This window comes from Acinetobacter sp. RUH 2624 (assembly GCF_000162375.2).
In the GTDB taxonomy this organism is placed as follows: domain Bacteria; phylum Pseudomonadota; class Gammaproteobacteria; order Pseudomonadales; family Moraxellaceae; genus Acinetobacter; species Acinetobacter nosocomialis.
In genome coordinates this window covers 1,609,812-1,667,482 of sequence record NZ_KI391939.1, presented here as the reverse complement: position 1 = coordinate 1,667,482, position 57,671 = coordinate 1,609,812, and the positions used below count along the sequence as shown (strand labels likewise).

50 protein-coding genes and 1 pseudogene (1 of these 51 only partly in view) are annotated in these 57,671 nt (G+C 38.2%); 34 read left to right on the top strand and 17 right to left on the bottom strand.

Annotated features, from left to right (window positions below):
* The 3 genes in view from pgaB to pgaD are tightly spaced (each overlapping or abutting the next) and all read left to right on the top strand, a layout consistent with a single transcriptional unit that may run on beyond the window.
* Positions 1–629, top strand: partial view of a poly-beta-1,6-N-acetyl-D-glucosamine N-deacetylase PgaB gene (gene pgaB, locus HMPREF0014_RS14550; RefSeq protein WP_004886456.1) — the end only. The gene continues 1,201 nt to the left of window position 1, outside the view; 629 of the gene's 1,830 nt are visible here — the last part of the coding sequence; its start codon lies beyond the left edge, outside the window; the stop codon is at positions 627–629.
* Positions 629–1,876, top strand: a complete 1,248-nt coding sequence (gene pgaC, locus HMPREF0014_RS14545) for a poly-beta-1,6-N-acetyl-D-glucosamine synthase (protein WP_002049144.1) — start codon at positions 629–631, stop codon at positions 1,874–1,876. The genes pgaB and pgaC overlap by 1 nt, the downstream gene beginning before the upstream one ends.
* The gene (pgaD, locus tag HMPREF0014_RS14540) at positions 1,873–2,337 is read left to right on the top strand and encodes a poly-beta-1,6-N-acetyl-D-glucosamine biosynthesis protein PgaD (RefSeq protein ID WP_004708055.1); all 465 of its coding nucleotides are present in this window, start codon (positions 1,873–1,875) and stop codon (positions 2,335–2,337) included. The genes pgaC and pgaD overlap by 4 nt, the downstream gene beginning before the upstream one ends.
* Before the next feature lie 41 nt (positions 2,338–2,378).
* Here pgaD and HMPREF0014_RS14535 read toward each other — a convergent pair whose 3' ends face one another.
* From HMPREF0014_RS14535 to HMPREF0014_RS14515, 5 genes are all read right to left on the bottom strand, one after another.
* On the bottom strand, positions 2,379–2,942 hold the full coding sequence (locus HMPREF0014_RS14535; protein WP_004886460.1) for a hypothetical protein: 564 nt from the start codon (positions 2,940–2,942) through the stop codon (positions 2,379–2,381).
* 149 nt (positions 2,943–3,091) lie between these two features.
* Positions 3,092–4,096, bottom strand: coding sequence for an LLM class flavin-dependent oxidoreductase (locus tag HMPREF0014_RS14530; RefSeq protein WP_004886464.1), 1,005 nt, complete (start codon positions 4,094–4,096; stop codon positions 3,092–3,094).
* 134 nt (positions 4,097–4,230) lie between these two features.
* Positions 4,231–4,728: a hypothetical protein gene (locus HMPREF0014_RS14525; RefSeq protein WP_004708061.1), complete on the bottom strand. Its 498-nt coding sequence runs from the start codon at positions 4,726–4,728 to the stop codon at positions 4,231–4,233.
* Positions 4,729–4,963: 235 nt separating this feature from the next.
* On the bottom strand, positions 4,964–5,383 hold the full coding sequence (locus HMPREF0014_RS14520) for a hypothetical protein (protein WP_004708063.1): 420 nt from the start codon (positions 5,381–5,383) through the stop codon (positions 4,964–4,966).
* A gap of 187 nt (positions 5,384–5,570) precedes the next feature.
* Complete coding sequence (locus HMPREF0014_RS14515; protein ID WP_004886468.1) at positions 5,571–6,488, bottom strand: LysR family transcriptional regulator; 918 nt, start codon at positions 6,486–6,488, stop codon at positions 5,571–5,573.
* A gap of 119 nt (positions 6,489–6,607) precedes the next feature.
* Here HMPREF0014_RS14515 and HMPREF0014_RS14510 point away from each other — a divergent pair, with 119 nt between their 5' ends.
* The 3 genes from HMPREF0014_RS14510 to prmC all read left to right on the top strand — a co-directional run bounded on the left by HMPREF0014_RS14510 (position 6,608) and on the right by prmC (position 9,636).
* Positions 6,608–7,447, top strand: a complete 840-nt coding sequence (locus tag HMPREF0014_RS14510; protein ID WP_004886471.1) for a type 1 glutamine amidotransferase domain-containing protein — start codon at positions 6,608–6,610, stop codon at positions 7,445–7,447.
* Between the two features lie 285 nt (positions 7,448–7,732).
* A complete protein-coding gene (prfA, locus tag HMPREF0014_RS14505) occupies positions 7,733–8,821 on the top strand; it encodes a peptide chain release factor 1 (RefSeq protein WP_002049300.1) in 1,089 nt (362 codons plus the stop codon).
* Positions 8,821–9,636, top strand: coding sequence for a peptide chain release factor N(5)-glutamine methyltransferase (gene prmC / locus HMPREF0014_RS14500; protein ID WP_004886473.1), 816 nt, complete (start codon positions 8,821–8,823; stop codon positions 9,634–9,636). The genes prfA and prmC overlap by 1 nt, the downstream gene beginning before the upstream one ends.
* 2 nt (positions 9,637–9,638) lie before the next feature.
* Here prmC and HMPREF0014_RS14495 read toward each other — a convergent pair.
* The 3 genes and pseudogenes from HMPREF0014_RS14495 to HMPREF0014_RS14485 all read right to left on the bottom strand — a co-directional run bounded on the left by HMPREF0014_RS14495 (position 9,639) and on the right by HMPREF0014_RS14485 (position 12,725).
* Positions 9,639–10,479: pseudogene (locus tag HMPREF0014_RS14495) on the bottom strand (ABC transporter permease).
* A gap of 3 nt (positions 10,480–10,482) precedes the next feature.
* Complete coding sequence (locus HMPREF0014_RS14490; RefSeq protein WP_004886479.1) at positions 10,483–11,457, bottom strand: aliphatic sulfonate ABC transporter substrate-binding protein; 975 nt, start codon at positions 11,455–11,457, stop codon at positions 10,483–10,485.
* Between the two features lie 242 nt (positions 11,458–11,699).
* Entirely contained in the window at positions 11,700–12,725 is a 1,026-nt protein-coding gene (locus tag HMPREF0014_RS14485) for an AraC family transcriptional regulator (protein WP_002049325.1), read from the bottom strand.
* 166 nt (positions 12,726–12,891) lie between these two features.
* Here HMPREF0014_RS14485 and HMPREF0014_RS14480 point away from each other — a divergent pair, with 166 nt between their 5' ends.
* From HMPREF0014_RS14480 to HMPREF0014_RS14470, 3 genes are all read left to right on the top strand, one after another.
* On the top strand, positions 12,892–13,662 hold the full coding sequence (locus HMPREF0014_RS14480) for a 3-hydroxyacyl-CoA dehydrogenase (RefSeq protein ID WP_004886482.1): 771 nt from the start codon (positions 12,892–12,894) through the stop codon (positions 13,660–13,662).
* A gap of 18 nt (positions 13,663–13,680) precedes the next feature.
* Entirely contained in the window at positions 13,681–14,817 is a 1,137-nt protein-coding gene (locus HMPREF0014_RS14475; RefSeq protein ID WP_004886485.1) for an acyl-CoA dehydrogenase family protein, read from the top strand.
* Between the two features lie 220 nt (positions 14,818–15,037).
* Positions 15,038–16,681: an AMP-binding protein gene (locus HMPREF0014_RS14470; RefSeq protein WP_004886488.1), complete on the top strand. Its 1,644-nt coding sequence runs from the start codon at positions 15,038–15,040 to the stop codon at positions 16,679–16,681.
* A 44-nt stretch (positions 16,682–16,725) separates the two neighbouring features.
* On the opposite strand, the gene HMPREF0014_RS14465 is transcribed toward HMPREF0014_RS14470, so the two are convergent.
* Positions 16,726–17,304, bottom strand: coding sequence for a flavin reductase family protein (locus HMPREF0014_RS14465; RefSeq protein ID WP_004886491.1), 579 nt, complete (start codon positions 17,302–17,304; stop codon positions 16,726–16,728).
* A 169-nt stretch (positions 17,305–17,473) separates the two neighbouring features.
* Between HMPREF0014_RS14465 and HMPREF0014_RS14460 the strand changes: the two genes are divergently transcribed.
* The 9 genes from HMPREF0014_RS14460 to HMPREF0014_RS14420 all read left to right on the top strand — a co-directional run bounded on the left by HMPREF0014_RS14460 (position 17,474) and on the right by HMPREF0014_RS14420 (position 28,453).
* On the top strand, positions 17,474–18,250 hold the full coding sequence (locus HMPREF0014_RS14460; protein ID WP_004886494.1) for a HesA/MoeB/ThiF family protein: 777 nt from the start codon (positions 17,474–17,476) through the stop codon (positions 18,248–18,250).
* A 58-nt stretch (positions 18,251–18,308) separates the two neighbouring features.
* A complete protein-coding gene (locus HMPREF0014_RS14455; RefSeq protein ID WP_004886497.1) occupies positions 18,309–19,607 on the top strand; it encodes an AarF/UbiB family protein in 1,299 nt (432 codons plus the stop codon).
* 15 nt (positions 19,608–19,622) lie between these two features.
* Positions 19,623–20,003, top strand: a complete 381-nt coding sequence (folB, locus tag HMPREF0014_RS14450; protein WP_004886499.1) for a dihydroneopterin aldolase — start codon at positions 19,623–19,625, stop codon at positions 20,001–20,003.
* The gene (locus HMPREF0014_RS14445; protein WP_006580565.1) at positions 19,960–20,397 is read left to right on the top strand and encodes a 2-amino-4-hydroxy-6-hydroxymethyldihydropteridine diphosphokinase; all 438 of its coding nucleotides are present in this window, start codon (positions 19,960–19,962) and stop codon (positions 20,395–20,397) included. The genes folB and HMPREF0014_RS14445 overlap by 44 nt, the downstream gene beginning before the upstream one ends.
* 258 nt (positions 20,398–20,655) lie before the next feature.
* Positions 20,656–22,365: a potassium-transporting ATPase subunit KdpA gene (gene kdpA, locus HMPREF0014_RS14440; protein WP_004886505.1), complete on the top strand. Its 1,710-nt coding sequence runs from the start codon at positions 20,656–20,658 to the stop codon at positions 22,363–22,365.
* 8 nt (positions 22,366–22,373) lie between these two features.
* The gene (kdpB, locus tag HMPREF0014_RS14435) at positions 22,374–24,413 is read left to right on the top strand and encodes a potassium-transporting ATPase subunit KdpB (RefSeq protein WP_006580564.1); all 2,040 of its coding nucleotides are present in this window, start codon (positions 22,374–22,376) and stop codon (positions 24,411–24,413) included.
* Between the two features lie 13 nt (positions 24,414–24,426).
* Positions 24,427–25,032, top strand: coding sequence for a potassium-transporting ATPase subunit KdpC (gene kdpC / locus HMPREF0014_RS14430; RefSeq protein WP_004886514.1), 606 nt, complete (start codon positions 24,427–24,429; stop codon positions 25,030–25,032).
* A 38-nt stretch (positions 25,033–25,070) separates the two neighbouring features.
* Complete coding sequence (locus HMPREF0014_RS14425; protein ID WP_006580562.1) at positions 25,071–27,725, top strand: sensor histidine kinase KdpD; 2,655 nt, start codon at positions 25,071–25,073, stop codon at positions 27,723–27,725.
* 11 nt (positions 27,726–27,736) lie between these two features.
* Positions 27,737–28,453: a response regulator transcription factor gene (locus HMPREF0014_RS14420; RefSeq protein WP_004886519.1), complete on the top strand. Its 717-nt coding sequence runs from the start codon at positions 27,737–27,739 to the stop codon at positions 28,451–28,453.
* Positions 28,454–28,529: 76 nt separating this feature from the next.
* Here HMPREF0014_RS14420 and HMPREF0014_RS14415 read toward each other — a convergent pair whose 3' ends face one another.
* Positions 28,530–29,954 carry a glutamine synthetase family protein gene (locus HMPREF0014_RS14415; RefSeq protein WP_004886522.1) on the bottom strand — a complete coding sequence of 475 codons (1,425 nt, stop codon included), beginning with the start codon at positions 29,952–29,954 and terminating at the stop codon, positions 28,530–28,532.
* A gap of 397 nt (positions 29,955–30,351) precedes the next feature.
* Here HMPREF0014_RS14415 and HMPREF0014_RS14410 point away from each other — a divergent pair, with 397 nt between their 5' ends.
* Entirely contained in the window at positions 30,352–30,900 is a 549-nt protein-coding gene (locus tag HMPREF0014_RS14410; protein ID WP_004886525.1) for a DUF2799 domain-containing protein, read from the top strand.
* 45 nt (positions 30,901–30,945) lie between these two features.
* Here HMPREF0014_RS14410 and coq7 read toward each other — a convergent pair whose 3' ends face one another.
* Together coq7 and HMPREF0014_RS14400 are read right to left on the bottom strand one after the other, a co-directional pair.
* Positions 30,946–31,581 carry a 2-polyprenyl-3-methyl-6-methoxy-1,4-benzoquinone monooxygenase gene (gene coq7, locus HMPREF0014_RS14405; RefSeq protein WP_004708107.1) on the bottom strand — a complete coding sequence of 212 codons (636 nt, stop codon included), beginning with the start codon at positions 31,579–31,581 and terminating at the stop codon, positions 30,946–30,948.
* A gap of 3 nt (positions 31,582–31,584) precedes the next feature.
* Entirely contained in the window at positions 31,585–32,907 is a 1,323-nt protein-coding gene (locus HMPREF0014_RS14400) for an MFS transporter (protein WP_004886529.1), read from the bottom strand.
* A 165-nt stretch (positions 32,908–33,072) separates the two neighbouring features.
* On the opposite strand from HMPREF0014_RS14400, the gene HMPREF0014_RS14395 reads away from it, so the two are divergent.
* The 7 genes from HMPREF0014_RS14395 (at position 33,073) to HMPREF0014_RS14365 (ending at position 47,002) form a co-directional block, all read left to right on the top strand.
* A complete protein-coding gene (locus tag HMPREF0014_RS14395; RefSeq protein WP_004886534.1) occupies positions 33,073–35,799 on the top strand; it encodes an autotransporter assembly complex family protein in 2,727 nt (908 codons plus the stop codon).
* A 26-nt stretch (positions 35,800–35,825) separates the two neighbouring features.
* Positions 35,826–40,331: a translocation/assembly module TamB domain-containing protein gene (locus HMPREF0014_RS14390; RefSeq protein ID WP_004886537.1), complete on the top strand. Its 4,506-nt coding sequence runs from the start codon at positions 35,826–35,828 to the stop codon at positions 40,329–40,331.
* A gap of 256 nt (positions 40,332–40,587) precedes the next feature.
* On the top strand, positions 40,588–41,823 hold the full coding sequence (locus HMPREF0014_RS14385) for a lactonase family protein (RefSeq protein WP_020992248.1): 1,236 nt from the start codon (positions 40,588–40,590) through the stop codon (positions 41,821–41,823).
* 133 nt (positions 41,824–41,956) lie between these two features.
* Complete coding sequence (locus HMPREF0014_RS14380; RefSeq protein WP_002048992.1) at positions 41,957–42,319, top strand: hypothetical protein; 363 nt, start codon at positions 41,957–41,959, stop codon at positions 42,317–42,319.
* Between the two features lie 257 nt (positions 42,320–42,576).
* Positions 42,577–45,216, top strand: coding sequence for a bifunctional aconitate hydratase 2/2-methylisocitrate dehydratase (locus HMPREF0014_RS14375; RefSeq protein ID WP_002049011.1), 2,640 nt, complete (start codon positions 42,577–42,579; stop codon positions 45,214–45,216).
* A 229-nt stretch (positions 45,217–45,445) separates the two neighbouring features.
* Positions 45,446–45,880 (top strand): hypothetical protein, encoded by a 435-nt coding sequence (locus HMPREF0014_RS14370; protein WP_002049000.1) that lies wholly within the window; start codon positions 45,446–45,448, stop codon positions 45,878–45,880.
* Between the two features lie 138 nt (positions 45,881–46,018).
* Positions 46,019–47,002, top strand: coding sequence for an ion transporter (locus tag HMPREF0014_RS14365; protein WP_004886542.1), 984 nt, complete (start codon positions 46,019–46,021; stop codon positions 47,000–47,002).
* 28 nt (positions 47,003–47,030) lie between these two features.
* Here the strand turns inward: HMPREF0014_RS14365 and HMPREF0014_RS14360 are convergent, their stop codons facing one another.
* Positions 47,031–48,230: an MFS transporter gene (locus HMPREF0014_RS14360; RefSeq protein ID WP_004886543.1), complete on the bottom strand. Its 1,200-nt coding sequence runs from the start codon at positions 48,228–48,230 to the stop codon at positions 47,031–47,033.
* Positions 48,231–48,460: 230 nt separating this feature from the next.
* Here HMPREF0014_RS14360 and HMPREF0014_RS14355 point away from each other — a divergent pair, with 230 nt between their 5' ends.
* Entirely contained in the window at positions 48,461–48,889 is a 429-nt protein-coding gene (locus tag HMPREF0014_RS14355) for a hypothetical protein (RefSeq protein WP_004708124.1), read from the top strand.
* A gap of 271 nt (positions 48,890–49,160) precedes the next feature.
* Positions 49,161–50,081 carry a LysR family transcriptional regulator gene (locus tag HMPREF0014_RS14350; RefSeq protein WP_002048985.1) on the top strand — a complete coding sequence of 307 codons (921 nt, stop codon included), beginning with the start codon at positions 49,161–49,163 and terminating at the stop codon, positions 50,079–50,081.
* Between the two features lie 61 nt (positions 50,082–50,142).
* On the opposite strand, the gene HMPREF0014_RS14345 is transcribed toward HMPREF0014_RS14350, so the two are convergent.
* Positions 50,143–50,595, bottom strand: a complete 453-nt coding sequence (locus HMPREF0014_RS14345) for a DUF441 domain-containing protein (RefSeq protein WP_002049035.1) — start codon at positions 50,593–50,595, stop codon at positions 50,143–50,145.
* A gap of 256 nt (positions 50,596–50,851) precedes the next feature.
* Here HMPREF0014_RS14345 and HMPREF0014_RS14340 point away from each other — a divergent pair, with 256 nt between their 5' ends.
* Positions 50,852–51,070 (top strand): hypothetical protein, encoded by a 219-nt coding sequence (locus HMPREF0014_RS14340; RefSeq protein ID WP_002049030.1) that lies wholly within the window; start codon positions 50,852–50,854, stop codon positions 51,068–51,070.
* Positions 51,071–51,172: 102 nt separating this feature from the next.
* A complete protein-coding gene (locus HMPREF0014_RS14335; protein WP_004886546.1) occupies positions 51,173–51,877 on the top strand; it encodes a 16S rRNA pseudouridine(516) synthase in 705 nt (234 codons plus the stop codon).
* Here the strand turns inward: HMPREF0014_RS14335 and HMPREF0014_RS14330 are convergent.
* The 3 genes from HMPREF0014_RS14330 to HMPREF0014_RS14320 form a co-directional block, all read right to left on the bottom strand.
* Entirely contained in the window at positions 51,870–52,313 is a 444-nt protein-coding gene (locus HMPREF0014_RS14330; protein WP_002049009.1) for a GNAT family N-acetyltransferase, read from the bottom strand. The two genes, HMPREF0014_RS14335 and HMPREF0014_RS14330, sit on opposite strands and share 8 nt — an antisense overlap.
* A gap of 97 nt (positions 52,314–52,410) precedes the next feature.
* Positions 52,411–52,719, bottom strand: a complete 309-nt coding sequence (locus tag HMPREF0014_RS14325; RefSeq protein WP_002049033.1) for a type II toxin-antitoxin system RelB/DinJ family antitoxin — start codon at positions 52,717–52,719, stop codon at positions 52,411–52,413.
* Positions 52,720–52,830: 111 nt separating this feature from the next.
* Positions 52,831–53,739 carry a pseudouridine synthase gene (locus tag HMPREF0014_RS14320; protein WP_004886548.1) on the bottom strand — a complete coding sequence of 303 codons (909 nt, stop codon included), beginning with the start codon at positions 53,737–53,739 and terminating at the stop codon, positions 52,831–52,833.
* Positions 53,740–53,858: 119 nt separating this feature from the next.
* Here HMPREF0014_RS14320 and tsaE point away from each other — a divergent pair, with 119 nt between their 5' ends.
* The 4 genes from tsaE to hfq all read left to right on the top strand — a co-directional run.
* A complete protein-coding gene (gene tsaE, locus HMPREF0014_RS14315) occupies positions 53,859–54,332 on the top strand; it encodes a tRNA (adenosine(37)-N6)-threonylcarbamoyltransferase complex ATPase subunit type 1 TsaE (RefSeq protein WP_002049012.1) in 474 nt (157 codons plus the stop codon).
* Positions 54,325–56,280, top strand: coding sequence for a DNA mismatch repair endonuclease MutL (gene mutL, locus HMPREF0014_RS14310; protein WP_004886549.1), 1,956 nt, complete (start codon positions 54,325–54,327; stop codon positions 56,278–56,280). Before tsaE ends, mutL begins: the two co-directional genes overlap by 8 nt.
* Positions 56,281–56,286: 6 nt before the next feature.
* Complete coding sequence (miaA, locus tag HMPREF0014_RS14305) at positions 56,287–57,231, top strand: tRNA (adenosine(37)-N6)-dimethylallyltransferase MiaA (RefSeq protein WP_004886550.1); 945 nt, start codon at positions 56,287–56,289, stop codon at positions 57,229–57,231.
* A gap of 93 nt (positions 57,232–57,324) precedes the next feature.
* On the top strand, positions 57,325–57,671 hold a 347-nt coding region (gene hfq, locus HMPREF0014_RS26280), incomplete at its 3' end, for an RNA chaperone Hfq (protein ID WP_000033640.1).

The window sequence follows — 57,671 nt, the reverse complement described above, 5'->3', positions numbered from 1 at the left end:
ATAAACCGTTTTTGGTGGCAGATTTAGCTAAAGATATGGCACGTTTTAATAGCAATTTAAGTGGTATTCAACTTAATGCTGGAACTGCTTTAAATTGTGCTATGCAAAGTGCAACGATAAAAGAAAGTAACTGTGTTGAAGAAGTAAAGCAATTATCACAACTGAGTCAACTGACTCAAAAAGCTGCAAGGCCTTATTTGAATATGAGTAATCAGGCCCAGTTTAGTCTGCTGCTTACGCCTGACTTAGAGCATATCGATCAATTGCCAGCGCTTTTAAAATCACTATTAACCCAACATGATTTAGTGAATCTAAAATTTAATGTTGTGGGTAAGCAGAAACAATTTAAACATGTCTTAGAACTTTTAAATACACTTGATGCGAAATACAAGCAACGAATTATGCTGACATTAACATTGCCAGAAAATGACCAGAGAAATGCTTGGCAAGAAGTAAAACAAGGCCTTTTTGATATTCAGCGCATAGGTATTCAGAAATTTGGGGTTGAAGGTTATTCCTTTGAAAATTCAAAAAATGTTCATGAGTATTTATATAACCCAATGAGCTTGAATTCGAGTTCGGTCATGTATCAACCCTTCGCTAGTTTAGCAACTGAGGGGAAAAAGTAATGAGAGTATTACTCGATATTCTATTTGCTTTTGCCTTTTTATATCCTCTGCTTATGGCGTGGACATGGATGGTAGGTGGCCTCTGGTTTTTCTTTAAAAGAGAATACCATGAACAGCAGTTACCTGAGCCTTCAAATGAAGGGTGCAGCATTATTATTCCTTGTTTTAACGAAGAAGCTCAGGTAAGGCAAACTATTCGTTATGCCTTACAAACAAAATATCCAAATTTTGAAGTGATTGCTGTCAATGATGGTAGCAGTGATAGAACTGCAGAAATTCTTGATGAGTTGGCAGCTCAGGATACTCGATTAAGGGTCGTGCACTTAGCGGAAAACCAAGGTAAGGCAGTGGCTTTAAGATCGGGAGTTTTAGTAAGTAAATACGAATATTTAGTTTGTATTGATGGAGATGCTTTACTACATCCTCATGCTGTACTTTGGCTTATGCAGCCATTTCTAAAATTTCCTCGTATTGGAGCCGTCACTGGAAATCCTAGAATTCTCAACCGTTCAAGTATATTAGGAAAATTACAGGTTGGTGAGTTTTCTTCAATTATTGGATTGATTAAGCGGGCGCAGCGTACGTATGGTCGTATTTTTACAGTATCGGGTGTAATTGTTGCATTTAGAAAAACTGCTTTAGTCCGTGTTGGATTTTGGTCTGATGACAAAATTACTGAGGATATTGATATCTCTTGGAAGCTTCAGATGGACCATTGGGATATTCAATATATTCCTCAAGCACTTTGTTATATCTATATGCCTGAAACTTTTAAAGGCCTTTGGAAGCAGCGTTTACGCTGGGCACAAGGTGGGGTAGAAGTCTTATTGGAATATATTCCAAAAATGTTCAAAATCCGTTTACGCCGTATGTGGCCAGTTATGCTTGAAGCTTTAGTCAGTATTGTCTGGTCGTATGTGATGATATTTATTTTCTTGCTTTTCTTAATCGGACTTTTTATTGATTTACCTCAGCAGTGGCAGATTAATTCACTCATGCCCCAATGGTATGGCGTGATATTGGGTGGAACATGCCTCATCCAATTTTTAGTAAGTTTATGGATAGATCATCGTTATGACCGTGGACGTCTTTTTAGAAATTATTTTTGGGTAATTTGGTATCCATTATTTTTCTGGCTACTGACGTTATTTACTAGTGTAGTTGCAGTCCCTAAAACTATATTTAATACCAAAAAGCGTGCTCGTTGGGTAAGTCCTGACCGAGGCTTTCGAGGAGATAACTCATGAAAAATAAAGAAAATAATGACATAGAAGTTTTAGATATCCCAGAATATATTGATCAGCCTAAATATGTGAAAAATAAAACCGCAAACTATACTTTGCAAACAGTAGGCTGGTTTTGTTTAATGTGGCTGTTTTTCCCACTGGTTTCATTATTTTTATGGTTTTATGAAGGGCATCTCATCTATGACTATGTATGGGTAGATCATATTTCTGAAGTTAATACAGTCCTCCATTTACTTCTTTTAATATCCTTAAGTGCTTTGGTCTTGATTTTATGGGCGAGTTATAACTGGCTTAGATTTCATGGTGATGATCGCCGCAGCAAAGCTCCGAATAGTCCTGTTGAGTTATTGGCTTCACAATTTATGGTCAGTACCGAGTCATTATCAGAGTTACAAAAGTCTCAGCGCATCATCTTACATTATGATGATCAGGGGTATTTAACTCGATATGATTTGAAATGAGTAAAAAAAGCATGGTCTATCAACCATGCTTTTTTTTATTTTTAAGGTGTAGTTCTAATAATGATATCTACAGGGCGTTGAGTACCATCCATACTATAAATGGCTGTAGCGGTAACTTTTACAATTGGCCAAGTTTGTAGTTTGCAATTTGGTCTTTGTAGCGCAGCATAGTAGCTATCAGATTTAAAAAATGTTTTATTGGCTTTTGCCGTATTAGGTGTCAAAAGACGTTTGAGCCATGTTTCATTGACTTGAGTTTCAAGAAAACGTAGAGCTAAGATACTTTTTACACGATTGTTAAATAACCTCCTATTTTTAGCAATAAGCGGGTGGGTAATGAGACGGTGTATGCCGATTTGACTATGAGGCAAAATAAAATGCGGCGTAATTTGAAATACAGTTACAAATTTTGCTTGTTGGCAGATTTTTTCTAAGTGCGTTACCGTTTCCTGATCTGTTCCAATAATCGCTACATTTAAATTTGAAAAATCATTTTCTTTAATTGTATTTGATAAAAGAATTTGACCAGTAAAGGCGTCAAAATCCTGAACTGCATTTTGAAAAGTAGTTGATTTGGCAACATTATTTTTAAGTTCAATACTCATTTTCCAAAAGTCCTTTTGGTTTTCATTTATGATGATTTTTTATCGTTTTAATATAAATAACCAAGCAAGAGGGCTGGGTAAAGTATTTTCAGATAGGTGGTTATCTCATGCCTGCTATAGACTCAAGCATGAGATATTCAGAGTATGTTCTAGTTGGCTGATTTTAGTTGCATTAATCGAGTAAAGCTCTCTAAACGTTTATTAGTATCATAGACATCACAAGTAAAAATAAACTCATCGACTTCATAAGTAGCTAAAAGCTTTTCTAAGCCTGAGCGTACTGTTTCAGTTGAGCCGATTTGGGCCATCGTATAGAAATTTTCAACAGAAAGCTGTTCTGCTGTGTTCCATAGACCCTGCATCGATGTAACTGGCGGTTTAAGTTTTAAACTTTCACCACGGATTAATCCTAATACACGTTGATAGGCACTTGTTGCCAAGAACTGAGCTTCTTCATCCGTATTTGCAACCACAACAGGTACACCCATGGAAACATAAGGCTTGTCTAAATATTCAGAAGGTTCGAAATTTTCACGATAAAGCTCAATCGCTTGACCAAGCATGCGTGGTGCAAAATGCGATGCAAATGAATAGGGTAATCCTAGTTTCGCAGCCAATTGCGCACTAAATAAGCTTGAACCTAATAACCAGACAGGCACTTGAGTATTTTGTCCTGGAGTGGCAATAATTCTTTGGCCGGGTTGAGGTGCTTTAAAATATTGCAAAATCTCAACAACATCTCTAGGAAACTGATCTTCCGTTTCCTGATGCCCGCGACGTAAGGCACGCATAGTGACTTGATCTGTGCCTGGAGCACGACCTAAACCTAACTCAATACGATTTGGATATAAGGTTGCTAACGTACCGAATTGTTCTGCAACCACTAATGGTGCATGGTTTGGTAGCATGATACCACCTGAACCTAAACGAATGCGCTGGGTATGAGCCGCGATAAAACCAAGTAAAACAGCTGTTGCTGAACTCGCAATTCCATCCATATTATGATGTTCTGCAAGCCAAAAACGGTCATAACCTAATTTTTCTGCATGTTGGGCGAGCTCTAATGCATGACGTAATGAAAACTCGATTGTTTTATCATCACGTATGGGAGCAAGTTCCAAAATTGAAAATTTGGTGTCTTGAAGTGATCGCATGCGATATTCTCAAAAAACGTTATATCGAAATAATACGATATAAATGGGGTGATGTATATCGGTTTTTTTCGATATAAATTTCACTCCCAAATTAAAAAGCACCGCTAGGGTGCTTTTTAATATCTGTGTACCAATTAGTGGTGTTTATACCAACCACGGTGTAAGCCATTATCATGACGATAATAAGCGCGATCATTGTAATAGCGGCGGTCATCACGATCATAACGACGATCGTATCGACGGTCATAACGTTCATCATAGTTACGATCTTGGCCAACTTTACGACCTAAAGCAGAACCACCAGCTGCACCCACTGCTGCACCGATGTATCCACCATTTGTACCACCCATGTTTTTACCAACGGTATAACCAGCGCCGCCACCTAAAGCACCACCAATTGCCGCTTCTGTACGGTTACGACGGTCACTTGCAGCTGCCGCACCACCAGCACCACCTAAAGCAGCACCAATTGTTGCGCCAGATGTACCACCGATACTTTTACCGATTGCAGTACCTACTACACTACCTAGAGCAGAAGTTGCCGCTACACGGGTACCATTATCTGCATGTGCAACTGACACCATAGAGGTTGTTGCGATTAATGCACTTGCTAACCAAATATTCATTTTCATTTTGGAACTCCATGCTCATTTTGCTAAAGAGCAATCTTTATATCTTGAGCTAAATGTAATTAAAAATTTCGTGAAAATTATGGAGAAGGCTCATGCTGATACGATAGTTTTGTGTCTGCTTTGTATTGTTTCTATTAAGATGTGAATAAATCATGAGCACGACATATGTATTTGACAGAAGGGTAATCATAAAAAAACACCCGAAGGTGTTTTTAAATTAATTACATCACTAAAATTAGTGGTGATGACGGTGTTTTTTCTTCCAGTGTTTAGAAGATCGATCATAATCACGGTCTTTAGCAATTTTATTACCTAAAGCACCACCACCCGCAGCACCTAACGCAGCACCGATATAACCGCCATTTGTACCACCCATGCTTTTACCAACAGTATAGCCAGCACCACCGCCTAAACCACCGCCAATTGCAGATTCTGTACGGTGACGACGATCACTTGCAACTGCTGCACCACCAGCACCACCTAAAGCAGCACCAATTGTTGCACCAGATGTACCACCCATGCTTTTACCAATAGCAGTACCAGCAACACTACCTAAAGCAGAAGCAGCTGCTACATGAGTTGTATTGTCTGCATGTGCTACAGTCATCATAGAAGTAGCCAAAACAGCACTACATAATAAAGCATTTAATTTCATCATTTACTCCATGTCCCAAGTTACAGGACCTTATATCTTTCGTTACAGCAAATGTAACAAAACACTTCTCTTCAAATGTGGAGAACCATCATCCTATTATTAGAGTTTAGTGTCTTCTTTGTATGTTTTCTATTAAAATAGAATATCTAATATCCACATAGAAAAAAGTGATTCTCATTTCATATTCTTAAGTATATTTACAATGAGTTGAACATAAAAAATCAATAAAAGCTCTTGTGGCAGAAGACATATGTTTATGTTGCGCATACAGTAAAGAAAAGGGACGGGTATGACCTGCGTATGTTTCAAGTAGAGGTTGTAATTTTCCTTGTTGAATTTTTTCATTAACGATAAATTCGTAACTCTGGCATATTCCTAAACCATTTTCAGCAAGAGATACTACTCCTAGAATATCTTCTTTTACTAAAATTCGATTTGTCGGTATCCACTGAATTTCTTGATCTATATCTATATCTTTAAAGAACCACGGAGTGACCTTACCATTACTCGGTAACTCAAAGGCAATGCATTGATGATGATTTAATTCATCCAAATTTTTGGGAATACCCATGCGCTTCAAATAAGCAGGTGAGGCAACAAGTTTTAAAGGTGCGTGCTCTAAAGGTCTGGCAATAAGGGTGCTGTTAGGTAGTTGTCCTTGACGAATAGCTAAATCAAAACCTTCAGCAATTAAATCAACGTTACGATTAGAAATACTGACTTCAATCTGAATATCAGGATATTGCAGAAGAAATTTTTCTAATAAAGGGGGTAAACGATAATGCCCATAAGTGGTAGGAACACTTATTTTAATTTTTCCAGAAATTTGTAGTTGTTCACCTTGAACCAAGCGTTCTGCATGGTCAATTAACTGAAAAGCATGTTGCATTTTTTCATAGTAAAGCTGACCAGCTTCAGTCAGACTTAAATGGCGTGTGGTTCTTCTAAAAAGCTGTATACCGAGTTTTTTCTCGAGTCTTGTAATTGTTCTACTAACCACCGAAGGTGTGGTAGATAAATCAATTGCAGCAGTACTAATTGAAAGCTTCTCAGCCACAATTAAAAAGATTTCGACATCGGCAAGATGATCAAATTGTCGAGACATTTTGTCCTCAAACGCAAAAAAGATTTGCAAACTTAGTTGTTTTTCTACCTTTGGGGTAAAAATAGAATATATACATCCTAGTTATAAATCCAGCAAATGCTTGGAATGAAGGTTAAATAATGAAGATGTTGAATCAAATAATGTTTGCAGTGATTACAGCTTCGGCAGCATTAAGTGTAAATGCAGCTCATGTACTTGTTGTATTGTCAGATGAAGATCAGCTAGAGCTAAAAAATAATCATGTTTTTAAAACGGGATTTTATCTTAACGAATTGATGCAGCCTACAAAAATGCTTTTAGATGCGGGGCACACCGTAACGTTTGCCACCCCAAAAGGGAAAGCTCCAACGTTAGATGAATCTTCAAATAGTGCAATGTACTTTAACCAAGATGAAAAAGTATTAAAACAATATGCTGGTTTATTACATGATCTAAAGTTAACTTCACCTAAAGACTCTCCAGTTGTAAGTCTGGCGCGTATTGAGCAAATTGGTATAGATCAATTTGATGCCATATATATTCCGGGTGGGCATGCGCCTATGCAAGACCTGTTAAAAGATAAACAGCTTGGTAAAGTTCTTAACGCTTTTCATAATGCAGGAAAGCCTACAGCCTTGGTTTGTCATGGGCCTATAGCTCTGATGTCAACTTTACCTCATGCTGCGGAAGCTGTTAAGCAACTTGAACAAATTAGAACAGTCAAAACTGGCGAATGGATTTATAAAAACTACCGGATGACGGTAATTAGCAATCAAGAAGAAGAGCAAGCGAAGGGCTTATTAAAAGGCGGTGAAATGAAGTTCTATCCACAAACTGCTTTAGAGTCACTTGGAGCAAAATATCAAAGCAATACGAAAGCTTGGTCGCCAAATGTAGTGGTGGATCGTGAGCTTATTACTGGACAAAATCCAGCTTCGGCTGTTCTTGTCGGTAAAACTTTATTAGAAAAATTAAAATAACTATAAACGATAAAGAGGCTTTATAAATAAAGTCTCTTTTATTATATGGATTTAAAAAAGCGAGTTATTTGTTTTCAATAAAAGAAAATCTTAGATTGATGAATAAATCTCCTCTGGAATCATTAGATTTATTCATCCTTATGGCTTTGGAAAGTTAACGATTTAAAGGATTACATATGTCATTTAATCGGCATAAACTGTAAACTATGCGCTATTTTTATGATTTGGCTTATCTTCTTATATTTATCTAGATAAGTTTTTTGGACTTTTGAGATATTTCCTCTTATGAAAGCGTCACTCCGTTTACGTCTTGATCAACTCTGTGATCGTCATGAAGAACTTACCGCATTGCTTGCAGATGCAGAAGTGATTTCCGATAACAAACGTTTCCGTAAACTGTCTCGTGAACATAGTGATTTAACTGAAATTACCGAAGTTTGGGGCAAATACCGTCAAGCAGAAGAAGATATTGAAACTGCTGAAATGATGAAGTCGGACCCCGACTTTAAAGATATGGCAGAAGAAGAAATTCAAGCAAATAAAGCATTGCTTGAAGAATTAGAAAGCCAGCTCAATATTTTGATGATTCCAAAAGATCCAAATGACTCTAATGCTGCATATTTAGAAATTCGTGCAGGGACGGGCGGTGATGAAGCTGCAATTTTCTCAGGCGATTTGTTCCGCATGTACAGCAAGTATGCCGAGACACAAGGTTGGCGTATTGAAGTCCTTTCTGAAAATGAAGGCGAGCATGGCGGCTTTAAGGAAGTCATTTGCCGTGTAGATGGTGATGGCGTATATGGACGTTTGAAGTTTGAAAGTGGCGCGCATCGTGTACAACGTGTGCCAGCAACTGAATCACAAGGTCGTGTGCATACATCGGCTTGTACAGTGGCAATTCTGCCCGAAATTGACGTTGATACTAACGTTGAAATTAATCCGGCAGATTTACGTATTGATACTTACCGTGCGTCAGGTGCGGGTGGTCAGCACATTAACAAAACCGATTCGGCAGTACGTATTACTCACATTCCAACGGGTACAGTCGTTGAGTGTCAAGAAGAACGTTCACAGCATAAGAACAAAGCTAAAGCGATGGCATTGTTAGTATCACGTTTAGAAAATGCTAAACGTGCAGCGGCTGATGCAGCGACTTCTGAAATGCGCCGTGATTTGGTCGGTTCTGGTGACCGTTCTGAACGTATCCGTACTTATAACTACCCACAAGGGCGTATGACGGATCACCGTATTAACCTAACTTTATATAAGTTAGATGCCATTATGGAAGGTGATTTAACTGAATTGCTCGATAGCTTACATCGTGAATATCAGGCAGATCAGCTTGCGATGCTTGCACAGGAAAATGGCGGCTAATGAATATTGCTCAAGCGCTTGCAATTCGTGGTGAGCCTGACAGTTATGAACGACAAGAAAATGCTTGGTTGCTTGAGCATTTTCTAAAAATCAATTCACTCGAATTAAAGTTCAGACTTGAGCAAGAGTTAACGGCTCAGCAAGAGCAAGACTACTTGGCTGGTCTTGAGCGTATTCAAAATGGTGAACCTTTAGCCTATGTGACAGGTTCACAGCCATTTTGGACGCTTGATTTAAAAGTAACGTCAGATACTTTAGTACCACGACCTGATACTGAGGTTTTAGTTGAAACTGTTTTAAATCTAAATTTGCCAAACAAAGCAAACATTGTTGATTTGGGAACGGGAACAGGTGCAATTGCACTTGCGTTAGCGAGTGAACGTCCAGACTGGTTCGTCACAGCAACTGATATTTACGCACCTACTTTAAACATTGCAAAAGAAAATGCACAAACACACGGCTTATATCATGTGAAATTTGCTTGTGGTGCTTGGTTTGAAGCATTAGAGCCACAACAATTTGATTTAATTGTTTCTAATCCGCCCTACATTGACCCAGAAGACGAACACATGCAAGCTTTGGCAACAGAACCACGCCGTGCATTGGTTGCAGACCATCAGGGATTGGCTGATATTGAAATTATTATTGCTCAAGGGAAAAACTGGTTAAAACCTCAAGGGTGGATTGTACTTGAACATGGTTATGATCAGGGGCAAGCTGTTCGAGGCATTTTCACAGAGCATGGTTTTAGTGAGATAAAAACCATTCAAGATTATGGCCAAAATGATCGAGTCACTTTGGCACGCTGGATTTAAAGTTATTTTTGTAGCGTATCACGCCAACGTAATAACCAGTTTTCTATAAGTTTCATTAAGCTATCGGTTATTTTACCCAATAGTGCCAATAAAATAATTGCAATGATAACGATATCAGGCCGAGACGTTTCTCGGCCATCACTGAGTAAATAACCAATCCCTTGAGTGGCTGCAATCAGTTCAGCTGCAATCATAAACATCCACGATAAGTTTAAGCTGTTACGTAAACCCGTTAAAATGCCCGGAGATGCTGCTGGTAAAATAATAGATAAAACACGTTGAAAAGCATTGAGCCGATAAACTTTTCCAACTTCAATGAGCTTTTTATCTACATTATGAATTGCTGCAACGGTATTGGTATAGGTTGGAAAAAATGCTCCAATTGCAATAAGCGTAATTTTCGAACCTTCGTCAATTCCTAACCAAAGCAATAACAATGGAATCCAAGCAAGACTTGGGATCGATTTAATTGCTGAAAAAGTTGGTTCTAAATATGCTTCTGCCTCTTTACTTAATCCAACCCAAATCGCAAAAATTAAACCTAAACCACTTCCTATAATAAAGCCGAATAGAACACGCCATGTACTAATATAAATATGGGCAAATAGGTCGCTATGAGCTAAATCTAAAAAAGATTGCCATAAACTCGAAGGTGCAGGGAGCAGATAAGTATTGATATAGCCATTTCTGACTAAAAACTCACAACCCACTAAAAAAAATGAGTGGAATGAGTAGCGCTTTAAACCACCGTGTAAATTTGTTGTTTAGATGCTTTTTCTGAGATTTTAAAGCCTGCTGAGCTATTAAATGATTTAGCTCAGCTTTGTTACGTGAATCACTCATATACTATTTCACGACTTTTTGAGCAAAACGTGGATCTAATAACTGATCAACCACTTGATTGACATTGGTGCTTTTTCTGACCAAGTCTTCTTCAGTCAAAATTTTCCCAGAACGTTTTAGTGCTTGTGCTTGAGTTGCTGATGGGATGCTTTGATCAAAGTTGGTCCGGCTCAGTTGTAGTTTAGCCACAGGTAGAGGGAGTTTGGATTCTTGTGCTAAAAGTGCTGCTACTTTATCTGGATTGGCTTTTGCCCATTTTCTAGCTTGTTCGTAGGCTTTAATCACAGCTTCTACCGCTTCAGGACTTTGCTTTGCAAAGTCTTCTTTAACGCTCAATACACTATAACTATTAAAAGCTACATTACGATAAAGTAATTTCGCGCCCGATTGAATTTGAGCTGAAGCCATTAATGGATCAAGTCCAGCCCAAGCATCTACTTGACCACGCTCTAATGCAGTTTTACCGTCTGGGTGTTGTAAATGAACCAATTGTACATCGCGTTTACTTAAGCCTACGGTTTCTAATGCTTGTAGTGTAAATAAGAAAGGATCTGTTCCTTTAGTAGCTGCAATTTTCTTACCTTTTAAATCTTTTAGGCTTTTAATTGGTGAGTTTTTTGCGATAACAAGGGCGGTCCATTCCGGTTGGCTTTGTACATAAACAGTTTTAATTGGACTACCATTCGCTCGGCTTAATACCGCAGCCAATCCAGCAGTAGAAGCAAAATCGATACTATTACTGTTGAGATATTCTAATGAACGATTACTACCTTGACTAAAAACCCATTTAATTTGGGTATTGGGTAGTGCTTTTTCGAGAAGTTTTTGATCTTTTACCACCAAACTGGTCGGTGCGTAGTAAGCGTAATCAAGTTTAAGTGTAGTCGGAATTGCTGCAAAAGTAGATGAAGCAAATACGAACCCCAATGTTGATGCTAATAAAGTCTTTGGTAGAGAAAATTTTGATTTTAAAGACATGATAAAAATAGAACCGAAATAAAATAATGGATCATCCTTTCACGTGTTGAGTGGTCTATAAACTTAGTTCTTTTGATTTGTAAATCAGTTTGAAAGATAAAAGTTTGAATAAAATTATAAATCTCTGTTTTTATGAATATTATTAAGCTTTGAATGATGCATTTATCTAAAATATTGAATTTAAAATACATAAATATCATAAGTTTAAGTCTAGAACTCAAGCTTCGTTAAGTCCATTTTTATTACTTGTGTGTGGTTAAATTATCTCGATAAGCACCGGGGCTAACACCTGTCCATTTTTTAAAAGCACGGTGAAAAGCACTTGGGTCGTGGAAATTTAGGTCTTCACTAATGTCTTGTATTGAATCATTACTTTTGCTTAAGCGTTCAATCGCAATATCACAACGAATTTCATTTTTAATTTGTTGATAACTCACCCCTTCATGTTTGAGGCGACGTTGAACAGTAGCTTCAGAAATATTGAGTTGCTGTGCCACATCTTTGAGTTCGGGCCATTGAGCAGGGTGAAGCTTTAATAAATGACGACGAATAAGAACGCTCAAGGCATTTTCATTTTTAAAGCGAACTAAAAGATTTTGCGGAGTTTGTTCTAAAAAATCATAAAGCGCTTTTTTATCTTTTTTAATTTTAATATCTAAATAGTGGGCATCAAATTCAATCTGATTTGTCTCGGCATTAAATTGTATATCTTCACAAAAGCGTACCAAATAATCTTGAATATCGTTCGGTTTTGGACAACGTACCGTAATACGGTTTAAGCCAATTCGTTGATCTACCAGCCAACACATAAGCCCATGTACTAACATTAAAAAGGTTGCGTAAGTAAACATACGTTTAGGTTGTTCACGATCACGAATGACCAAATAAGCTTTTTCTTGTTCTCGAATTAACTCTCCACGAATATCATCAAGCACAAAATTAAAAAAATTCAAAATATCGTAGAGAGCCTTTTCTAAAGTTTCAGCCGTACTGACGAGTTTTGTAAGTAATTTATAGCTGCCACGGCGCATAGGGTGGCTATCCATACCAAAAAACTCGTCGTTCATGGCATTGGCAAGTTCTATCCATAATTGTGCATACGTTGCTACTGGAACACGCGCTTTGGATGTCATGAGTAATTCAGTAGGAATACCAGCTTTATTCAAAATAATTTGAGTATTTAGCCCTTTGGCATAAGCCGCACTTAATGCTTCATGTACCAGTGCAATCGAAATTGTTCCTTTACTTAAAGAAGATTGGACAACCATGTCAAAGACTCATTTTTTTACGTATTTCAAGTGAAATATTTCATATTCAAAATTTGGATTGATCAAAAGCTGCAAGCATTTTGAGGTTTTTTGAAATTGTATCGGAAAAAAACAACTTTTACTCTCACTACTAAGGTTAAAGAACATTTCTATAGGACGTTACATAATGAAAATTCAAGGAAAACATTTTGTGATTACAGGTGGCGGCTCTGGTTTAGGCGCTGCAACTGCTGAGTATTTGGTAAAGCAAGGTGCCTCAGTCACGTTGGTTGACATGAATGTAGAAGCAGGTGAGCAGCAGGCGAAACAATTAGGACCAGAAGCTGACTTTGTAAAACTTGATGTAACCGATGAAGTTGCTGCTGAACAGTTCTTTAAAGATGTATTGGTTAAACATGGTCATTTGCATGGTTTGGTGAACTGTGCAGGTATTGGCCCTTCTGCAAAAGTAGTTGGCCGTGAGGGTGTTCATGACTTGGGATTATTTGCAAAGACTTTAAATATTAATGTCACAGGTACATTTAACATGCTGCGTTTTGCAGCAGATGCAATGAGTAAAAACATGGTTGGAGAAGGTGAAGAGGACCGTGGTGTCATTGTTAACACTGCTTCTGTTGCGGCATTTGATGGTCAAATTGGACAAGCAGCTTATTCTGCATCAAAAGGCGCTATTGTGGCGATGACTTTGCCGATTGCTCGCGAGCTTGCGCGACATGCCATTCGTATTATGACCATTGCACCGGGAATTATGGAAACTCCAATGCTTAAGGGTATGCCACAAAATGTACAAGATGCTTTGGGGCAAATGGTTCCGTATCCATCTCGTTTAGGAAAACCAGAAGAGTTTGCTCGTTTGGTTGCCCATATTGCCGAAAACTCATATTTAAATGGTGAAGTCATTCGTTTAGATGGTGCAATTCGTATGGCAGCAAAATAATAAAATAAGGATGTTGAAATGATTCTAAATGCTGAACAAAGCATGGTTCAGGAGATGATGCGTAACTATGCGCAAAATCAGTTAAAACCAACTGCTGCACATCGTGATAAGACCCATGAATTTCCGGCTCAGGAATTAAAAGACTTAGGTGCGCTAGGCGCAATGGGGATGACTGTGCCCGATGAATGGGGCGGTGCTGGAATGGATTATGTATCTTTGGTGCTTGCAATTGAAGAAATTGCTGCAGGCGATGGTGCCATTTCGACAATCGTAAGTGTTCAAAATTCATTGGTTTGCGGTATTACACTGGCATACGGTTCAGAGCAGCAAAAACAAACCTATTTGCCAAAATTTGCCTCTGGTGAATGGCTAGGATGCTTTTGTTTAACTGAACCACATGTCGGTTCCGATGCGAGCGCGATTTTATGTAAAGCTGAGCGAGATGGCGACTATTGGGTGCTCAATGGTGTAAAGCAATTTATTACCAGTGGTAAAAATGCTCAAGTGGCTTTGGTGTTTGCGGTTACAGATAAACAGGCTGGCAAAAAAGGCATTTCGTGTTTTCTTGTACCTACGAATACACAAGGTTACTTGGTCACTCGTATTGAAGACAAAATGGGTCAACATGCTTCGGACACCGCAACCATTACGCTTGAAGACTGCCGGATTCCTTTAGAAAATTTGGTGGGACAAGAAGGTGAAGGTTATAAAATTGCGCTATCTAATTTAGCGGCTGGTCGTATTGGTATTGCGGCTCAATCTGTTGGTATGGCAAGAGCTGCTTTTGATGCTGCTGTCCAATACGCAAATGAACGTAAGGCCTTCGGTGTAGAGCTGGTTCAGCATCAGGCGGTTGGTTTTCGTTTAGCCGATATGGCAACCCAAATTGAAGCGGCACATCAGCTAGTTTTACACGCGGCAACTTTAAAAGATGCGGGGCTACCTTGTTTAAAAGAAGCCTCAATGGCGAAACTCTTTGCATCAACTATGGCTGAGCGAGTATGTTCGGATGCAATCCAGATCCATGGCGGTTATGGCTACGTCAGTGATTTCCCTGTGGAGAGAATTTATCGTGATGTTCGTGTAAGCCAGATTTATGAAGGTGCTTCAGATATTCAACGTTTGGTGATTGCTCGTGAAGTGGCTCAAGTTTAGATCATAACGCATTGAGTTTTTAAACTTAAAACTGCAAGAAGCCGCACATGATGTGCGGCTTCTTGCAATTGAAATGATGCATTTTTGCTATTAGTTTTATTTGAAATAGATGGAAAAGTTGAAGAAATATTCTTCGAGCTTTAGCTAAAACAATAACAGTCAGGACAGATTTTGTGGTCTTACACAAAATCAATCATCCAACGGAATGAAGGTGAGCATCATGAAAACTTTGGCAGAAGCTTATCAGCAATTTGATCTTGCAAAACTCATTGAAGAGCAACTTGTTGGGCATCCCCAAGCAATAAATGCTTATGTTGAGTGCTGTGAGCCTTATGTAGGAAAAAATAAAACAGCGCTTATTTGGGAAGGAAAAAACGGACAGACAGAGCACTATACGTTCGAACAACTTGCTGAGCTTTCTGGAAAACTTGCTAACTTCTTTAAAGCACAAGGAATTCAAGCTGGAGATTGTATTGCAGGACTTCTACCAAGAACGCCTGAGTTATTAATTACAATTTTGGCAACGTGGCGCATAGGCGCTATTTATCAGCCTTTATTTACTGCCTTTGAAGCAAAATCGATTGATCACCGTATTACGACTGCTCAAACTAAATTGATTGTGACCAATGATGAACAGCGCCCTAAACTGAATACCTTGAATGTTCCGGTTATTGTCACTGTTCATCAGACTGGTCCTTTGTCTGAGTATGACTTCGATTTTTGGCAATCTTTACAGCGCTATTCTGAGCAATGTGAGCCAGTAAATCGTAGCTTTGAAGATGACTTTTTAATGATGTTTACCTCAGGCACAACTGGACTTGCTAAGTCTGTACCCGTTCCACTAAAAGCAATTTTGGCATTTAAAGGTTATATGACTCATGCTGTCGATTTGCGTGAAGAGGATATGTTCTGGAATTTGGCAGATCCGGGCTGGGCGTATGGTTTGTATTATGGCATTACAGGCCCTTTAAGCTTGGGGCATAGCATTATTATGGATGAGCGTTCGTTTAATGTAGATCAGGCAATTAAGCTAATTAAAAAGTATAAAGTAAGTAATTTAACCGGTTCGCCAACAGCATTTCGTATGTTTTTTGGATTTAAGGAAAAATTTGATCCTTCAATTAAACAACATTTACGCGTAGTCAGCAGTGCAGGTGAGCCATTAACTCCTGAGGTTGTGAACTGGTTTAAGCAAGATTTAGAGGTTAATATTTTTGATCAATATGGCCAAACTGAGCTAGGGATGGTGATTGCGAACCATCATGCGCTTGAGCACCCATTAAAAGTAGGTTCAGCTGGTTTTGCAATTCCTGGGCATCGTTTTGCGGTGTTAGACCAAAATTATCAAGAATTACCAACAGGTGGTGTTGGTATTTTGGCGATGGACTCGGAGCAATCGCCATTAATGTGGTTTAAAGGTTATGGTGGCAATAATCGCAAAGCCTTTGTTGGTAAGTATTATTTAACTGGTGACACGGTCACTTTAAATGAACATGGCGGTATTGATTTTGTTGGGCGTGCTGACGATGTCATTACAACATCGGGCTATAGAGTTGGACCATTCGATGTTGAAAGTACTTTATTAGAGTGTGAGGCGGTATTAGAGTCAGCAGTAATTGGTAAGCCAGATCTGGAACGAACCGAAATAGTCAAAGCTTTTGTGGTACTTAAGCCTGCTTATCAAGCGTGTGAAACATTAAAAGATAAGTTACAGCAATATGTTCGTAACCGTTTATCTCGTCATGCTTATCCAAAAGAGATTGAGTTTGTGGATAGCCTACCTAAAACCACGAGCGGAAAAATTCAAAGAGGATTATTGAAGCAGCAAGAAATTGCAAAAATGCAGCAAGCTTATGCGAGTTAATGGAATAAAGGGAAATATTTAAATATTTCCCTTTATTTTTTATATTAGAGGTCGGCTTTCACTTCTTCACCAATTAAATAAAACGTTCCACCAGCAATATAGTGCAGGCTACGAAGTTCTTTTGGTGCATCCTGAAAATGCCAGTGCCCATCTCTAAAAACGCGACTATCTACCCACGCACCTACAACAGAGCCAATAAATAAATCATGAGCTGACTGATTATGCGGTTCAGGAATAAGTTTACAAACCAGCCATGCGATACAACCTGATACAAGCGGACTGGTCAGATCTTTTTGATAAAATAGTTCAACTCCGCAGTGCTCAAGTTTTTGTGGGTCATCCAACTTACTAATGGTACCAAGTTGTTTGGTCATATTGAGCTGTGCATAGCAAGGAACTTGTAGTGTGAAATAACCACTTTGCTCGACAAGCTGTCGGGTTTTAGTGCTTTTATCTAAAACTACAGACACTTTGGCAGGTTTAAACTCTAATGCACATGCCCATGCGGCAGCCATTACATTGCGGTCGTCACCATGTTGTGCAGAAACCAGCACAGTTGGACCATGATTTAATAAACGATAAGCTTTTTCTAACTCTACTGGTGCAATATATGATTGGGACATATTTAGCCTAAGTAATACAGAAAATGGATTGTTCTATTGTTGCAGAAAGCGTGTGAGAAGTAATGTAATGGGGAGTTAACTGAATAAAAAAGTTGTTTCCATTTTATAGCTTTCCTAATGACGAACTTAGTCATAAAATCACTTGGCTTCTAAGTGAAAGGATTAACGTGTGACCGAGCTTCAAGATATCGATTTTGTAGAGTTAAGTGATGAAGAAATGCATCTCTATAGCCGTCAGATTTTACTTGATGGATGGGATATTGAAGCTCAGGAAAAACTCAAACTTGCCAATGTGCTGATTGTGGGTGCTGGTGGCATAGGCTGTAGCAGTGCAGAACTACTTGCACGAGCAGGAGTTGGAAAAATTACACTCATTGATGTAGATACCATTGAGATAAGTAATTTACAACGACAAATTGCGTTTGGTCATGAAGATATTGGTCATTATAAAGCTGAAGTTCTAGCAAAACGGTTACAGAAAATTAACCCTTATATCTGTGTTGAATACTTTAATGAACGTTTAGACGAACATAACATTGATAGACTTGTTGAACACCAAGACGTCGTTTTAGATGGTTGTGATAACTTTACAACTCGCTATTTAGTGAATAGTGCTTGTAAAAAGCATCAGGTCGCATTAATTAGTGCTTCTGCAATTGGCTTTCAGGCGCAAATGTTTATGGTTGAAGGTGATTCAGCTTGTTATGAATGTTTATTTCCAAAAGAACAGCATGACAATGAAGGCCTTCGCTGTGCAGAGTCAGGAGTGCTTGCAACGACTCCTGTAATGATAGCGTCATTACAAGCACATCACACTTTACTTTATTTAGGGCTTAATCGCACTCCTCTGAAACAGAAACTGTTACTTTGGGACGGATTAAATATGTCACAACGTATTGTTAATTTTGATAAAGATATAAATTGTCCACTTTGTCAGGCAAGCTAATCAGCAAATAAAGCAAAATTTGCTAAACTTGAGACGAATATTCTGGTTCTAAAGAAATATGAAAAAAAATATTTTATTTGATGGATTGCGCTCAGTTGCCCGTATCGGTGAAACCGCAGTAGTTGCGGCTAAAGCTGGTATTAAGTACGCAACTGATAAGCCAAGTAATGCCAAACTCATGCGTGAGACTTTTGAGTCGCTTGGCTCAACATATATTAAGCTTGGTCAGTTTATCGCGAGTACACCATCGCTATTTCCGCGTGAATATGTAGAAGAATTTCAAGGTTGTTTGGATCAGACTCCAACTCTGCCATTTAGCTATATTCAAGGCGTACTTGCCTCTGAATTTGAAGGGCGTGATTTAAGCGAGATTTTTAGTTATATCGATGAAAAACCTTTAGCTTCTGCTTCAATTGCTCAGGTTCACGCAGCTAAACTAACGACAGGTGAAGATGTCGTTATCAAAGTACAAAAACCTGGCGTAGAAACTATTTTATACACTGACTTAAATGTGGTGCATTGGGCTGCAAAGCTGCTTGAACGTGCAGTCCCTAAAATCAAGTTTGCTGCTCTTTCTGACATTGTTGATGAAATTAAAACTCGTATGGTGCGTGAAGTCGATTTCATTGAAGAAGCCCAGAACTTAGATGACTTTGTGGAATATTTAAATATTTCACAAAACCAAGCTGCGACAGCCCCTAAAGTTTATCATCAGTTTTCTACACGCCGTGTTTTGACCATGCAGCGTTTATATGGTGTGTCTTTGACAGATTTTAGTGTCGTGAAACAATATGCTAAAGATCCGTCACAAGTACTCATTACTGCCATGAATACATGGTTTGGTAGTCTTATGCTCTGTAAGAGTTTCCACGCTGACTTACATGCTGGAAATCTAATGTTGCTTGAAGATGGCCGAATTGGTTTTATCGATTTCGGTATTGTGGGTCAGTTAAAACCAGAAGTCTGGACAGCATGTATCGCGTTTATGGATGCTTTGCAAAAGACTGATTATCAGGCTATGGCTGAAAATATGCTCAAAATGGGTATGACCCATAACAAGGTCGATGTTCAGGTTTTAGCTCAAGATTTAGAGCGTTTGTTTAATGGCGTATTAATGGCCGATCCACAGCAGATTCTGTCTACTAATCCTGCCGATTTAAACGACATTATGATGGATATGGTGAGTGTAGGTGAGCGCCACGGTATTAAATTCCCTCGAGATTTTGCCTTATTATTTAAGCAAATGCTTTATTTCGATCGTTTTATGCGCGTACTCGCACCATATACTGATATTTATGCAGACCAACGTTTGAAAATGGTTCAAAATATGGAACCTACTTCGTTGTTAAAGCACTAAGGTCAGTTTAAATTTATGGATGCCATTATTATTGAAGGCTTGAAGGTTGATACAGTGATTGGCTGTTTCAACTGGGAAAGACAAATCATTCAACCTTTAATGTTGGATTTAACCATCCATAATGATTTGAGCCGAGCTGCAGCGTCTGACAAGCTTGAGGATACACTCAACTATGCGCAGATTTGTGAGTTATCGGCTCAAACCATTCAACAAGCTAAACCTGAATTAATCGAGCACGCAGCTCATCTGGTTTTGCAATGTTTATTTGAAACCTTTCCAACAATTGAAAAAATTACCATAACCATCCGTAAGCCAGCCATCATTGCAGAAGCAAACGCTGTAGGAATTCGTCTTGAACGCACCCGAAACAATTTTTGCGCTCGCCCTAGCGAGTAATTTAGACGCAGATCAGCACTTTACTTTTGCGTATACGCAATTAGCAACTTTGGGGAAAGTGCAGTTTTCATATGTTTATCAAATTCCATGCCGAGATGGTATTGGAGATGATTACTGGAATTCAGCATGTCTGTTAAGAAGTACTTTATCGTCTGAACAAATTGAATCTTTTTTAAAGAAACTTGAGTCAGATTCTGGACGTGTTCGACCATCGCATCATATTTCTTTAGATGTAGATTTGATTGCATGGGGAAATGATCTGGATAATATGCAATTTAATTCTAAAAAATTGCCGTTAGCACTCGATGTAAAAATTCCTTTATATGAACTTTGGCATTGTGAGACCTTAAAGGCTGATAGAACACTTTATCCAGTCGTTAATTTTAAAGTTTAATGCCTTTCAAACTAAATTTTACGCAAACTTTACGCGGGTTTTGACTTCTTCAATAGAGAATTTACGAGCATTTTACCGATACTGAAATCCACTAAATTAGTGTTACTTCAGGACAATAAAGATGCTTATAAATTCTCAAATGCGCATCTTGCATCAGTCTGGCATAGTCTTATGCGGACTAAAAACAAATGATATCTGCTCATCTCTCCTTATTTCCAATTTGGCAAATCAAGCCAAGGGGTATAGAGGAGAATAGCCATGTTAGAACTTATTCTTGTTTTATTTATTGCTATTTTTCTAGCATGGTGCCTCAGTAAATATCTATCCAAAGTGATGGCAAATCAGCCGATGGTGGGCGATGGATTATTTCGTTGGATTGAAAATCCTGTCTATCGCTTGTTAGGTATATCTCCGCAACAACAAATGAACTGGAAACAATATTCTTTAGCATTTGTTGTTAGCTGTATTTTTTTAGCTGTAGCCGTTTTTGCTATTTTTATGACGCAAGCATGGCTGCCATTAAACCCAAATCATGCACCAAATATGAGCTGGGATTTAGCATTACACACGGTTATTTCATTTTTAACCAACACCAACCAACAGCATTATTCTGGTCAAGCTCAATTATCTTATTTGTCGCAAATGACAGGTATTGTAGGTTTGCAAGTCATCACACCAATGATGGGACTAGCTTTAGTTGTTGCGACCTTAAGAGCTTTCTTTTATCAACGTCCTAGCCATATTGCGGCCGATGTTGCCGAACAGCCAGATCAAATTTTAATTGGTAACTATTGGGCAGATGTAATACGCCCTACAGTCCGGTTCTTGCTTCCACTCTGTTTTGTTTGGTCATTGTTGCTTAACAGCCAAGGCGTGCCAGCAACTTTTCAGGGTGGACCGGAAGTACAGCTTATTGATAAAGCGAATACAGTACAAACCCAAAAAATTCCATTAGGTCCAGTTGCACCGATGGTTGCTGTTAAGCAATTGGGTAGTAACGGTGGCGGCTGGTATGGTCCAAATAGTTCTGTGCCTTTAGAAAATCCAACGCCACTATCTAATTTATTAGAAATGATAGCGATTTTACTCATTCCAATTACAGTCGTTTTTATGGTGGGACATTTTACTCGACGCAAAAAATTTGCCTATTTTGTGTTTGGTAGCATGCTTTTAATGTCGGTTATTTCAGGTGCAGCAGCTGTCTGGTCTGAAAGTATGTCATCGACCGCATCTCAAATTGCAGTAATGGAAGGTAAAGAGCAACGATTTGGACCAGCAGCATCAGCAGTTTGGGCTGCGCTGACCACACAAGTGAATAATGGTTCGGTCAATATGATGCACGATTCTTCTGCGCCACTTACTGGGCTGGTTGAACTCATTAATATGTTGATTAATGCCATTTGGGGTGGTGTGGGCTGTGGTCTGCAACAGTTTATGATTTATCTGTTACTCGCTGTATTTATTGCAGGCTTAATGACAGGCCGTACACCTGAATTGTTTGGGCGCAAAATTGAAGCAGCAGAGATCAAGTTACTTGCGATTATTATCTTAATTCAGCCTCTTATTATTCTGGCTTTTACAGCCTTGAGTCTTAGTATTCCGGGATTATCAGGTATCACAAACCCTGGACCACACGGTATTAGCCAAGTGTTCTATGAATATGTTTCTGCGTTTGCTAATAACGGTTCAGGTTTTGAAGGCCTTGGAGACAACACCGTATGGTGGAATGTCACTTGTAGTCTTGCTCTTCTTTTAGGACGCTTCCCGACATTAATTTTGCCATTAATGATTGCGACACGTTTAGCAGCAAAAAGAAAAGCACCCGAAACAACAGGTAGCCTTCAGGTTGAAACGCCAACCTTTGCCTTAACGCTGATTACGATTGTTGTATTGCTTACCTTATTACAATTTATGCCAGTTCTTGTCCTTGGGCCAATTGCCGATCAACTGTTGTTGGTTAAAGGCTAAGGAGGCGAGTGAAAATGAATACACAAACTCATGTAAATAGCCATAAAACAACTGTGGCAGTACCAAGTTTTGAAGTTTGGAAAAATGCTTTTATAAAATTGCTACCCCAGCATGCAATTAAAAATCCAGTCATGGCAATTGTATGGCTTGGAACAGTAATCACTGCTCTAAGTACCTTAATGGGATATGCCACACTGGTATTCGGTTTGGTCGTCACAGCAATTTTGTTCATTACGATTTTATTTGCTAACTATGCTGAAGCAGTTGCAGAGGCTAGAGGTCGTGGACAGGCATCTTCATTACGTGCTGCGAGAGAAAACTTGACTGCTCGAAGACTCAATTCTTTGACAGACCGTCAAACCACTCAGGTTGCAGCGACCGAACTTCATTTAAATGATTATATTGAAGTTCATGCAGGTGAGCTTGTTCCAGCCGACGGTGAAATTGTAGAAGGCTTTGCGACCATTAATGAATCGGCTGTTACAGGTGAGTCTGCACCTGTGCTACGTGAAGCTGGAACTGACCGTTCAGGTGTTATTGGTGGGACTAAAGTTCTTACAGATCGTATTGTTGTGCAAGTGACTGCTGAATCTGGTCAAAGCTTCTTAGACCGTATGATTGCTTTGGTTGAAGGTTCAAATCGTCAAAAAACACCAAATGAGATTGCACTTGGCTTCTTATTAATGGTGATGACAATTACCTTCTTAATTGTTGTGATTAGCTTGCCGTTTATTGCTCATTATTTGCATATTAAACTTGATCCAGTCGTGCTCGTTGCGCTGTTGGTCTGCTTAATTCCAACAACCATTGGTGGCTTGTTACCTGCGATTGGTATTGCGGGTATGAACCGCGCGCTCAAAGCCAATGTTTTGGCGAAATCAGGTAAAGCAGTAGAAGTTGCGGGTGATATTGATGTGCTTTTACTCGATAAAACAGGAACCATTACTTATGGTGACCGTCAAGCGACTTCTTTTTATCCTTTAACTTCTGTAAGTGAGTTGGAGTTGAGAGCTGCTGCTTGGGTAAGTTCACTTGCCGACCCAACACCAGAAGGAAAATCGATTGTTAAGTTAGCAAAAGAACAAGGTTTAAAACAGCAAGAACCTGAGCAAGCCGAATTTATCTCTTTTAGTGCATCGACTCGAATTTCTGGTGTGAATTTACCGAATGGTGAGCAAATTCGTAAAGGTGCTTTAGATGCAATCTTGAAATTTGTAGATGAAGATTATTCTCAAGATCTAGAGTTAAAAGCACGTGTTGAACAAGTTGCTAAAAAAGGGGCAACACCGTTGGTTGTTGCAAATCAACATCATGTATTGGGTGTGATTGAACTCTCTGATGTAATTAAACACGGTATTAAAGAACGTTTTGCTCGTTTAAGAGAAATGGGTATTAAAACTGTAATGGTCACAGGTGATAACCCATTAACCGCTGCTGCGATTGCTGCTGAAGCGGGTGTAGATGACTATATTGCCGAAGCAAAACCAGAAGATAAACTCGCTTGTATTCGCACCGAACAACAACAAGGTCGTTTAGTTGCGATGGTTGGTGATGGAACCAACGATGCCCCAGCACTAGCACAAGCCGATATTGGCTTAGCCATGAACTCGGGTACACAAGCTGCAAAAGAAGCCGGCAACATGGTTGATTTAGACTCAGATCCAACCAAACTTCTTGCTGTGGTTGAGATTGGGAAACAGCAACTGATTACCCGCGGTGCTTTGACAACATTTTCGTTAGCAAATGACGTCTCTAAATACTTTGCCATTTTGCCTGCATTGTTCGCTGCTGCGATTCCACAAATGCAAGTATTGAATGTGATGCATTTGGCGAGTCCAAATAGCGCGATTTTATCTGCATTAATTTTTAACGCGATTATTATCCCGCTATTAATTCCAATCGCACTCCGAGGCGTGAAATTTAAACCTTCAACTGCAACTCAGTTACTACGTCGAAATATGTTGATTTATGGGGTGGGCGGTGTGGTTCTACCATTCATTGCCATTAAAGCGATTGATGTTGTGATTGTTCAATTATTTGGTTTGTAATCTGGAGTTTGAAATGAAAACTTATGCACAAAATTCAGAAGCAAATTTGGGTCAGACCTTAAGAGCATCTTTCGGACTTCTAATTTTTACTCTTGTCAGTTGTGGCGCTGTTTATAGTGCGATCGCTACAGGCGCGGGACAGGTTTTATTTCACAATCAAGCGAATGGTAGTTTGATTGAAATAAACCATAAAGTTCTAGGGTCAAAATTAGTCGCTCAGCCATTTGTTGGAGAAACTTATTTTCATCCACGTCCTTCAGCGGTTGCTTATGACCCAATGTCTATGGGGGCCACAAACTTAGCGCTTACTAATCCAGAGCTGCAAAAACAAATTGATGCACAGATTCTTGCGGTGAAAAAACAAGACCATACAGGTAATAACCCTATTCCAAGTGATTTAGTGACTAAATCGGGTAGTGGTATCGATCCGCATATTAGTCCTGAATCTGCTCAAATACAGGTTGCCAGAGTAGCTCAAGCGCGTCATTTAGACCCTAAAGTTGTAGAAGAGTTACTTCAAAAGCATATTGAACCAGTTCAGTTTGGTGTACTAGGGCAAGCTCGTGTTAATGTATTAGAGCTAAATATCGCTTTAGATCAATTACAATCTACACATTAACTTGAAAATAAAATTGTTAGTTTACCGGATGATATCAAGTGCAAAGCAATCGCGAAAATCAGGCTGAGGCCTTATTAAATCATGTAAATAGATATCAAGCCGGTCGACTAACAGTCTTTCTCGGTGCAGCGCCTGGTGTCGGCAAAACCTATGCTATGCTTGCCCGCGCTAAAGAGTTATTTCAACAAGGTACAGATGTTGTTGTTGGTATTGTTGAAACCCACGGAAGAATAGAAACTCTAAAAATTTTGGAAGGCTTGCCTCAAATTGCTAGAAAGGAAATGCAATATCAGGGGCATACTTTAGAAGAAATGGATTTGGATGCTATTTTACTCAGGCATCCGGAAATTGTTTTAGTTGATGAGTTGGCTCATCGCAATATACCCAATAGTCGCCATGAACGACGGTGGCAAGATGTCAATGAATTACTAGATGCGGGTATTGATGTATTTACCACCATGAATATTCAGCATTTAGAAAGCTTAAATGATGTGGTACATCAGATTACGGGCATTCGAGTAAATGAAACTGTGCCAGATCGGGTGTTTGACCGTATTCGAGATATTCGTTTAATTGATTTACCTGTCAGTGAACTCATTGAAAGGCTCCATCAAGGAAAAGTCTATGTGCCAGAGCAAGCGAATCTGGCATTACAAGGCTTTTTTAGCATTTCAAATTTAACTGCATTACGTGAACTGGCAATGCAATGCGTTGCTGAGCATGTCGATTTAGATTTAAAACAGAGTTATACCTCTAAAGGCTTGAAGTCTATCTCGCTACAAAATGAATTAATGATTGCGATAGATGGGCAAGGCTCTTCTGAATATTTAGTACGGGCAGGTTGTCGATTAGCTGAACGCAATGGAGCAACATGGACTGTAGTGAATGTTGCTAAAAGTTTGGATTCTGGGCAGAGTTCAGCAAATTCATATAAAAAAGAATATATTGAAATTGACCGTGCATTTGAATTGGCTCGACAACTTGTTGGTCGAACCGAAGTTTTATATGGGCCACGAGTTGCTTCGGTGTTAATGGATGCTGCGCTTGATCGAGGTATTTCCAATGTGGTCATTGGCAAAAGTATTTCACCGTGGTGGTTAAAGTTATTTAAGAAAAATTTAGCTCAGCAATTATTAAATCAAGAAAACTCGATTGCTTTGACGATTTTACACCCAGAACAGGGCACTAAAAAGACAGCTCAACTTGAGAAGCCATCATTTTTATCATTAAAAGAAAGTGTTTTTGTTTTAGCGGTAACATGCGCAAGTATTTTTATAGCTCACTTTGCCGAAGTTCTATTGGGTATTGAAGACTTCTCTGTCATTTTTATTATTTCAGTTTTAATTGTAGCAACTAAAACCCGAATGCTCGCTGCAGTAGTCGCCGCTCTTATTTGTTTCTTAGCCTATAACTTTTTCTTTATAGCACCACGTTTTACATTTCAAATTTCAGCACACCAAGGTGTGGTTACCGTTGTTGCTTTTTTTGCAGCAGCTTTAATTGCTGGGCGTTTGGCTTCTCAATTACGTCAGCAGGTTTTATCTTTAAAAGCTGCCAATGCCTACACCACAGTAATGCAAGACTTGGCACGTAAGCTTTCTAGTGCAGTAAACCTTGAAGAAGTCATGCAAACCGGTCGTATGACTTTAGAAACCCAGCTGCAAACTAAAGTGTGGATTTCTATCCAAGATAGAGTTATTTCATCTGACATAGAACTAAATGATAAAGAAAAAGTAGCTGCAGAATGGTGTTTGAAACACCAACAGCCGTGTGGACGTTTTACCGATACCCTTAGTCAATCAAACTGGTGGTTTTTACCACTTTTAGAGCAGAAAAATAGCCTAGGTATAGTGGGAATTTACTTTAAAGATGAAGTGGTTTCTCTAAATTTTGAGCAGAAAAAACTAACTGAAAGTGTAATTGAGTATATTGCACAGGCAGCACTTCGAACCCAATTGGTCAATGAACTTGAACAAGCAAAAGTTACCAGTGAAACAGAGCGCTTACGTTCAGCTTTATTATCTTCGGTATCGCATGATTTACGTTCACCACTTGCTTCTATTATTGGAGCCGCAGATACGCTTGCCAATTTTAAAGCTGATATGTCAGAACAAGACCAGCAAGATTTACTTGAAACAATTCATTTAGAAGGTGAGCGTCTAGACCGTTATATTCAAAACTTGCTTGATATGACACGCTTAGGCCACGAAGGCTTAACTTTAAAAAGAGACTGGATTGGGGTAGATGAATTAATTGGTTCGGCAACCCGCCGTTTAAAACGCTATAAATCAGATACGCAAGTGGTCGTTCAGTTACCTGAGCAACAAATTAGTTTATATGTTCACCCTGCACTGGTAGAGCAAGCTATTTTTAATGTTTTAGAAAATGCCGCAAACTTTTCACCTCCAGATGAACCAGTCATGATTCGTGCTCAACTTTCATCAGAAGATGAAGTAAAAATTGAAATTGAAGATAGAGGTGCGGGAATTCCTGAAGATGAAAGACATCGTATTTTTGATATGTTTTATACGATGGAGCGTGGAGACCGTGGAAAATTTGGTACAGGTTTAGGGCTTACAATCGTAAAAGCGATTATTGGTGCTCATATGGGTACAATAGAAGCATTTTCAGGGCGCCAAAATAAAGGTACTTTAATTCAAATCAGATTACCCATTCACCCAGTAAAAGAATAAGTTGTAAATTCATGATAAGTTCAGAAACGTCACCTGTAGAAACACGCATTGTGATTATTGATGATGAGCCTCAAATTCGTAAATTTCTAGACATTGCTTTAAGAACTCAAAAATATAAAACCACGCTCTGCGAAACGGGTTACAAAGGCCTAGAAGCTTTAGCAACGCAAGGTGCCGACTTAGTTATTCTAGATCTGGGCTTACCCGATTTAGATGGAAAAGAAGTGCTTCAAGAATTACGTAGCTGGTCGAATGTACCAGTTATTGTGCTATCTGTACGGGCTGACGAATACGAAAAAGTTGCTTTGCTAGATGCTGGCGCAAACGATTACATGACCAAGCCTTTTAGTGTGCAAGAGCTTTTGGCGCGCATACGTGTCATTTTAAGAAACCAACCGATTCAGCAAGAAGCTCATATCTATGACGATGGTTATCTTAAAGTTGATGTTACGCAACGTTTGGTTTGGGTCGAGCAACAACCAATTACGTTAACTCGAAAAGAATTTCAACTTTTAACGCTATTAATGCGCTATCAAGGACAGCTTTTAACCCAGCCACAGCTCTTAAAAGAACTATGGGGCCCAACTCATCAGGAAGATACGCACTATTTACGTATTTTAGTGGGCAAGTTACGCAGTAAACTGGGGGATAACGCAATTCAGCCACGCTATATTGCAACTGAACCTGGTGTTGGATTGCGTTTTTTAGCTAAACAGAAAAATCATTAATTAGATATAAAAAAACCTTAGGGTATTTCTCCCTAAGGGTTTGCAAAGTAGTTTATAGTTTTTTTGCTTTTTTTATTTATATATCCCAATGTTGTTCTGCTTCAGTCATTTGACTATAAATGTTTTGATATTCAGCCTGCTTAACCGTGTACCAATGTTCGACAAAGTCAGTGCCTAAATATCCTTTTAAAATAAGACTTCCTTTAAATATTTTTAAGGCTTCTGGTTGATTGTTAGCTAATAAAATATGCTCGTCTGGAAATTTTAAAAGATGAGCAGGTTTTGGTAGTGGTAATTTATGAGATAAGCCGTAAGATACACCTGCTAAAATAGTTGCTGTAACCAGATAGGGATTACAGTCAGCGCCAGCAACACGATATTCTAAGCGTTGATTTTGTACATCTGAGCACGGAATACGAATTGCGACATTACGATTATTAGTATCCCAATTGGCTTCTAATGGCACATGATGCCCAATTTTAAAACGTCTATAAGAATTAATATTAGGCGCTAAAATCGCCATAGATGCAGGCATTAGCTCAATAAGTCCGCTAATTGCACTGAGTAAGTTGGTAGAAAGTTCATCTTTCTCTTCAACTGAACTAAATATATTCTCATGGTATTGATTAAGCATACTCATATGAAAATGCATGCCGCTTCCAGCCTTTGCCAAGTTGGGTTTCGCCATGAAACAAGCAGTTAAGTCATGCTTTCTTGCGACTTGCTTTACAATTCTTTTTAAAGCATTAATTTGATCGCATAGCTTCAAAATGTCATGGCTGTGTTGAAGATTTAGTTCATATTGTCCAGGAGATGATTCCGCAACAATCGCGGTAATTTCAATAGATTGTAGTAGAGCAGCTTTTTCAACCTCATCTAGGACTTGTTGATAGTTATTGGGTGCATCTATATCAAAACATTGGTTTTCTATACAGGTTTCAGCCTGATGCTGAGGTGAGAAAAGATAAAATTCTAATTCGGCAGCCATGACAGGAAAGTAATTATTGGCATGTAACTGATTTAATATTTTTTTTAATATATTGCGTGGTTCATAGCGGCAGTCTGTACCATCTTCTTCTTGCATTGATAGGTAAAGCTGAGCATTTAATTCTGAGGATAAGGCACTTGGTTGCAAGCTGCCTAAAATGGGCAGGCAAAGTCTATCTGGTTCACCAATATATTTTCCTAATCCTGTCTCTTCAATTACTTTTCCATCAAGGCTCATGGCGTAAACAGAAAGTGGAAAATAACATCCATGAGAGAGATTTTTGAGGCTTTTAACGTCAATTCGTTTACCACGAATATGCCCGTTTAAGTCATGTAGACAAATATCAATGTGCTGAGTCTGAGGATATAAATTTAAATATTCATCAACTTCTTTTAAAAAAAGCTCTGAGTTGAACGTATGTACGTGCGTTTGTGGAATAAAATCATCTGATATTTTAAATGCCTTAAAGTGAGAATCTTTTAAGTTTAAATTTGGGTAAATAAGCGTACTCATTATAAAAAACCTTGGTGGTTATTTAGCTAAAATCCTACCTTAGCCCTTGAAGTAAATCGCGTAAAAAAAGAGTAAAATGATTAAAGAGAGTTTTATAAATAATTTTTATTTTTTATATTCATAATCAGTGGCTTGAGTTTTGTTTTGATAATAAATTTTTAAAGTAAAATTAACGTATAAGAGCCATTTGATAGTTCATGATTTCGCTTTTAAAAATTAAACATAATTAGAATTTGTGATCCTTAAATTTGGTGAGATGGTCAAACTGCTTTAAACTTAAACGCTTATCCAGTTAAACATTTATGTATAAGTCTTGAATAAAGCAGGACTTACATAGTGTATGTACTGGAATTTTATTTTTTGCGTTTTTTTAATTTTATTTTTGAGTTCTCTTAATATGAAAAATATCGGTTTAGCCATTTTAGCAATCAGCCTTTCAGGTTGTGCTGCAATGAGCGTAGAAGAATGTAAGACTGCGAATTGGTCATTAGTGGGTGAGAAAGACGGTTCAAAAGGTTCTTCGCCGCGTTTAGATCAATATTATAAAGCGTGTGGGAAAGCTAATATTGTTCCAGATCAAAAGTCATATGAACGTGGATATAAAGAGGGCTTAGGATATTATTGCCAGCCATCAAATATTTTTTATAACGCCTTAGAAGGGAGCGGGAATATTAATGTCTGTCCAATCGAGCAGCGTGATCGGTTAAGACCTTATTATCGTGCAGCTTCCGATTACTACAATGCAAAAAATGAATACGATCGTTATGACGAGAAGTTTAAGCAATATTCTGATAGCGCTTATAACGAAAAATTAAAGCCAGAAGAGCGTGAACGTTATCGTAAGCTTTTAAGAGAATTACAAATTGATCGTGACCGTATTAATAGAAACTATTGGAATTCAATTCGAGATATCGAACGTTTCAAATATGATCATGGTTTAAAATAATATGTGAAAAAGGATTGATCTGAATGAGATCAATCCTTTGTTTTTTTAAAGGTAATAACTCGTTTTAGTCATTAACTTTGAAATAGCGGTCATACTGATTTTTACTGCATAAGGTAATTCAACACCACCTGCTTCAAGCGCAGTATGACGATGATGTAATTCATCTTCATTCATTTGCTCTAGAATTTTACGAGAGCGTTCATCTTGAGCAGGTAACTGGTTTAAGTGATCTTGCAAATGTAGACTAACTTGACGTTCAGTTTCAGCAACAAAACCTAAACTATATTTATCACCTGCAATACCGGCAAGAGCACCCATACCATATGAAAGGCCATACCAAATCGGGTTCAATAAACTTGTATGGCTGTTTAGCTCTTTTAAACGGTCTTCGCACCAAGCTAGATGGTCTTGTTCTTCAATTGCTGCCTGTTGCATTTCGCGGCGTACATTTGGTAATTTCGCCGTTAATGCTTGCCCATGATAAAGCGCTTGAGCACATACTTCACCACTATGGTTAACACGCATTAAGCCTGCAACATGGCGAGCATCTTCAACTCCAAGTTTTGTTTCAGCCGTTTCAGCCGGATTTTGTCGCTGTGCTGCTGTTGCACCTGGAACAAGACTACGTAATGCCTGATCAAAGGAGTTAATAAGTTGATCAATTCCCGTATAGTGGCGCATAAATTAGTCCTCCAAAGAAAGATGTGCTGTGGCAAGCATTGGTTTTAGTCGGGCAAGAAGCCAGATACTAAAGATTGCACTAAGTACAGCTGTAATAATAAATAGTATTTTAATATCAATTTTTAAAACACTTAAGATTAAGATTGAGAAAATTGCTGACGAAACCATGAATACAGCATTTAAAATGTTATTTGCTGCAACCACTCGGGCACGATGTGAGCGCGGTGAGTAAGCCTGCATCATGGCATACAAAGGAACAATATAAAAACCGCCACTAATACCCAATAAAGTCACGGCAATCATGACATGGTAGTAAACCCAACCTTGAGTGAAAATATCTTTTAAGGTTAGTAATGCTCCAGTTTTCTCCGGTACAAAGGCTAGACTCGCTGCAAGGTAAAGCGCAAAAACAGTAAGGCCAATTGCACCAATCGGCACCATTTTAATATTAATTTCCGAACCACCAATTTTACGGCAAAGAAGAGAACCTACCCCAATTCCGACAGAGAAGAAGGTGAGTAATAGGCTAACTACATTTTCTGATGAATGGAGATTTTGCTGAGTCAACTGCGGAATTTGCGTTAAATAAGTCGCCCCATAAAACCAGTACCACGAATTACCTAATAAAATGGTGAACACTAACGGTAAACTTTTGGCATATGTAATAGTTTGGAAGCTTGTACGAATAAAGTTCCAATCAATATCTAAATCGGGTGCAGCAACTTTTTGTGGTAAAATGAAGCGGCTAAATAAATAGCCTATGCAAGCAATAGCGACTACAGTCAGACTAATCCATAGTAAATTACCTTCGGATGATGCAATTACGGCACCACCTAAGATCATGCCGAATAAAATTGCCATCGATGTACCGGATTGAAATAAGGCATTGCCCGACATAAGTTCGTTTGGTTTTAAAATTTCAGGCAAAATTGCATATTTAATAGGTCCGAAAAAAGTGGAATGTGTTCCCATTAAGAATAAAGCCAGAAGCAGTAGCCATAAATGCCCCAATAAGAAACCGGCAGACCCAATAAGCATGATTATGATTTCTAATATTTTTATGCCACGCACAAGTTGTGAGCGCTCGTATTTGTCAGCAATTTGTCCTGCTGTTGCTGAAAAAAAGAAATATGGCAAAATAAACAATAATGCTGCTAAATTATTGAGTGTACTTACAGGGGCAGATTGTTGTTGAATCCAACCATATGTAATGACTAACAATAAAGCTTGCTTAAAAACATTGTCATTTAATGCGCCAAAAAACTGTGTAAAAAACATCGGTACAAACCGACGTGATGTCATCAGGGATTCATCTTGTTTCATCATATACAAGCTTCATTGAGTTTTATTAAAAAATGTGACGGAGTGTTAATTTGCATCGAAAACCATGTATGATATTTTTAACGCTTGATTAAATGAAAAATCAATGGTTTCGAGTGAGTTTTATCCTCATATTGGTGCGTTTATTAAAAAATAAGTTTAGAGTTTTCCATGCCTTCTAAAATTAAGTTTAAACAGTCAACTCTTTCTCACTCTATGCATTTAATCCTAAAAATGCAGAGTATACCTAAACTTATTTGTAGCAGCCTATTGTTAAGTTTATGTGTTAATCCTTGTTATGCTCAAAGTTCAGCTGAGACCGTAACGCCGGTAGCAAACCAGTCAGTAACTGATCCATCATTGCAACAAACAAATACAAATAACCAAAATGATGTTCCGATTACTGATGTCGCTACTCTGGTAACTCAAGCACAGCAGCAACAAGATAGCTTGGCTATATTGCAACAACAAGAACAATTTCCAAATCAGATTGAAGAATTTAAGCCAATTACGCTCGATAACCTCGAAGATTTACCCGTGATGCCTGTTGACCAGAATATGGCAAATGAGATTTATCGGGTAGCAGAAGAGGCAAAAACTGAAGCTCAGAACTTCCAAAATGGCACACAAAAACATCCAGAAATGGTAGTGAATGATGCATCACAAGCAGAATTACATGAAATTAATCAGGCGCCTGTAAATATTGACCAACTCATGCATGAGATTCAATCTGATAGTAAGATTGTAGTCGAAGCTAATGAAACTGGAAAAACTTTACCTGAGCTTACAGCTGCTACTGAAGAGCCGCCGGAAGAAAAAGGTTTCTTTAAACGGATATTTAATAAAATTCGTCCACCGCGTGTGATTCCGATGGAGCAAATACCTCGTATTACTGCTGAGGTTACGGGTGCTCCAGACGATTTGGCTAAAAATATCAAAGGTAAATTATCTACATTTACTCAAGAATCATTTGAAGATTTTAATTCAGCATTGCCTCAACTTAGGAGCCTAAGCAATCAGGCCGCTCAAGCGGTGGGGTATTACAATGCTGAGTTTCGTTTTGAAAAATTAAGTGCAAGCCGTGTTCGAGTTAAAGTTACTCCAAATGAGCCGGTACGAATTAATGAACAAAATATTGAATTCAGTGGAGCGGGTGCAAAACAACCACAGTTTCAAGTTATTCGTTTAGTTCCAGACCAAGATGTTGGTGATATCTTTAATCATGGTCTGTATGAAACAACTAAAAGTCGAATTGTCGATGCCGCAACAAATAATGGATATTTTGATGCCTACTGGCGTTTACACGATGTAAAAGTAAGCCAACCTGAAAACAAAGCAGATATTAACCTCAAATATGAAACGGGTGAGCGATATAAGCTAGGTAAGGTTGAGTTTCGTATGAGTGATCCTTCAAAACCCTTGCCAATCAAATTAAATATTCTTGAGAGTATGGCACCTTGGAAAGAGGGCGATGACTACACATTCTGGCGTGTAAATGCTTTAGCCAACAACCTGACGAACTCTCGCTATTTTAACTACACGCTGGTCGATTCAATTAAACCTGATCCAATTGAGAAGCCGCTTGAATTACCCCCAGATTTACAAGCATTAGTCGATCAGCAAAATGTCACCATTGATGAATCAAAATTGCTTTCTCCAGAGCAACAACAGCTTGCTAAAGCACGACAATTAGCCTCATCTAGTAAAGAGGTTAGTCAAAATGTGGTAGACGAAAAACAATTTGCCGGAACTGAAAATGTACAATTAGCTGCAGCTCCAGCTTCTTTGAAAACCGCAGCAGCAGATTATGCAGAGCAAGAGTCGGAACAAGACCGTTTACAAGCCCAAGCACGTGAAGAAAAACGGATTCCGGTTATTGTGACTTTAAATGCGGACAAATTGAATAGTCTGGAAACTGGTGTGGGTTATGGTACTGATACGGGAGCTCGTTTACGTAGTCAATATCGTCGTTCGATTGTGAACGAATATGGCCACTCCTTTGATGCCAACTTTGAACTTTCACAAATTCGTCAGTCTATAGATGGCCGTTATAGTATTCCTTATAAGCATCCATTAAATGATTACTTTAACATTGTAGGTGGTTATGAGCGCGAGACTAGAGATAATATCGGTCCTGATGTGAGTTTATTAACTGAATCTGCCGTATTGGGTGGTGAGCGAGTTATTAAAAAACCTTTAGGCAATTGGCAACATACTATTGGGGTTCGTTACCGTCTGGACCGATTGACTCAAAAGGGAAATGTCGATATTTCTGAATTGCCAGATGCATTTAAAACAGCTGCATCAGAGCAAGAAGCGTTATTATTTGGTTATGAAACCTCTAAAACATCAAGTAATACAAGGTTAAATCCAACGAAAGCATTTAAACAAAGCTATAAGTTAGAACTGGGAAGTAGCAGTTTACTTTCCGATGCCAATATGGCGATTGCAACTGCGGGTTGGAGATTTATTTATTCTTTAGGTGAAAATGATAACCATCAGTTTGTGGGACGATCTGATCTTAGTTATATTTTTACCGATGAATTTGATAAAGTTCCCTATAATTTAAGATTCTTTACTGGTGGTGACCAGACAATTCGCGGTTTTGATTATAAAAGTCTTTCACCCGAAGAAAATGGATATAAGATTGGTGGACAGGCTCTAGCAGTAGGCTCTTTAGAATATAACTATCAATTCAAAGAGGGTTGGCGAGCAGCTGTTTTTTCTGATTTTGGTAATGCTTACGATAAGAATTTTAGTAACCCGACTGCCTACAGTGTTGGTGTCGGTATTCGTTGGAAGTCCCCAATTGGACCAATTCGTTTAGATGTGGCTTCAGGTATTTCTGATGATAATCATCCGATTCGTTTGCATTTCTTTATTGGTCCACAACTTTAAAAATAAAATTTTATTAGGTTTATTTTATGGCGGAAGTAGAACAGCAGCCCACTTCGGCACCTAGCTCTCCTAAGAAGCGACGCATTTTGCGTAGCTTTTTGCTGACAATATTAATCATACTTTTATTACTTGTTGCTTCCATCATTATTATGATGTCGACTGACCGTGGAAGCCGTTTTTTATTAGACCGTGTTTTACAAGCTCAGCAAGTCATTAAATATGAATATGAAGGGGGTAATTTACTTCGGGGAATTATTCTTAAAAATATTATTGTTCAGTTAAAAGAAGTTGACGTTACTTTAGATAGAGCGGATGTACGGTTAGGGTGGCGTTCTTTAATATTAGAAAAAGAAGTGCATTTGAGCAATGCAGATGTCCGTAACCTAGTTATTATTAACAAAGCTCCGCCATCGGATAAACCATTTGAGTTTAAACCCATTAAATTACCATTTGTACTTCGTGTAGATGTGGGAGATGTCGATCATTTAGAAATTAAAAATTCAGGTTCTGTCGTAAATTTCCATGATGTTCATCTAAATGATGCTTTGTGGTCAGAGACAAAACTGAAATTTGAAAATTCAAGTATGGATATGGGGTATCTTTCTGTTCATAACGCAACAGGAAATATGGACTTTAGTGGCAAATATCCACTGAATGCGACAGCAGATTTAAGAATTCCTTCTTTAAAAAGTTTAAACATCCAAAATATTAAAGTGGCAGCTCGCGGAAGTTTAGATACATTGCAAGCCGGTGTAGCAACGACAACACCAGATTTATTAACAGGTTGGGTCGTTTTACATCCTGTTCGCCATGAAGTACCAATGAAAGGTGCATTGTTACTTAAAAATTATCACTTGCCTTTACTGGTTGAACAAAAATTATTTGCTAAAAATGGTGTGATCAAGTTTCAGGGGGATGTTAAGCAACTTAACTTAGCGCTTGAGACAGATTTAAAAGGGGAAAATTTACCAGAAGGCCAATACAACGCCTTAATGAATACTGATTTGGTTCATCAGCTGAATATTACAGACTTTAATGGTCAGGTCATGAAAGGTGCAGTTAACCTTAAAGGCTTGGTGAACTGGAAAGATCATGTCACTTGGGATGTAAAAGGTCGTTTAGATCATGTTAATCCTAAAGATAAAGCTATCCCTCAAGTCGTTCAGGACTTCTTACCGCCAAGTTTAGATGCTGCAGTTGCTTCAACTGGCTCTTTAGAAAAAGGCATGGAAGTATTTGCTAATGTCGACTTTGACCGCTATGAGTCTTGGAAACTAAAATTAAATCAAGCACCTGAAAAGAATAAAAAACCACAGCCAATGTTTATGAATGTGGCTTGGTCCAAAATAGATCGTGCTATGCCATATATAGGTTGGTTAAGCAGTGATAGTGGTCAAGTAGATTTGACTTTACGGGATGGTCAGCAAGATATTAAAGTGGCAACTAAAGTATATCAGCATGAACAAACCTTATTGCCAGCTGGACAATATTTAGCAACATTGAATGTTAAAGATAATATTCTTAATGTTCCTAGTTTTAATTTTGCGGCTCAAAAAGGGAGCCTCACAGGTCAGGCTAAAGTTTTATTACCTACCGAAAAACGTCAGTTGGCATGGAATGCGTTATTAAATGCTAAAGACTTTAATCCACAAAGTATTCATGCAGCTGCACCGGTAAACTTACTTAATGGATCAATCAAAGCAAGTGGTTTTGCCAAGCCAAATCAACAAATCATTCAACTTGAAAAAATTGATTTAAAAGGCCAGTTGGCTCAAGCAAACCAAGAAACGGTTGCGTTAGCTGGGAAAAGTACGGCAGCTTTATTATTTAATGATGTTAAAGCCGGTGGTGGTTTTAAAGGTTTTGCAGTGAATTATGATGGATCTTTAAAAGCACTTAATCAGGCTAATGGGTTATTAAAGTTCTCTCTTGCTGGTACTCCAGAGTTTATTCGAATTAGTCAGTTACAACATGATGGTGTGGCTGGAAAAATCTACGCGACTGGATCATTAAACTTAAAAGATCGTATTGCTTGGGATATCAATAGTTCGCTTGTGCGTTTTAAACCTCAATATTTTGTTTCTAGTGTAAAAGGCGAAATTTCAGGAAATGTAAAAACGCAAGGTGTTTGGTCTGATAAGTTAAAGCGTATTGATATTCAGCAATTGAACCTTGCAGGATTTTTGAATAATAAGCCAGTGAGAGGTAAAGGTAACTTATCTGTACTTATGGATTCGAACCAAAAGGGCTTTTTACCTCAGCAATTTGAAGCGAATAATCTATTTTTAGTGTATGCACAAAACCAGTTACAGGCGACTGGTAATGCACAGAATTTAAAAATCAAGCTCAATGCGCCTGCGCTTTATGAGTTGTATCCGGGTCTAAGTGGTCGTGCTTATGGAGATTTGAGTGTTCAATCTCAGCCGCGTTTGAAGGCTACAGCTAATATTGCAGTTGATAACTTTGCTTTCAATAATTTAGTGAGCGTTAAAAAACTGCGTGTACAGGGTGAACTACCAACTTCCGAAACAACTCCAACTCAGCTCACAGCAAAGCTTGATAATTTACGTAGTGGTAGCCGTCTAATCCAGTCTGCTGAAGTTAATTTAACTGGAACACGAAAAGCACATTTATTAAAAGTTCAGGCAAATAATAATATTTCTAAATTTTATGTACAGTTAGCAGGCGGTTTTAACCAAAATAATGATTGGTTGGGCCAAATTCAAAAAGGTAGTTTTGATTCGCGTCGAATTCGTTTAGCGCAAAATCAAAATGCGCCTGTTGTGTTTTCATCAGCACGTTCTGAGCTATATGTTGGACAGCATTGTTGGCAAAGTAGAAATAGTCAGTTATGCCTTGACCAACCTGTACGTGTGAGTAAAGCACAAGGCAATATTTCATTTATTACCCAAAATCTGGATTTAGGAGATTTTGCCGCATTTATGCCGGAAGGTTTGGCTATGACGGGTCAACTCAATGGTTATGCTAAAGCGTCTTGGGTAAATGGTGGACATCCTAAACTTGATGCACGCTTAGTAACCAGAAAAGGTGAACTAGGTTTAGCAGCAGAAGACCCTCAAGATCCGCCAACCACGTTGACTTATGATGAGCTGAGTGTAATTGCGAAAAGCATTTCAGATGGTCTATTGTTCCGTGTTGATGTAAAAACACCAGATATTGGTACCGGATACGCGAATGTCATTATTAATCCATACCAACCATCTATGCCAATGCATGGTGAGGTCGCCTTTAATGATGTACAGTTAAAAGTTTTAAAACCATTTATTCAAGATGTGCGTTCAATGAGTGGTACTTTAGCCTTGGCAGGTAAAGTAAATGGTACATTAACCCAACCGCAATTTACGGGTGAGATGCGTTTGAAAAATGGGGCAATCAGTATGATTTCCCTGCCAGTGAACTTAACCAATGTACAAGTGTATTCATCTATTCGTCAGAATATGGCAACAATTGATGGCGCATTTAACAGTGGACAAGGGGTAGGTTTACTTAAAGGTAGTTTCGATTGGAAAGATTCTCCACGTCTACAGTTGAACTTAAAAGGTGATAACTTACTCGTACGTCAAGCACCATTAATTACAGCTATTGCAAATCCGAATTTGACACTCGATATGTATCCTTTCGACAAACGTTTAAGTTTGAAAGGGTCGGTAGATGTTCCTCGTGCACGTATTTCAATGCCTGAAACAACAGCACCTGTCATTAATACATCTTCAGATGTTCGTATTGTCCGTCAAGGCCAAGATCCACTTGCAATTTTACGTGCAGCAAAACCTTGGGATATCCGTGCCGATATTTCGGTAAATATTGGTAATCAAGTTATCTTCCAAGGCTTTAACAGTAATATTCCTTTAGTAGGTCGTTTGAACTTAACTCAGCGTGGTTATGAAACGGCAATGCGCGCGATGGGTGCTATTGGTGTAAGTCAAAAGGTGAAAATTGAAGCTTATGGTCAAAGCTTAGATTTAAACCGTGCTATTGCCCGTTTCAATGGCCCATTGGCAAACCCAACTTTAGATATAGATGCAAATAAAAATGTTCAGGGTAGTATGGTTGGCGTTCGTGTTACAGGTACTGCATCATCACCAAACATTCAAGTTTATAACGATGCGGGCTTATCTGAACAAGAAGCATTAAATGCATTAGTGACAGGTCGTATTAATGAAGGCTCAAGCGGTTTAAGTAATGCGGAAGGTTTTAAATCTGATGTAAACAATACAATCGCTGCTGCTGGTATTAGTATGGGCTTGGGCGGTACACGCGCGTTCACGAATCAAATTGGACGTACTTTCGGCTTAAGTGGTCTTGCATTAGATGCACAAGGTACGGGTGATGATACTCAGGTAAGCTTAACTGGATATATTACGCCTGATTTGTTTATTCGTTATGGTGTCGGAGTATTTACGCCAGTCAATAAACTTACGCTGCGTTATCAAATGAATCGCCGTTTATATTTAGAAGCAAGTCAGTCTTTAGAACGAGCAATCGATTTATTCTACAACTGGCGTTTCTAGATGTATAAATTAAGAGCTCACTTTAAGTGGGCTCTTAATTTATTAACGCTATACTATTTTAAAAAATTAAATATTAATCATGTAGATCATCAATTCTTTTGGCAGGAATCCCACTTTAAAAAGGATTTTGATTAAAGAAAATTCACTTGAAAATTGCGGTTTTATAAATTAATTTTCAGAATCATTAAATGAAATTAGATTGATAATGCCTTGTTGTTAATTGCAAATAAGGTAAATTTTTCAAGGAAAAATGCCAGTGGAAAAAGATACTTGTGTTGAAATTAGAGATAGCAAGGTTAACGATACAAATATTAAATATCGTGGACTCATTCAGAAATTAACAGCAACATTATCATTGTCCTTTTTGTCACTTGGGTGGGGCTCCACAGTGAATGCAGCAGAACAACAAATCGCTTTAGTCGGAACTTGGACATCGATTCCTGATGCACCACTTGTTCAAAAACCGGAAAAGGCCAGTGAAGGTTTATATCAATTGCAAGTTAATGCTGACGGGACTCTAACTCCGGTTAAAGTGTTAAAAATGAAAAGTCCATCTTGGATTGTGAAATCTAAAGATGGTCGTTTTGCATATACAACAAATGAAGAAAATTTAGGAGAAGTCACTGCACTATCGGTTCAAAACGGAAAGGTAGAGGTTTTGAACACGGTGAATAGTCATGGTGGACATCCAACTCATGCCTCAATTAGTTTAGATGGTAAATTCCTGTTTGTGTCGAATTATTCGGCATTTGATAAAGGTCGTGGTGGTGTGGCTGTTTTTCCAATTTTGCCGAATGGGCATTTGGGTGAAATGGTACAAAATATTGTTTTTTCGGAAGGTTCTGGTCATGTTAAGGGGCGTCAAGAGAGTGGACATGCTCATTCGACAACTTTTAGTCCGGATGGTAAGTATTTATATGCAAGTGATCTTGGGAATGACAAAGTCTATGTCTTTCGTTATAACCCAAACAAAACGCAACCACTCGAAGCGGATAACGGTCGAGATGTGACGTTTAACCATGGCTCTGGTCCGCGTCATATGGTCTTTTCATCAGATGGTAAGCATGCATATGTTACCGCCGAAATGCGAAGTGAAATTGTGACCTTTAATGTGCAAGATGGCTATTTGAAGAAAACTGCTGAGTTAAAGCTAGTTCATGAAGACAAAACGCCCGAATTTAAGAGTGCAAGCGGAATTATTCTTAGTCCAGATGGCAAATATGTGATCGCTGCTAATCGTGGCTCAGACAACAAACTCCTCGTATTTAAAATTCAAGAGGATGGATTGCTGGCTCAACCGACTGTTTATAAAGCTAATGGTATTGAACCACGTGCTTTCTCATTCGATGCAACTGGTAAATATCTGTATGTAACAAATGTTTTTACTAATAATATTAGTTTGTTCCGCTTTGATGCCAAAAACGGTACCTTAAAATCAGTTGGAGATGCTGCAAAAATATCAACACCTACTAATATTAAGTTTTTTAATTAATTTAAATTAAGAAATGTGTATTTCTCACACTACATATAAAGGACCGAGAGTTTATATCTCGGTTTTTTTATAGCAGTTTTTGCAAACTCTGTCAGATTCAGTATGATGTTGGCAGCATAGTCTGTGTAGAGTAATGATGAAAAAAGTTTTATTTGTTTTGATGGGAATGTTGTTAGTCGGCTGTACAGAGAAAAAACCTTTAACACCTGAAGAGCAATGGCATGGCTTTTGTACCAGTGTTGGGAATGCAGCTAGAAGTATTGTATTTGACCGTCAGCAAGCAATTGAAAAGTCTCAAGCGATTGAACATGCAAATAAAATCGAAGATGAGATCACCAAAAAATTCATCTTGAATATTATTGAAAAAGTTTATGCTATTCCACAAGATGAATTAAAAACTAATCCAGAAGCCCTGCAAGAAAAAATTAGAAAACAAATGGCAGATGAGTGCTTGGTTACACCACACGACAAAATGCCAAACTATAAAAAGTTCTAAGTGTTTAATACATCGTCAACACTCCACTAAGGTGGAGTGTTCTTTAAATTCAAAATACCGCATCATAAACCAGTCATTAAGATCATTATTTATACAGGGGTATTTAGTTACAAAATAATGGGCATCACGGAGAAACACCCCGCGCTCATTAACTTTTGGCTTGAACTCTAGTAAAATTTTGTAGTCCATATTACTTGTGAAGCTTTGTGAAAGCTGGAATTTACAAGTAATTTTTTAAAAAAAGAGGAATGAACACCGTGCTAGAAGCTTACCGCCAACACGTTGCTGAACGTGCCGCACTCGGAGTCCCACCGAAGCCACTTGATGATGCTCAAACTGCTCAACTTGTTGAGTTATTAAAAAACCCACCGGCAGGTGAAGAAGCATTCTTGGTTGATTTGCTTGAAAACCGTGTTCCTGCAGGTGTTGACCAAGCAGCTTACGTAAAAGCAGCTTTCTTGGCAGCGATTGCAAAAGGCGAAGCGACATCTCCGCTAGTTTCTAAAGAACGTGCAGTTTATTTACTAGGTACGATGCTTGGTGGCTATAACGTAGCGCCTTTAGTTGAGCTTCTAGATGATGCTGAATTAGCAAGCTTGGCTGCTGAAGCTTTGAAAAAAACATTACTTGTATTTGATGCGTTCCATGACGTAGCTGATAAAGCTAAAGCGGGCAATGCTAATGCAAAAGCTGTTTTACAGTCTTGGGCTGATGCTGAATGGTTCACTAGTCGTAAAGATGTACCAGAAGAAATCAAAATCACTGTGTTCAAAGTAACAGGTGAAACAAACACTGATGACTTGTCTCCAGCTCAAGATGCATGGAGCCGTCCAGACATCCCATTGCATGCAAATGCAATGTTGAAAAACGAGCGTGATGGTATCAACCCTGAAAAACCAGGTGAAGTTGGTCCATTAAGCCAAATTAAAGAACTTATTGCTAAAGGTAATCAAGTTGCTTATGTAGGTGACGTTGTTGGTACAGGTTCATCTCGTAAATCTGCAACAAACTCTGTTCTTTGGTTCTTTGGTGATGAAATCGCTCACATTCCAAACAAAAAAGACGGTGGTGTGTGTTTAGGCGGTAAAATTGCTCCGATCTTCTTTAACACAATGGAAGATGCTGGTGCATTACCAGTAGAGATCGATGTTTCTAACATGAACATGGGTGACGAAGTTACTCTTAAAATCGATCATGCTGCTGCAAAAGTTACTGCGTTCAAAAATGGCGAACAAATCGCTGAGTCTGAACTTAAAACTCCAGTACTTTTAGATGAAGTACGTGCTGGTGGTCGTATTAACTTGATCATTGGTCGTGGCTTAACTGCTAAAGCACGTGAAGCTTTAGGTTTAGCTCCATCTACATTATTCCGTACTCCAGTACAACCAGCTGACACTGGCAAAGGTTTCACTTTAGCTCAGAAGATGGTTGGTCGCGCATGTGGTCTCCCAGAAGGTCAAGGTATCCGTCCAGGTACTTACTGTGAACCTAAGATGACTACAGTTGGTTCTCAAGATACAACTGGCCCTATGACTCGTGACGAGTTAAAAGACTTAGCTTGCTTGGGCTTCTCTGCTGACTTGGTGATGCAATCTTTCTGTCACACTGCTGCTTATCCAAAGCCAGTTGACGTACAAATGCAACATACACTTCCAGACTTCATCATGAACCGCGGTGGTGTATCTTTACGTCCAGGTGACGGTATTATCCACTCTTGGTTAAACCGTATGCTTCTTCCAGATACAGTAGGTACTGGTGGTGACTCGCATACTCGTTTCCCAATTGGTATTTCGTTCCCAGCAGGTTCTGGTCTTGTAGCTTTCGCTGCTGCAACTGGTGTAATGCCACTTGATATGCCTGAATCAGTTCTTGTTAAGTTCAAAGGTAAAATGCAGCCTGGTATCACTTTACGTGACCTTGTACATGCGATTCCTTACTATGCAATCAAAGAAGGCGATCTTACTGTTGAGAAAAAAGGTAAGAAGAACATCTTCTCTGGTCGTATCTTAGAAATCGACTTAACAGAAATGGAAACTGACTTAACAGTTGAGCAAGCATTCGAACTTTCTGATGCTTCTGCTGAACGTTCAGCTGCTGGTTGTGCAATCACACTTTCTGAAGAGAAAGTTGCTGAGTACTTACGTTCTAACATCACAATGCTTAAGTGGATGATTTCACAAGGTTATGGTGATGCACGTACTATGGCTCGCCGTGTTGAAAACATGGAAAAATGGTTAGCAAACCCAAGCTTACTTAAAGCTGATGCAGATGCTGAATACACTAAAGTGTATGAAATTGACTTGTCAGAAATCAAAGAACCTATCCTTTGCTGCCCGAACGATCCAGATGATGCAAAACTTCTTTCTGACGTTCAAGGCGACAAAATTGATGAAGTATTCATTGGTTCTTGTATGACTAACATTGGTCACTTCCGTGCTGCTGGTCAGTTACTTGAGAAAGTACCAAGCGGTTCATTAACAACTCGTTTATGGTTGGCTCCACCAACACGTATGGACGAACATCAGTTAATGGAAGAAGGCTTCTATAACACTTATGGCCGTGCTGGTGCGCGTACAGAAATGCCTGGTTGTTCATTATGTATGGGTAACCAAGCACGTGTTGCGCCGAACACAACTGTTGTTTCGACTTCTACACGTAACTTCCCTAACCGTTTAGGTCAAGGTTCTAACGTTTACTTAGCATCTGCTGAGCTTGCATCTGTTGCTGCTGTACTTGGTAAATTACCAACTCCAGAAGAATACCAACAATATGCAGCTCAAATTGACAGTATGTCTGCTGACATCTACAAATATTTGAATTTCGACCAAATGGGCGAATATACAAATGCTGCTGATAAAGTAGATACTAAGAAAATTGCTGCTGCTCAATTGACTTAATAGGTCGATTTAGTACAAAAAAGGAGCTGATTATTCAGCTCCTTTTTTATTTTAATGAGAATTAGTGCATATTTTAATTATTAAAGTAATGAATTAATCAAGTTTTATTCCTATAAAATGTAAAAATAAATATAACGCTAGATATTAAAGAAGATTTTGCTTTAAAATAATTGAATGAACTTAAAAATAATTAAAAAGAACATGGGTATTTTATATATGGAACTTAAAAATGCTAAAGACAATTGTTGAATTTAAATTTGATGATTATCAGCTATATGATCAAAATTTATCAGCAGAAGACGGAAATACGTTAGTACAGAAAACGGAAGATATTGCACAGTATATTTATAGTATATTGAAAAATAGATATCACTTAAGTATTGAATTAAATGCTGAACGCTGGGGGTGGGAAATAGAAGTACCATTACCTGAGATCACGATGTATATCGGTATTAGTGTTTATGAAGAATATAGTAATGGCTTTGCGATATTCATTTCACCGAATACGCCAATTTTGAGAAGATTTCTTTTTAGAAAATTAGATATTACTCACCATATTATGCTGCTTCAAAATTATATTAACGTCATTTTGAAGTCACATGCGGGTATTTATGATGTGCAATGGTGGGAAGAAAATGAGTTTAGATATGTTGCTGCTCATTAAAATATAATTAGAAAATATGAAATATTATTTATGATTGTTTAGTTAATACAATTAATAAAATATTTTATTGGTCCTTATAGTGGTGAATTTAAGTATGTGAGCTTAATATATGTTCAATATCATGTGGCTCAGATCTGTATGCGAATTTTAGCTTGGAAGAGATTACGTAAATTCTTCTATAACAACCTTCATGATCATGATTACGAAACAACAGTCAGTAGGTGTATAAACTACTTTTTGGTTTTCTTAATTATTGGGAATGTCATTGCGGTATTGCTAGAAACAGTAAATGATCTGTATTACAGCTATCGTATATGGTTTGACTACTTTGAAAATATTTCAATTGCAATTTTTAGTGCCGAATACCTCTTACGCCTCTGGAGTGTAGTAGAGCGTGATCCGACACAAGCTGCATGGAAGCAGCGTTTAGCATGGATGAAAAGCGGAGAGGCACTGATTGACCTCATGGCAATTTTGCCTGCGTATCTAAATTTCTTTGTACGAATAGACCTTCGTATGCTTAGAATTTTACGATTACTTCGACTATTAAAATTAACTCGCTATTTTATTTCTTTGCAAATATTGCTATGTGTTATTAAGCGAGAAAAAGGTTCTTTTCAGGCAGTGATTTTTATTTTAATCATTATGATTATTATGACTGCCTCTGGTATTTATGTGGTTGAGAATAAAGCGCAACCAGAAGCGTTTAGCTCTATTCCTAAAGCAATGTGGTGGGCGGTCGTTACCTTAACCACAGTTGGATACGGCGATGTCACACCCGTGACCAGTTTAGGAAAACTACTAGGAGCTTTAATTACAATTTTAGGGGTAGGGATTGCTGCTTTACCGGCTGGTATTTTAGCTTCCGGTTTAGCTAATGAACTTAACCAACGGAATCAGCGCCTTGAACAAGAGTTTCGTGAGTTACTTCAAGTGCGTGGTATTGACATCATGCATGATGAAGCTGAAATAGAACGTATTCGACAAAAAGTGGGACTACCGAAAGAACAAGCGCATAATCTGATTATCCAAATCATGCGCGAAAAAGTATTAGAAGAGAAAGAATCTGTGAGAGAGAAGAAATGCTATTGTCCACACTGTGGTGAAAAGTTAACAGATTAGTATTTTTATTAAAAAAGCCTAATGAGAATCAGGCTTTTTGAGTTGCTTTTTCTACAGCAAATGCGATGAGCAAGATAATAAGACCACCAAGGCTTAGTACGAAACCTACCCAGATCGGTGCAATCCAGCCCATCTGATGGCTCAGTACCCAACCACCTAAAAATGCTCCTAATGCATTGGCCATATTAAAGGCGGAGTGGTTAAGTGAAGCTGCTAGGGTTTGGGCATCGCCTGCAACGTCCATGAGGCGTGTTTGTAAAGCTCCACCTAAACCCATCACGGTAAGTCCGATTAGGAATAAAGAAGCAATAGCACTATATATATTACTCATCAGAAAGCTTGCAACTACGAATGCAATCGCTGAGCTAATAAGTACGCCCACAATAGTTTTATTGAGGTTTTTATCTGCAAGCCAGCCCGCGGCTAACCCACCAATCACCATCCCGATGCCCCACAGCGCTAATGCAATAGGAACAATCTGGATATTAACTTTAGTGTATTCAGTGAGAATTGGTGAGACATAGCTATATACCGAGAACATGCCCCCAAAGCCAATTGCGCCGACTGCAAGGGTTAACCACATATTTATATTTTTAAGCCCAGCCAATTCTGTTTTTATGCTGGCAGTAGCTTGAACTGGAATATTCGGTACAAAGCAAGCTACGGCAATTAAAGTAAAAAATGCAATTGTTGCTGAAAATTCAAAACCTGCTCTCCAACCAAAATGTTGGCCTAACCATGTAGCTAAAGGTACGCCAATAACAGTAGCAACTGTTAAACCCATCATCATTTGTGCAACTGCTGAAGCTCTTCTTGAAGGGCCTGCGAGTTCAGCAGCTACAAGGGCACCGACTCCAAAATATGCACCATGAGGTAATCCCGCAATAAAACGAGAAATTAAAACTGTTTCTGGCGTATGTGCTAAAGCTGTACAGGCATTAGCAATCCCATAAAACAGCATGAGACAAAGCAATAGAGTCTTTCTAGGAACTTTAGCGCCCAAAATAGCAATAATCGGGGCGCCAATCACAACACCTAATGCATAAGCGCTAATAAAATGTCCGGCTTCAGGTACAGTGATCTTTAAATTGTGTGCAATTTCTTGAATAAGCCCCATTGCGACAAATTCTGTAGTGCCGATACAGAAACCGCCTATTGCGAGTGAAAAAATTGCCAAGAAGAGCGAGTAGTTTTGAGGAGAAGATGAAGGGGATTGGGGTGAAGCCATAATAAATTAATAAAAGGAAACTCAAAAAAGAAAGTATAAGGGAAAAAAGAGATCAAAATAATAAAAAACTAGAATCTCGAGAGGAAGTTTGCATATTTAAACTAATAACATTTTATCTTTATATTGAATAATTTATCGAAAGTTTTTATTAAATTATATATGATAAGCACGTAATACTTTAGGCATTACAATAAGTTGTATAAATATTTAAGAAATAGAGAATCTAAATCGTGAGAAAATTAAGTATTGCCTGCCTTATGGGCTTGGTTATGTTATCTATGTCTGGTTGCTCAGTCTTTATGGCGGGTAATCAACCAAGTAAAAAAAATTTAAATGTTTTAAATCCGGGTAGTTCTCGCAATTATGTTATTGCCGAGTTTGGAGCACCTGTACTTTCCGAATATCGTGATGGTACAAGAGTCGAAATTTATACTTTCCAGCAAGGTTATCCAAAATGGGCTAAAGTAAGCCGAGCATTTGGCCATGGCATAGCAGATGTTGCCTCATTTGGGTTATGGGAAGTATTTGGAACACCAACTGAAGCATATTTTAGTGGGAAAGAAACCTCTTATGAAGTAACGTATGGGCAAGATGACTTGGTAAAAAGCTTTAAGCTCATCGATTTTGAGCAGGCATTTCCTAAAGCAAAAGCACAATGATGAAATGAAAAGGGCCATAAGGCCTTTTTCTTTGTCTATATAAAAGGTTCACTAATTTCTATTTAATAAAAATATTTACCTTTATATTTATGAAAATTCACTTCTTCTAAAAAGAATTAAGAAAAGTTCAAGTTGAGACAAATTAATTAATATTGTGATAAGATGAATACTGTTCATTAATAGTGATTTATCTAAACTAACTCTAATTGCTGTCAAACAACAGATAAGTTGAAAAATGTTTAGATAAATCTATTTGTTCAGGCTTTTGCCCATGTTAGAAATTCGTCATCTTAAAACTTTGGTTGCCTTACGTGAACATGGTTCACTTGTTGCGGCTGCTAATGATCTGTGTTTAACACCGTCTGCTATTTCTCACCAATTAAAAGAATTAGATCATTGGTATGGTGTAGAAGTGGTGAATCGTCGAAGTAGACCTGTTAGTTTTTCAAATGTTGGACAGCGTTTACTCAAATTGGCTGATGATGTATTACCACAAATTCAGATCACACAAAGCGACATTACGCGAATTGTTCATGGGCAAACAGGCAGAATTATTTTTTCCTCAGAATGTCATAGCTGTTTTGACTGGTTAATGCCTTTATTAAATCAATATCGACAGCAGTATCCAGACGTAGACTTAGACTTTGCTTCGGGCTTTGAAGCAAATCCACATGAGCTTTTACAAAATGGTGAGTTTGATTTACTTATTACAGCCGATCCGATCGCATTAAAAGGAATCGAGTATTTTCCAATTTTTGAATATGAGTCGCGTTTGGTTTTATCAAATACTCATCGATTGGTTCGTGCTGAACATATTACAGTTCAAGACTTAGCTGAAGAGGTTCTCATTACTTATCCGGTAGATAAGCACCGTTTAGATATTATGTCGAAACTATTTATACCGGCAAATATTCAACCAAAACAGATTCGAACTACAGATTTAACTCAAATGTTGATTCAACTTGTAGCGAGTGGTCGAGGCATTGCTGCTTTACCAGACTGGGTAGTGAATGAATATGAACAAAAGGGTTGGGTAACTAGCCGCCGTTTAGACTGTGTTTCTGCAACGGGTTTAAGACGTACATTATATGCAGGCTACCGAACTGAAGAAAAAGAGAAGAGCTATTTTGAAGGATTTTTAAAGCAGTTAGAAAAGTTCTCTTTAAAACGTAATGCCTATTATTCTGGATAAAAATTAATTGAGCTTAAGTGTTAAAAAGGTGCGATTAAGCACCTTTTTAATATCTATAATTTTATTTACCAATGAATAAGGACAGCAAGCCTGCAGCAATCAGGGGACCAACAGGGACGCCTCGGAGTAAAGCAACGCCCGCAACTGTACCAATAAGTAAGCCTGCCACAACATCAGGTTGGCTTGACATGAGTTTCACACCACGTCCACCTAGCCAAGCCACAAGTAGACCAATAGCAATAGCCAGCAAAGATTTAAAACTTATAAAGGATTTTAAAATACTCTCTCCGCTAAGCTTACCACTGGCAATTGGAGTCAGTACGCCAATGGTTAAAATGAGAATTCCTAGGTTAAGACCATGAGCTTGAATATAAGGAAAAAATTGATTTAATGGTGTGATTTTAATGACGATTAAGATGCCTGCGGCAATCGTTACAGCTGCATTTTGACTTAGTAAACCGCAGATAAGTAGAACTAATAAGACAACTAAATTAACATCAAATTGGGCGAGCATGAGAAGCGGCAAGAAAAGCAAATAATTTGAATTGTATAATAATTAAGAGCCAAAATGTGAGGGCTTTTTAAACGTGGAATAGTGTAAAGGAAGCGTTTTCAAGAAAAAAATTAATGTATATGACTCAATGATAAGGAGTTTTATTTTTAGTTACGCTTGGTCACAATGTTATATAAATTAACAACTTAAAAGACCATTCGTTTGAGAGATTATGATATAAAAAATAATCAATACTTATAACTACAGGGTCAGCCATATGGATATTATAGATATCAAGATTAAAGATCAGTTCGACAAAATTTATGATGCGAAAGCACAATTGAAGAAAAATTTAGTTGAACATGAAAATGAGCCTTTAAAGTTAAGTCAGCGTATCGAACATATTATTGTGGATAATGAGATCATTTTGCCTACAACAGAATTATTATTTGAAAGTGAGCAAAACGAAAAAATTTATCGAGTCATTGAAGAATAATTTGAAGATGATGGAAGTTAAGAACAAAGTTGATAAAGCAAAAACGTAATAAAGCTCTGAAACTGAGTTAAAATAATGGTTTAGTTCTAAAGAGAAAGCTTTATGCTGCTGGAAAAAATTTTGCAATCACAAGGGTTTGGTTCACGTAAATATTGCCAGCAGTTAATAAAAAATGGTTCTGTAAGTATTGAGGGAGAGATTGTCACTGATCTCAAAAAACAGTTTTCTCCTGAAAATTTAGAATTTTCTTTGTTTGGGGAAACTTATCGATATCGGGAAAAAGTTTACCTCGCTTTAAAAAAGCCGCAAGGTTTTGAGTGCTCACACAATCCTCAGCATCATCAAAGTGTTTTTAGTTTATTGCCTGAAATCATGATTCAACGGGGTGTACAAGCAATTGGCCGCTTAGATCAAGATACAACGGGCTTACTCTTACTCACTGATGATGGTAAATATTTACAAGCTTTAACTCATCCTCGTAAACACGTCCCAAAGGTTTATCATGTGACGACTATTGATTCAGTCACACCTGAGCAAATTGAAATGCTTACTCAGGGGGTTAATTTACACCAAGAAAAAGATGTGTTTGCTGCGACAGATGTAGCACTACTAGGGTCTCATCAATTAACAATGACCATTCATCAAGGCGTTTATCATCAAGTAAAAAGAATGATTGCAGCTGTTGGCAATAAAGTCGAAAAATTACATCGACATCAAATCGGTCAATTGGTCTTACCTGAGATTGAGGAAGGGGATTGGGTATATTTGTCGGAGCAGGAAAAGCAACTCGCTCAAAATATTATTTAAGAAAGCAATGGAATGTCTGAAATTCACTGTCTCGAATAAATCCCATTTTTTCATAGAGACGGTGAGATTCATGATTATTCGTTTGAGTCTCTAAACTAATACGTAAAGCATTTTCTTGTTTTGCAAATAAAATAGCTGTATCAATGAGCTGTTTTGCTGAACCCTGACGTCGGAACATAGGGGTAACATAGACATCATCTAAGATATAGTAAGTAGAGCAAGCAACTGAAGAAAAACCTAAATAAAGCAAAACGAAACCTGTGATTTTTTCATCCTTAATGTGGATGAAAAACACACTTTCTTTATTCTCAAAACGTTGTTTTAAAAAATGATGTGATTCATCAAGATTAGAAGATGCACCATAAAATTGACGGTATTCATCAAATAGAACAGCAAGTTGACTTAGATCTTCATAGGTCGCTCGTCTTACAATCATTAGGCGCTCCTTGTATTTATGTTTATATTTTTACAAAGAGAGCATAACTAAAAAAGACGCCAATAGACGTTAAAAGTTTTTTAAAAATGCAACACCGTTAAGTTTTGTCACTTTCACCTAATAGAGCATTTAGCTCTTCAAATAAATCTTCATGGTCATCATCTTCATTTAAATTTGAAGGGTTCTGATTTAATGAAGTTGCTTTTGCTTTTCTCAGTTTTAATAATTGTTCCATATTAATGTTCTGATTTTCGATAGCAAAAGGAATAGATTTAGTTAAGACGACTTGTTTAAAGAACAGTCGTACCGCTTGGGCAGGGGTAATTCCCAATTGTTTAAAAACAGCAAAAGCTTGTTTTTTCTCTTGGGAGTCAAGTCGAACCTGATAAACTTCTGTTTTTCGCATGAATAACAAAACCAAATGATTTTTAATTTTTAGGGATTTATTTTAAACCATCGGAATGTAATTTCAATGTCTTTCAGCATAAAAAATAATCTTTTTGTCATTACGATGAGATTACAGTGTCAATTCAAGCTGTGAATTGAAAACCATTTCCTGTTTTATTAGCGGGTCTATAAAAGAAATTTGCTTAGCTAGAAGCTGTAAGGGCTGAGAAAAATCATCATCGGCTTTATGTTGAACTATAGGATAAAACGGATCATTTTTAATCGGAATTCCCAAATGATTTAAATGAACACGGAGTTGATGTTGTTTCCCGGTAGTTGGTGTTAAACAATATTTAGCCCACGAGTGATTATGTTCAATCAGCTCAATTTTAGTTTCGGTATTGGTTTTTGTATGTGCAATCACCTGCATTGTATAAAAGGGAGTGCCTTTATCTAAATACAATTTTAATATCTGAGGGAATTTTAATTCAGCTTTATAGGCAGCGATTGCATGGTAAATTTTATGAACTTCGCGATCTGCAAATAACTGTTGGTAAATTCCACGTGACTGCGGTCGTTTGCAAAATAAAACGACACCAGCAGTTTCACGGTCTAGTCTGTGGATTGGTGTTAAAAACTCATTGCCCGTTTGTTTTTTTAAACGCACCAATAACGTTTCTTGGACATATTGCCCTGTTGGGCTAATCGTTAAAAAATGGGGTTTATCGACAACAAGCAAGTCATCATTTTCAAATAAAATCTGATGCTCAAAGGGAACATGTACTTCGTTAGCAAGGAATCGGTAATAAAAAATATGCGTGTTTGCTATATAAGGGCTGTCTAATGTTAATTTTTCACCATTTACCGCATAAATAAGCCCATCTTGAAAACGCTGCTGCCACTCTGTTGCTTTTATATGAGGAAAATTTTTGCAAAGAAATTGATAGATGGTTTGTGCTGTCGTTTGTGGAGGAAGATAGACTTGGCTTGCGCTTACGCCATCAATCATAGGTGGGAAAAATTCAATCGGGCTAGACATAAAAGTGTGTCAATATTTAATAAATGTGATGTAAAAAAAGCCAACTTTAAGCACTTAAGTAGGCTTTAAAGCAGGGCAATGGTATCATATCGATTATTTTGAATCATGTTATGTGTGTTATGTCGTATTCATTGAAAATGGTCTTAAATCATGAAGAAGATACCCAGCGTTTAGCTCAGGCATTAGCGCAGCATGTTCAAGCTGGCGTGATTTATCTGATTGGAGATTTGGGCGCCGGTAAAACGACATTAACCCGTTATTTTTTGCAAGCTCTAGGGCATAAAGGTTCGGTTAAAAGTCCGACATATACGTTGGTTGAACCATATAAAATCAATAATAAAGAAATTTTTCATTTTGACTTATATCGTCTTAATGATCCTTATGAACTTGAATTAATGGGAATCCGTGATTATTTAGATATTCAGGATGCACTATTTTTATTTGAGTGGCCTTCGAAAGGTGGAGACGAAATCCCTGAGGCAGATATCGTCATTGATATTCAAAAATCAGATGATGAACTCAATCGTTTCGTCACCTTAACTTTACCAACAGAGCATTTGTACCAGACTTTGCAGGAACAGCTTCATGACTGATGAAAAGCTAACACAACGTCGTATTCATACATTAGACGCCGCGTTAGCCAACCAGATTGCTGCTGGTGAGGTGATTGAACGTCCCTCATCGGTCGTAAAAGAATTATTAGAAAACTCAATTGATGCAGGTGCAACCGAGTTAATTGTGCGGATTGCACAAGGCGGCTCAACATTAATCGAAATTATTGACAATGGACATGGAATTCATCCTGATGATTTACCATTGGCAGTGATGCGCCATGCAACCAGTAAAATTAAAACAGCAGAAGATTTACACGCGATTGTAAGCTTAGGTTTCCGTGGTGAAGCACTTGCTTCTATTGCTGCAGTTTCACGATTGACTTTAACCAGTAGCCAAGATGAAAGCGGAATTGGTCATCAGGTTGAGGTGAATGGTACCGCCTTTGATCATCAACAAGTCCAAGCTGTTGCTGCACAAAAGGGCACCCATATTCGAGTTCAGGACTTGTTTTTTAATGTACCTGCTCGTCGTAAATTTTTAAAAAAGCCAACCACTGAATTTGGGCATATTGAAGAAATTGTACGTCGTTTGGCTTTAACACATTTTGATATACGTTTTGTACTTGAGCACAATGACAATATTCGAATTAATTTACCAATAGCAGATAGCGGTGAATTAAGATTTCAGCGTGTACAGCAATTATTGGGTCAACAGTTTGTTCAAAATGCTTACTGGATCGACGCAGAAAGTATTAACATGCGTTTGTCAGGTTGGCTAGGGCATCCTTCTGATGCACGTGCTCAAGCAGACTTACAATATGTGTATGTAAATGGCCGAATTGTGAAAGATAAAACTATTTCACATGCTTTAAGAATGGCATACGACGGTATTTTACATGGTCATCAGCATTCATCTTATTTGCTTTTCTTAGAAGTCGACCCTGAAAATATTGATGTTAACGTTCATCCGACGAAACATGAGATTCGTTTTCTAAATCAACGAGAAGTACATGAGTTTGTCAGACATTATGCTAAAGAAACGTTAGCACAATTTCAGACCGCTAGTGCTGATTTGGCACAAGCCATGAAAGTAGATGATACTCAAAATCTTTCGGTACAACCTCAGCCTAAATATCAAGAACAATTCACATTACATCGTACAGAGCAAGCTGTTGATACAACTCTAGATAAGCCGAATAGTTCTCAACCTTCGACTGAGCTTTTAACTGATTTTAATAATAGTCGTCCCCAAGCTGTTCACTATGCAGAACAAACTCCAAAATATAATGGTTCTGCGCAGTTAAATAATGCATTAAAGACTTATTTGGCGCCATTACGAGATCAACCTGCTACCAATTTTTCTGTTGATGAAAATGTTGAACCAGTTGCTAAGATAGATGAATTTCCATTAGGTATCGCAATTGCTCAGCTTCATGGAATTTATATTCTGGCGCAAAATACTGAAGGTTTGATTATTGTTGATATGCATGCAGCGCATGAACGTATTTTGCTGCAACAAATGAAAAATGCTTGGGATAAACCTGAGTTTTGGACATCTCAACAGTTACTTATACCTAAAGTCATTTCAATTAGTCGTATGCAAGCGGTACGGGTCGAAGACTTAAAGTCTCAGCTTGAGCGTTTGGGGCTAGAAATTGATTTATATGGCGATGAGCAAGTCATTGTGCGTGGTGTGCCGGCTATTTTGCAAAAAGCAGATTTTGAAAATCTTATTCCTGAACTTCTTAATGATTTAGATCCAAATGATGAAGCTCAGGGATTATTGCAAAAGCGTGATGAACTGTTAGCTGGTATGGCATGCCATGGGGCAGTGCGAGCACATCGACAACTTAGCCTCTCAGAAATGAACGCTTTACTTCGCCAAATGGAACAAACTGAATTTGCCAGTCAATGTAACCATGGTCGTCCAACTTGGCGTGCATTTCCATTATCTCAACTAGATAAATTATTTGCTCGAGGAGAGTAGTTTTACATGTCAAATCAATTGCCCGTCATCAATTTAATGGGACCAACTGCAAGCGGAAAAACCGCTTTGGCATGTGAACTTTATGAGCGTGGAGGTTTTGAATTAATTTCAGTTGATTCGGCTCTTGTATATAAAGACATGGATATTGGTACGGCTAAACCAACACGTGAAGAGCAGGAGCTATATCCACATCATTTAATAGATATTATTACTCCACTTGAGGTCTATTCGGCTGCCCAGTTTGTTGAAGATGCTTGTGTTTTAATTGACGAGATGCATTCACGCGGCAAAACTCCTATTTTGGTAGGAGGAACCATGCTTTATTTCAAGGCGCTCCTAGAAGGATTATCAAGTAACTTGCCAAGCGCAGATGCAAATGTTCGTGCAGCAATTGAAGAAAAAGCAGCGAATGAAGGGTGGCAAGCTGTTTATGATGAACTGGTGGCAGTAGATCCGGCAGCTGGTGTGAAATTCAAGGTTTCTGATAAACAAAGAATTATTCGCGCGTTAGAAGTTTATCGTATTACAGGTCAACCAATTACCAAATTGCAGGCAGAACAACCAAAAAACGTACCATATCGATACATATTTCATAACTATGCTTTGCTTCCAGATCGGTTAGAATTACATCAACGCATTGAGCAAAGATTAAGCAAAATGTGGGATATCGGTTTTTTGAGTGAAGTTGAATCTCTAATTGAAAAATACGATTTAGATGAAAATTTACCCTCTATGCGTTCTGTTGGTTATCGACAAGCTCTAGAATTTCTATTAAAAAGTGATATGAGTCTCAAAAAAAAGCAAGAAATGGAGGATAAAGCCTTATTTGCAACACGACAACTTGCCAAACGTCAATATACGTGGTTACGTTCTTTGCAAGAAATACACGATTTTAAAACTTACTTGACGATAAAGCAGGCGAAAGAAGACTTGCGAAACTCTTATGGATAAAGCAAAATTTGCACACTGTCTTTTTATAATTTTTAGTTGAAAAATAAAGATAGTTTTTTTGCGCTGATTTAAAAATTTTTTTTGGAGTTAAAAATGTCTAAAGGTCAAACTTTACAAGATCCGTTCTTAAATTCTCTCCGTAAAGAACGTATCCCAGTTTCTATTTTCCTTGTTAACGGTATTAAATTACAAGGTCATATTGAATCTTTTGACCAATATGTTGTTTTATTAAAAAATACTGTAAGTCAAATGGTTTACAAACACGCAATTTCTACAGTTGTTCCAGCTCGTAACCCACGTCCAGCAGGTGCACAAGGTGCAGGTTTCCCAGCTCAGGGTGGTAGTCAAGGTGGCTTCGGTGGTCAAGGCGCTGGCTTTGGTGGTGCTCAAGGCGCTGGCTTCGGTGGTCAAGGTGGCTTCGGTGGTCAAGGTGGCTTCGG

Coding starts and splice junctions, on each gene's coding strand:
- pgaC (WP_002049144.1), top strand. CDS start 629: ATGAGAGTATTACTCGATATTCTATTTGCTTTTGCCTTTTTATATCCT.
- pgaD (WP_004708055.1), top strand. CDS start 1,873: ATGAAAAATAAAGAAAATAATGACATAGAAGTTTTAGATATCCCAGAA.
- HMPREF0014_RS14535 (WP_004886460.1), bottom strand. CDS start 2,942: ATGAGTATTGAACTTAAAAATAATGTTGCCAAATCAACTACTTTTCAA.
- HMPREF0014_RS14530 (WP_004886464.1), bottom strand. CDS start 4,096: ATGCGATCACTTCAAGACACCAAATTTTCAATTTTGGAACTTGCTCCC.
- HMPREF0014_RS14525 (WP_004708061.1), bottom strand. CDS start 4,728: ATGAAAATGAATATTTGGTTAGCAAGTGCATTAATCGCAACAACCTCT.
- HMPREF0014_RS14520 (WP_004708063.1), bottom strand. CDS start 5,383: ATGAAATTAAATGCTTTATTATGTAGTGCTGTTTTGGCTACTTCTATG.
- HMPREF0014_RS14515 (WP_004886468.1), bottom strand. CDS start 6,488: ATGTCTCGACAATTTGATCATCTTGCCGATGTCGAAATCTTTTTAATT.
- HMPREF0014_RS14510 (WP_004886471.1), top strand. CDS start 6,608: ATGAAGATGTTGAATCAAATAATGTTTGCAGTGATTACAGCTTCGGCA.
- prfA (WP_002049300.1), top strand. CDS start 7,733: ATGAAAGCGTCACTCCGTTTACGTCTTGATCAACTCTGTGATCGTCAT.
- prmC (WP_004886473.1), top strand. CDS start 8,821: ATGAATATTGCTCAAGCGCTTGCAATTCGTGGTGAGCCTGACAGTTAT.
- HMPREF0014_RS14490 (WP_004886479.1), bottom strand. CDS start 11,457: ATGTCTTTAAAATCAAAATTTTCTCTACCAAAGACTTTATTAGCATCA.
- HMPREF0014_RS14485 (WP_002049325.1), bottom strand. CDS start 12,725: ATGGTTGTCCAATCTTCTTTAAGTAAAGGAACAATTTCGATTGCACTG.
- HMPREF0014_RS14480 (WP_004886482.1), top strand. CDS start 12,892: ATGAAAATTCAAGGAAAACATTTTGTGATTACAGGTGGCGGCTCTGGT.
- HMPREF0014_RS14475 (WP_004886485.1), top strand. CDS start 13,681: ATGATTCTAAATGCTGAACAAAGCATGGTTCAGGAGATGATGCGTAAC.
- HMPREF0014_RS14470 (WP_004886488.1), top strand. CDS start 15,038: ATGAAAACTTTGGCAGAAGCTTATCAGCAATTTGATCTTGCAAAACTC.
- HMPREF0014_RS14465 (WP_004886491.1), bottom strand. CDS start 17,304: ATGTCCCAATCATATATTGCACCAGTAGAGTTAGAAAAAGCTTATCGT.
- HMPREF0014_RS14455 (WP_004886497.1), top strand. CDS start 18,309: ATGAAAAAAAATATTTTATTTGATGGATTGCGCTCAGTTGCCCGTATC.
- folB (WP_004886499.1), top strand. CDS start 19,623: ATGGATGCCATTATTATTGAAGGCTTGAAGGTTGATACAGTGATTGGC.
- kdpA (WP_004886505.1), top strand. CDS start 20,656: ATGTTAGAACTTATTCTTGTTTTATTTATTGCTATTTTTCTAGCATGG.
- kdpC (WP_004886514.1), top strand. CDS start 24,427: ATGAAAACTTATGCACAAAATTCAGAAGCAAATTTGGGTCAGACCTTA.
- HMPREF0014_RS14420 (WP_004886519.1), top strand. CDS start 27,737: ATGATAAGTTCAGAAACGTCACCTGTAGAAACACGCATTGTGATTATT.
- HMPREF0014_RS14415 (WP_004886522.1), bottom strand. CDS start 29,954: ATGAGTACGCTTATTTACCCAAATTTAAACTTAAAAGATTCTCACTTT.
- HMPREF0014_RS14410 (WP_004886525.1), top strand. CDS start 30,352: ATGAAAAATATCGGTTTAGCCATTTTAGCAATCAGCCTTTCAGGTTGT.
- coq7 (WP_004708107.1), bottom strand. CDS start 31,581: ATGCGCCACTATACGGGAATTGATCAACTTATTAACTCCTTTGATCAG.
- HMPREF0014_RS14400 (WP_004886529.1), bottom strand. CDS start 32,907: ATGATGAAACAAGATGAATCCCTGATGACATCACGTCGGTTTGTACCG.
- HMPREF0014_RS14395 (WP_004886534.1), top strand. CDS start 33,073: ATGCCTTCTAAAATTAAGTTTAAACAGTCAACTCTTTCTCACTCTATG.
- HMPREF0014_RS14390 (WP_004886537.1), top strand. CDS start 35,826: ATGGCGGAAGTAGAACAGCAGCCCACTTCGGCACCTAGCTCTCCTAAG.
- HMPREF0014_RS14380 (WP_002048992.1), top strand. CDS start 41,957: ATGATGAAAAAAGTTTTATTTGTTTTGATGGGAATGTTGTTAGTCGGC.
- HMPREF0014_RS14370 (WP_002049000.1), top strand. CDS start 45,446: ATGCTAAAGACAATTGTTGAATTTAAATTTGATGATTATCAGCTATAT.
- HMPREF0014_RS14365 (WP_004886542.1), top strand. CDS start 46,019: ATGCGAATTTTAGCTTGGAAGAGATTACGTAAATTCTTCTATAACAAC.
- HMPREF0014_RS14360 (WP_004886543.1), bottom strand. CDS start 48,230: ATGGCTTCACCCCAATCCCCTTCATCTTCTCCTCAAAACTACTCGCTC.
- HMPREF0014_RS14350 (WP_002048985.1), top strand. CDS start 49,161: ATGTTAGAAATTCGTCATCTTAAAACTTTGGTTGCCTTACGTGAACAT.
- HMPREF0014_RS14345 (WP_002049035.1), bottom strand. CDS start 50,595: ATGCTCGCCCAATTTGATGTTAATTTAGTTGTCTTATTAGTTCTACTT.
- HMPREF0014_RS14340 (WP_002049030.1), top strand. CDS start 50,852: ATGGATATTATAGATATCAAGATTAAAGATCAGTTCGACAAAATTTAT.
- HMPREF0014_RS14335 (WP_004886546.1), top strand. CDS start 51,173: ATGCTGCTGGAAAAAATTTTGCAATCACAAGGGTTTGGTTCACGTAAA.
- HMPREF0014_RS14330 (WP_002049009.1), bottom strand. CDS start 52,313: ATGATTGTAAGACGAGCGACCTATGAAGATCTAAGTCAACTTGCTGTT.
- HMPREF0014_RS14325 (WP_002049033.1), bottom strand. CDS start 52,719: ATGCGAAAAACAGAAGTTTATCAGGTTCGACTTGACTCCCAAGAGAAA.
- HMPREF0014_RS14320 (WP_004886548.1), bottom strand. CDS start 53,739: ATGTCTAGCCCGATTGAATTTTTCCCACCTATGATTGATGGCGTAAGC.
- tsaE (WP_002049012.1), top strand. CDS start 53,859: ATGTCGTATTCATTGAAAATGGTCTTAAATCATGAAGAAGATACCCAG.
- mutL (WP_004886549.1), top strand. CDS start 54,325: ATGACTGATGAAAAGCTAACACAACGTCGTATTCATACATTAGACGCC.
- miaA (WP_004886550.1), top strand. CDS start 56,287: ATGTCAAATCAATTGCCCGTCATCAATTTAATGGGACCAACTGCAAGC.